The following is a 57,671-nucleotide window of genomic DNA, read 5'->3' as shown; positions in this document are numbered from 1 at the left end:
GCTGTTGTTATTGATCAGAATCATGCGCAGGCCTTCTTGGTCCTCGAAGTGCAGGGCATCGCGGCCAGCATACTTGGTGATGTCGCCATGGTGAACATTCAGCTGCTCAAAGCGTTTTTGCCAGAAGACCAAGCTCTCCAATGAAGGTACGAGCAGTCCGATACGGGTGATCGCATTCGTGCCGCGTACAGTCTTTCCGACCATAGGCATTTCAAAAAACGACAACTCTGTTCCGGCACTGCCAGTCATATCTCCGTAAAACAGGTGATACATCGACGGATCGTCTTGGTTAACGGTCTTTTTCACTCTTCGCAGTCCCAATACGTTTTGATAAAAGTGATTATTCGATGGAGCGTGTTTGGTTAACATAGAGACGTGGTGATGGCCTGGAATGGTGTACATGATAGTCCCTCCTTATTTAACTTGACTAATCAAGTGATGGTGTAAAAAAAAATTACACAGGCGGTAATTCTTTTTTTTGGCTATTTTTATGAACGCGTGTCATGAGGGTGTAAAGCGTTTTTTGTTCTTCTTCGCTGAGTACTTCGTCAAAGAAAGACGATTGAAACGCTAGTTGTTCAGGAAAGGCTTGTTTCAGTACCGCTTCCCCTTTTTCTGTAAGGCTGATCGTTTTTGTTTTCCAATCCTGTTTCCGTGCAATGTAGCCCTCTTTTTCAAGTCGTACGAGCATGCGAGAAATACCACCTTGGGTAACGGTTACCTTCTCGGCTAACTCCGATTGGGTAAGAGGCTGATAAACGCTAATTTGCATCAGGACATCGAATTGAGCGGTTGTTAAATCAAATCTTTTTAGGAAATCATTTGATAGCTGGTTGCTTTGGGTGGTAAACCGCATTAAGCGTAACCAGATCAATGAGCCTATCGTGTTATTACGCATGTTAGTTTGCCTCCCTTCGCTGAGCTTATTATCACTTTACTAATCAATTGATAAAAAAGCAAGCGTTTTTCATCTGGAAGTGATGTGTTGAAATTTTGGTATTTATTTACAGAGAAACTTGTATTTGATGAGCATAATGGCAGGATTGACTATTCTGGTCCCGAAAATTCCAATGGAAGTATAAAACAAGGCATTGCCCAAATGGGGTACCGATTAAAGGCAATGCACACTATTTATGAAATAGGGGATCATTTATGGAGAAAAAATCAGGAATTTACTTCGGGAAGGAAATTGCCTTAAACAACTTAAGAGAAATCCTATTTCACTATCATAATGAAAAAAATGCAGATTATGAGATTATCATTGATTGTAAAGAGTTCGATCCGAGAATCGAATTAGATTCTGAAATAATCGGATCATATGTAAAAAGAGAAGATATGGAAGAATTGAATATGAAATTGCATAGACTACCAGGAAATTTCCGTTGGTGCACATACACGCACTGGCATACCACTACAAAACTCAATGAAGTAAAATATGAAGCGTTTGGAAAGGAAACATTAGAGGGTGAACGGTTGCTAATATTAGAGGATTATACGGGAGAGTTGAATGAGCTCCGATTAAAAATATGCAATCTCCCGCATCATTTACAGTGGGTAACATTGAGGAAAAATAAAGATGGAACATATCCAGATATGCAAGAAAATCTTAGATCATGGTTAAACGAGATAGGACAGCATTAAACTGTTTGAAAGATTGCGCCGCTCCATTTGTCAGGAGCGGCGTTATCTTTATCTACCATTATGAGAGGAGGCTGATATTATTCGTCTATCAGCCTCACGTGTATGATTCGCCCAATTTGCTTACTACTGCTGGTCGTCTACGCTGCCAGGGTCAATTGGGCCAGTTCCGCTTAATGGGTTGGCTACTGTGATCGCATAGTCTTTGTTTTCGAAGGCCAGATAAGCCTCCGCGAACTCAGACAGCCAGATTCCTGTCTTTTTGCCTTCCTGCATATCTGTATGATTGGTGACCAGCATCAAGATTTGTTTTGCCATCTATATTACCTCCTGTACTTTGAGATTTTGGGTACAGGTGCTATTCTATGGTCGAGTTATCGAAAAATAAATTCCGGGGGTGATGAGCTCTTTGGTAAGAACGGTATCCGGCTTCAAAAATGATTATCCGAATGTTGCTTTCCGAATCATAGAAGCAGTGTCCGATGAAATCTTACATGAAATGAAACAAAATAAAAGTAGATATCGGGCTCATCGGAATAAGAGGAGATGCCACGGCAATCGGGACAGGAATGGTGTTTGAGCCGATTTGGGAAGGACTCTCCGCTCTCTGCCAAGAAGAAAGTAACGCCGGAGGAATGCGATAGCTACTGCAAGTCCACATTCGTTGAGTGGTGAGCTCGTCAAGCTCAAAATTGTTGGTGTGAAGCAAGAGCCAATCACATTAGGGTGGGTGAGTTCTGGGGCGAATAAATGCTCGCAGGTGGCAAACATGTTTATTCAGCGGTTTCGGAATCAGTTTCAAATCAGTAATAAATGCAGGAGTGAAATGAAATGGCAAGTGTTAAGGAAAAAATACTAAAAGCAACATTTGATTGTATCGCTGAAAAAGGCAGTGCATCTGTTTCACTTAGAGATATTTCAAATAAGGCCCAAGTGTCATTAAGTCAAATTCATTATTACTTTTCAGGTAAAGAAGGATTGTTGGTAGAAGCTACGACTGAACTTATGAAAGCAGAGATTCATGCTTTACGAAAATACCTCGAAGACATCCGGGATCCCTTAGATCGAATCGAAAAAACAATCGAATATGTATGGGTACGAAATACAAATCAATTCCCGTTATTCAAGGTATATTTTGATTTGCTTTGTTCAGCTATGTGGAATCCAATTTTGGCTGAACAAACCAAACTTTTGCAAGACCAGTTGGTTAATGCGATCCTCGATGAAGAATTGAGCTTAGGAGTCGCTCATCCAACACTTGCAAGATTCATTTTGACGTTTACCGATGGATTTGGATTGCAGTTATTGCAAGGGACTTCGCAAGAAAAGCTGGAAGACACCTTCCTCATGTTCAAAAAGATAGTGAAGCAGTATGTACAAGCGGCAGAAGATGAAAAAGTGTAAAAGCATCGCAAAAAGTCCAAGTTACTTTGGGCTTTTTAATTTGAGCATATTCGTAAAAATAGGGGAGTTGCAAATTATAAAAAGCGTACTATAATAAAATCGTACTGATTCGGACGGACGTCCGAACGAAAATCTCAAATGATCCGGAGGGTTTTATGATGAGATTAAAAGACAAAGTAGCCGTTATTACCGGTGGAGCAAGCGGAATTGGACGTACAACTTGCCTGAAATTTGTAGAAGAAGGGGCAAAGGTTGTTGTAGCGGATTTTAATGAAGAGCTTGGCAATGAAACAGTGGCAATGCTCAAGGAAAAGGGCGGAGAGGCTGTATTCAAAAAAGTAGATGTAAGCGAATTCAAACAAGTGGAAGAGTTAGTGAACTTCACAGTGGAAACGTATGGTCGGATTGATACGATCTTTAACAATGCGGGGATTGTAAAGGCAACTCCTTTACTTGAGCTCGAGCCAGAGATGTATGAAAAAATCGTAAAAGTGAACCAAGACGGCGTATATTACGGCATTTTGGCAGCAGGACGCAAAATGAAAGAGTTGGAAATTCAAGGGACCATTATCAATACATCTTCCATCTTTGGTTTTTTAGCAAATGAACGTACATTCAGCTATAATGCGTCCAAAGCAGCCGTTAAATTAATGACTCAAACTGCTGCTTTGGAGTATGCTCCTTATGGCATCCGTGTAGTTGGCGTCGCGCCTGGAGTAGTGGATACGCCTATTTATACCCCGCTCAAAGAAGCAGGCAAGGCGCACATCATGACTGATAAACAAATGACAAAGCAATTCACAGCGCCAGAAGATATCGCGAACGTAGTGGCATTTTTGGCCTCAGATGAAGCACGCGCGATTAACGGAAGCACCATTTTGGTTGAGGATGGGTATACGTCTTTTAAATAATTCAAGAGCAGTAAACAAAAAAGACGGGAGCAATCCCGTCTTTACTCTTCCGGCGTACGATCCAGGAACAGCCGCGTTACCCGCGTGTAATCCCCTTTTTCCACTTCTTCGTCCGTCGGCTTTTCTTCCAAGGGATCATGACCGTACATGCTTGGCGCTACTGTAGGCTCGTGCTCGGCAGAATCTCGCTTTTTCTCCATGAATCACCACTCCTTTTGCCAGTAGGGTGTGATGGATAGGATGTTCTTATTCTCCGGCTTGTTTATACAAGGAACCCCATCAAACGTTTTACATTGTCCGTGTTTTCCTTGTTCGTCAGCGACTCGAGCAGCGTAAACGCTACATCGAAAGCAGTTGATGGATTGTACGAGGTGATCACATTATTGTCGATCACGATGGATTGATCCGGAATGACATTGGCGCCCATCGCAGCCAGCTGCTTTTGCCTCAATTGGTTGTTCAGGTTGTAGGTCGTTGCATTCCGCCCTTGCAAAATCCCGCTTTTCCCGAGGGGCAGTGCACCGACACAGATGGAGGCGATCACTTTTCCTTGTTTTTCGAATTCACGGATGAAGGCAAGTACGTCTTCGCGATAGGCATCTTCATAAAAGCCCGCATGCTCGAAACCGCCAGGCAATGCCAATGCATCGAAGTCGTTGACATCAGCCTCATCGATGACCATCTCGGGAATCACCGTAAAGTTCCACGTACATTTTAATTCTTTTCGCGTCCCAACGGTCACCAGCTCGGTTGCTCCGTCGCCTTCTTCCTTGTTCCAGCCGATCACGTCCGTAAATACGCTAGCTTCTACTGCCTCAAAGCCATTCGGCAATAACAAACATACTTTTTTCATCAAAAATCAGCTCCTGTTCTCGAATCGTTCTTGCCGTACCGGTACTTACCAAGAATGATATGCTATCATTAGTTATTAGTAAAAATGAAAGTTCTGAAGATGACCTTCAGGATTTCTAATAATAAACAGGACGGCAAGGGGGAGCAGCATGGAGATTCGTCAATTTCAAACCTTTAAGGCAGTCGTCGACTTCAACAGCTTTACGAAGGCTGCACAAGCCCTGCAATATTCACAGGCGACCATTACATCCCATATACAACAGCTGGAAGAAGGAATGGGTGTCCCGTTGTTTGATCGATTGGGAAAGAAAATTCAGTTAACAGCCTATGGTCGTGAGCTGTACACGTATGTAGAGGAATTGCTAGTTTCGTATGCGAAGATCAAGGATATTTCTGCGAATGAACAAACGCTGCATGGTGAGCTGCGTATCGGAGCATCGGAGACGATTACGATCTATCGGCTGGGCGACATTTTGTCCAAGTACAGAACGAGCTACCCGGGCGTGAATATTTCGTTTGTAATGGACGATTGCATTCGCTTGCGGGAAAAGCTGCACGAGGGGCTGCTGGATATCGTGATCACGCTGGAACCGAAGCTCGATGATCCGAATTTGATTGTGGAACAGTTCTCTACGGAACGGCTGGTTTTTATCGGGGGGCGCGATCATTCCTTTGCCAAAATAGAAGATGCTGGCGATGCATGTATGATTTTCAGCGGAGAGCACTGTGCCTTGCGACGGTTTTTTCAGTGCTTTTTGGAAAAAAGGGGAATTCAGCCAAATCATCACCTGGAGTTCTCCAGCATGGAAGCGATTAAACAGAGTGTCGTGAACGGGCTAGGCGTCAGCTTAATGCCGTATATTAGCGTCGAAGCATTGTTGCGTGAGCAAAAAATGAAAATGATAGAGTGCGAGGAAGAGCTCATGTTCTATTCGCAAATTGCCTACCATAAAAACAAGTGGCTCTCACGGGCGCACAAGAAGTTTATTGAGTTCATGCTGGAGAATCGGGAAGTAGAATAGAAAAGCAGCAAGCAACTGACAGTCTGTTTGGGTATTAACCTGAGCAGACTGTTTTATTTTTGGAAAATTCAACAACTTCATTTGACATCCGTTTTTCTTCAATGCTAAGATCGAAGTGAAAGTAAACGAAACAAAATAAGAAACAAAACGAAACAATAATAACTGTGATCGTAAGGAAGTGAAGTAATATGCTGGCAGCCGAACGGCACAGCAAGATCCTCGAACAATTGAAAGCAGAACAAAGCGTGACCGTCAGCCAATTGAGTCTGGCGCTGGATGTGTCTGAAGTGACGATTCGAAAGGATTTGATCAAGCTCGAAAACGATGGACTGCTGACGCGCATTCACGGGGGAGCGACGATTACGAATTTCTTGCCCTTGGAGCGCAGCTTTACAGAAAAGCTGGCAGAACGAAGCGAAGAGAAGCAGGCGATTGCGTACCAGGCACTGTCGCACATACAGCCAGGTGACACCGTCATTCTCGGGGCAGGGACTACGATGATGGAGCTCGCCAAGCTGCTGCGCGGGATGAATGATCTGACGGTCGTGACCAATGCAGTGAACATCGCGATGGAGTTGAACAGTCAAGGTAAGCATCACGTCATCCTGATCGGGGGAGAGATGCGCCACAAATCGTTTGCGCTCGTTGGTTCGGTGGCCGCGGAAAATTTGCGTGGACTTTCTGTCTTCAAATGCTTTATCGGGGCAGATGGCGTGCATCCCGAAAATGGGCTGACGACGCTGAATCTGGCAGAAGCACAAATTAACCAAGTCATGATGGAGCGCGCCAGAAAGGTATACGTGCTGGCTGACCACAGCAAGTTTGGAGAGACGCATTTGGCCAAATTTGCAGGGGTGTCTGATGTGGATCGGATTATTACAGATGCAGCTGCCAAGCATCTTGTCAGTAAGTATGCGGAGCTAGGCATCAACCTGGAGCTGGCGAGCTTGCAGGGCGTGACGAGGTAAGAAGAGAAACGGGGGAATCGTTATGGCGTTGGTATCATCGACACAGATGCTGCGCAAGGCAAGGGAACAAGGCTATTGTGTGGGGGCATTCAACGTACACACGATGGAAATGCTCCAGGCAGTAGTGGAGGCGGCTTGCGAAGCGAACGCACCGCTCATTTTGCAGACGACTGTCGGAACGGTCCGGCATCTCGGACCGGAGTATGTAGCAGCAATCGCCCGGGTAGCCTCTGAAGAGGCCCGGGTGCCGATTGCCCTGCATTTGGATCATTGTCATGAAGAAGAGCTGATCGTGCGCTGTATCGAAGCGGGCTATACATCGGTCATGATCGATGCGTCGATGCATCCTTTTGCGGAAAATGCGGAGATGACGCGGCGTGTAGTGGAGCTGGCAAGGGAGCGCGGTGTCAATGTGGAGGCAGAGCTCGGCAAGGTCGGGGGCGTGGAGGACGATCTCGTCGTCGACGATGCGGATGCTGCGCTTGCTGACCCGGTCGAGTGCGAGAAATTTATCGAGCTGACTGGCGTGGATACGCTGGCTCCGGCCATTGGTACGGCCCACGGGATTTACAAGGGGGAGACACGCATTGATTTTGCTCGCATCGAAGAGATTGCCCGGCGCGTCTCTGTACCGCTCGTGTTGCACGGCGGTTCGGGAATTCCCGAGGAGCAGGTGAAGCGGGCGGTCCAGCTCGGCATGGCAAAAATGAACGTGGCGACAGAGCTGCGTATCGCGTTTTCACAAGCGATCAAGGGTGTATTTGACAACAACCCGCATGAAAACGACCCGCGTACCTATATGAAGCAGGCCAAGCAGGCGGTCAAAGAAGTAGCTCTCGCGAAGATGGAGATGTGCGGTTGTATTGGAAAAGCCAGTGTACGTTAATCAAAAAGGACAGGAAGGGACGATTTTACATGCGTATAAACCTCGATGATGCAAAAGCATTGCGTGAACTGGACACGATTTCTGCACTGCAAGATACGGAAAGCTACGATGAACAGTTTAAAACAGGTCTAAAATTGTCTGATAGTTTAGATGTATCTAATATTTCTGTTAAAATTGAAAATATTGTGGTGCTTGGCACTGGTGGCGGTTCGGCTGCGAGCGTCAATTTGATCAAGTCGTATTTGTTTGACGAGCTGCAAGTGCCGCTTCAGTTAAATCAGGGCTACACCATCCCGGCTTTTGTGGATACCAAGACGCTTGTGATTGTCGTGAGCCACTCCGGCAATACAGAAGAGGTCGTCAGCGGCTACGAAGCAGCCATTGCCAAAGGAGCTCAGATCACCGTCATTACGGCGGGCGGAAAAGTGCTGGAGCTGGCGCGTGAACACAATCATGCGTGCTTGATTGTACCTGGCGGAATGATGCCGCGTATCGTCCTCGGCTACATTTTCCTGCCGATTCTCGCCATCCTGACGAAGCTCGGGCTGATTTCCGACAAGCGTGCAGAGGTCGAGGAGACGATTGCCCTGTTTGAAAAGTGGAAGCACATCTACGGAACGGACTCTCCGACCCAGCAAAACGAAGCAAAACAAATCGCCATCGAGATGGATGGACTGATACCTGTCGTATACGGGACGCTACCGTTTTTCGATGCTCCTGCATGGCGCTGGAAAAACCAGCTGGGCGAAAACAGCAAGCTGATGGCATTCTGGAACGCCATTCCGAGTCTTCACCATGACGAGGCTGTTGGCTGGGATTCGCCGTCTGCGATGCTAAAGGGCGTTCATTTTACGCTCATTCGCGATCAGGAGGACAGCGAGAAGACGACTCAACGTGTAGAGATCAGCGCTGACATTTTGCGTGAGCGCGCTGGCGGGGTAAGGGTGGTTCATTCCCATGGCGTATCCCGGATGGCTCGTTTGTTTTCCATCGTGTACCTGGCTGATTTCGTGTCGTTGTATGCAGCCTTGATTCGCGGCGTCGATCCGACACCTGTAGAAGTAATCAATTTGTTCAAACAAAAAATGGGGCAGCCGCTCGTTACTGTGCAGGTGAGATAGCATGCTCGTAACGGTAACACTGAACGCGGCCATCGATAAGACATATCGCCTCTCTCAGTTTCGTGCTGGGGAGCTGCATCGTACGGGGGATGTACTGAGCTTGCCTGGTGGAAAAGGCATCAACGTGGCGCGTGTAGCCAAAACAATGGGGCAGGACGTAATCGCAAGCGGGTTTGTCGCCGGTCACAACGGGAGGTTTATCGCAGAAGGCTGCGTACGTGAAGGTATTACTTCTTCCTTTATCGAGACGAGAGGAGAGTCTCGACTGTGTCTCACATTTCTCGATGAACAGGAAAAGACGGTGACAGAAGTGCTGGAGCAAGGCCCTGCGCCCAGCGAAGCTGAGGTCAATCGTTTGAAAGAGCGGTTGATAGAGCTGGTAGATCGGGCGCAGTACATGGTTTTTTCCGGGAGCTTGCCGGGTGGAGTCCCAGCCGATACATACGCTGAGCTCATCCGAGGTGTCGCCGATAAGGGAACCAAATGTGTGCTCGATACGAGCGGTCAAGCACTGCTGGAAGGAATAAAGGCAACACCCTATCTCATCAAGCCGAATCGACCGGAAGCAGAAGCCATTCTCGGATATTCACTGGATACCGACGAGGCCCGATGCAGAGCGATCCGCGAACTGCGAGAGCGCGGTGCAAAGCGAGTCCTGCTTTCATTAGGAGAGGAGGGCGCGTGGTTTGGCGAAGGCACTCAGACATGGCGTATTTCGGCGATCTCGTTAGCTGTATCCGAAGTGAAAAATACTGTGGGCTGCGGAGATTCTATGCTGGCGGGTGTTCTTGTCGGGCGGCTGCGAGGCTTGGCTTGGCCTGATGCGGTTCGGCTGGGGATGGCATGCGGCGCCGCGAATACACGGTCGTTTGGAGCGGGCGTGGTCGCGCCCGAGGATGTTCAGAGGATGATGCGTCAACCGATGCATGTGGAGCAGGTTGAATAAAAATATCTGTTCAAAAAGTCGACTTTTCAGCATCGAGAAAGTGGCGAGAACCTGAAAAAGGAGGAGCGGCATGCGCCATGTAATTGGCCTGGATGTAGGCGGTACGACAATGAAAGGGGCGGTCATGGACGAGAAGGGGCGAATTCTCCTCCGGGCTGCCAAGGAGACCAAGGTTCATAACAACCTGCCTATCTTGATCGAGCGAATGGCTGCCTTGATTGGTGAACTGCGGGATCAATCACCCGTTCAAATAGATGCAGTAGGGATCGGATTTCCTGGTCCTTTTGATGCCGAAAATGGGATATCCGTGCACTCGCCCAACTTTCAATTGCACCAGGCAGACTTGCGGACACCACTCGCGAAGCTGGTGGGGCTGCCGCTTTTTTTTGAAAACGATTTACGGACAGCTGCGCTCGGAGAAGCCATATTCGGTGCAGGCCGGGAGGTAAGTCACCTCGTCTTTGTGCCACTTGGTACGGGAGTGGGCGCAGGGATTGTAAACGAAGGAAAGCTTGTCCGCGGCAGTCACGGATTTGCCGGAGAAATCGGTCATGTGCGTTATCCGGGGCTTACGGCTCCATGCAACTGCGGCAAGGTCGGTTGTGTAGAGACCGTCGCCTCTGCCACGGGTATTGCGAGACTGGCCCGTGAACGCTTGGACAAGGAGCTGGATGCCAATCCGAGGCAAGCAAAAGCTTCCTCTCTGTTTATCCTCTGCGATGGACAGATCGACAGGATTACGGCTGAGCAGGTAGCGACGGCAGTCGGCCAAGGGGATACGCTGGCGATCGAGGCATGGAACGAGGCGTGTGAAGTAATCGGCTGGGCCTTATCTGTTTTGGTGAACGTGTGCAACCCGCAGCTCGTGGTGATTGGCGGTGGGGTTTGCCGCGCTGGGGAGCAATTGCTGGCACCTGTACAGACGAGTGTACAACGTTACGCCATGGAAGTGGTTCATCAGCAGACAAAAATTGCGTTGGCGAAGCTCGGTGCGGATGCAGGAATGCTCGGGGCTGGCGCCTTGGCTTTGCAGGCAATGAACAGGGAACATGGAACCGTGAAATTGTAAAAAGAGGAGTGTACATCGATGCATCAACGGTATGACTGGGCGAATCATCAGCTGCTTGAGCGTAATCGCTTGGCGGCGCGGGCTTACTTTTTGTCTTACCCGGAAGAAGCGGGAGCACTGACCTATGAAAGAGGCGCGACACCGTGGTTTCAATTGTTGAATGGGCATTGGCAGTTCGCTTACGCACCATCACCACTTCGCGTACCGGAAAACTTTTTTGCCGCTGATTACGATGCTTCTAGTTGGGCCCGGATTCAGGTACCAGGGCATTGGCAGCTGCAAGGCTACGGCAAACCGCATTACACGGACTTGTACTATCCGTTCCCTGTCGATCCGCCGCATGTTCCGTCTGATAACCCGACAGGCTGCTATTTGCGCGAGTTTACGGTTGCGCCTGCGTGGAAAAATCAGCAGGTAATCCTGCGGTTTGAAGGAGTGGACAGTGCTTTTCATGTGTGGCTGAACGGGAAGGAAGTCGGCTATAGCCAAGGAAGCCGTTTGCCATCCGAGTTTGATGTGACGGAGCTGTTGCAGGAAGGCAGGAATCGTCTGGCTGTTCAAGTGTACCAATGGTCGGACGGTACATACGTAGAGGATCAGGACATGTGGTATTTGAGCGGAATTTTCCGCGATGTGTCCTTGATCGCCAGACCGAAGCTGCATGTGAGAGATCTGGCAGTCGTCACCGATCTGGATGAGGAATACCGCCATGGAGTACTGCGTGTACGTGCCCATATCGAAAACAGCTCTACAGCTGCCTATGACGGGGTGAGCGTGACGGCAAAGCTGCTGGATCAATCCTGCACGCCAATCGCTTCGCTGACTCACACAGGGACAGGCGAGCTGGCAGCCGGACAAGAAACGGTCGTGACCTTGGAGCTTCCCGTGCAGGAGCCGAAAAAATGGTCGGCGGAGGAGCCGAACTTGTATCATCTGTTGCTTACGCTTGAGCAGGAGTCTGGCCAAAAGATAGAAGTCATCCCGATTCGCGTGGGCTTCCGACGTATCGAAGTAAAGGGGAACAACTTTTTCGTAAATGGCGTAGCGATTCGTCTAAACGGCGTCAATCGTCATGATCATCATCCTGATCTCGGGCGTGCTGTTCCGTATGAGACGATGCGCGAAGATGTCCTCATGATGAAGCGTCACAACATCAACGCCGTTCGTACCGCCCATTATCCGAACGATCCGCGCTTTTACGATTTATGCGATCAGTACGGACTGTATGTGATGGATGAAACCGATCTGGAGACGCATGGCTTCCAGTTAACCGGCAATATTAGTCAGCTGAGTGACGATCCAGAGTGGGAGCAGACGTATGTCGAGCGCATGCAGCGCATGGTGGAACGGGACAAAAACCATCCGTCGATCATCATGTGGTCGCTTGGCAACGAATCCGGCTTCGGCTGCAATTTCCGGGCAATGGCCGCTTGGTGCCGACAAGCTGATCCGACCCGTCTGATCCATTATGAGGAGGATCGCGAAGCAGAGGTGTGCGACGTGTTTTCCACCATGTACTCCTCGGTAGAAAAAATGATCCAGCACGGCGAAAATGAACATCTGCAAAAGCCGCATATCATGTGCGAGTATGCTCATGCCATGGGGAATGGACCCGGCGGCTTACGCGACTACGCCAGTGTGTTTGACAAATATCAACGCTTGCAGGGCGGTTTTGTGTGGGAATGGATTGATCACGGCTTGCGTCAATATACGCCGGATGGGCGCGAGTATTATGCCTACGGGGGAGACTTCCAAGACTACCCGACGAATGGCAACTTCGTCATCGACGGCATGATTCGTCCGGATCGCACCCCATCCCCTGGATTACTCGAATACAAAAAAGTGATTGAGCCGATCGTGGTCGAAGCGACTGATCTGGAAAGCGGACTCATAACCATTACGAACCGCTATGATTTCCGAACGCTTGCGCACGTGAGAATGGTCTGGAGTGTGACGGCAGACGGACAAGTGCTGCAGAGTGGAACGCTGTCGCTGCCACATACAGCAGCAGGAAGTCGCACGATTGTTGCTGTTCCGTATTCCTTGCCCGCACAGGTGCAGGAACGAACCGACTACTGGCTTACGGTTTCCTTCGTGCTTGCCCAGGATGAGAGCTGGGTACAGGCTGGACATGAGCTGGCGTGGGCACAATTTGCCTTGCCAGTGACTGCTGCGCAACAGGTATTGATAGCTCCACATCAACCGTTACTAGGTAAAGTGGATGCAACCGAAACGAAAACAGACGTCTCCATTACAGGAGCAGACTTTCAGTTCGTTTTTGACAAAGTGAGCGGCGTACCTACCAGCTGGGTGTTTGCTGGCAAGGAGCTGTTGGTGGCAGGACCTCGCCTCACGTTTTGGCGGGCACCGATTGACAATGACATGTACGTAGTCGAAGAGTGGCGCAAGGTGTATCTGGATCGTTTGCAAAATCGTGTGGAGCAAGTAAGCATCCAGCAGGACCGAGAAGATCGGGTGGTCATTACCTGCGATGTACGGATTGCTCCGCCTGTATACGACTGGGGTTTTGTGTGCCGCTACACGTATACCGTGCTCGGAAATGGCGAAGTGCTGGTAGATGTACAAGGCACACCCAAAGGCACTCCTCCAGCGATGCTGCCGCGTATCGGCTTGAAGCTATTGGTCGCCAAGGATATGGAGAGCGTCTCGTGGTACGGACGCGGTCCGGGAGAAGCGTATATCGACAGTAAGGAAGCCAATCGCATCGGGGTGTATCACGCGAGCGTGGATGAGCTGTACACGCCGTATGTGTTCCCGCAGGAAAATGGCAATCGCACGGACGTCAAATGGATGTCGATCACGGATCAGCGAGGCATCGGACTCTTCGCGATGGGTCAACCGACCTTGGAATTTAGCGCACTTCGCTATGACACGGACGATCTCGAGCAAGCGAAGCACACGACAGATCTCGTAAAAAGAGAGTATGTGACGCTGCATCTGGATTATCGCCAAAACGGGCTGGGTAGCAACAGCTGCGGACCTAAGCAATCGGAGCAGCATGCCTTGCGTCCAGAGGAGTTTTCCTTCCAGATGAGACTCACGCCTTTTTCGAAGGATATGATCTCTCCGGTTCAGTTGTACAAGCGGATATTGTGTGACTAGCAGAGGATTGTTCTCGAAGGCATCGCCGAAACGTTGTACAATTTAATTGAAGATTGAATAGTGCAACTAATCAAAATCGGTGGTGGTTTGTCATATGAAGTCATGGTCGCTCTTTCCGCGCAGAAGCATTCATGCCAAGCTTCTCGCTTTTATGCTGATTGCCGCCATTATCCCGCTGATTACTTTGGGGAGTATGGCGTACTGGAAATCGTCGATGGTCGTTCGCGAGCAATTTAGCACGTCAGGCGAGTATATTGCTACACAGCTGCAAGTCCAGATCGACAACTACCTGAGTCAAATGCGATACATGGCCTATGACATCAATCGATACGTGTCAGACCCGACGTTGGTCGTCATGCGGGAGGAACAGCCGAAGACGTACACTGGCTTCCTGGAACAAAAAAACTTCGAGCGATACCTGGGGGCACACCGCAACCTTGATACAAAGGGCATTTTTATCGTGACGCCCTCCGGTTACTTTTTCGGGGAAAATGTGATCAATGGACAGGATCTGATGCGGGAATGGTGGTGGAAGGGACTGCCTGCCAAGCTGGACGAAGAGCGATGGATCGGTTTTTACACGCCCAGACATTATGTCGGATTTCAGGATGAGGCGGAGCTGCGTAATCAGGAGAAGGTGCTCGGTCTGGTCGTTCCCGTTCTCAGCGGTTATGGCGTGTTGAAGGATAGCCGGATATTGATCGAGATGAAGGCGGGCAAGCTGTTTCAGTTGTTTGAGCAGCTGGAAGAGGACATGAGCGCGTATGTGACCATTACAGCCAAAAATGGCGAGCTGATTTACCGGACGGCGGGTACGTTTGTCCAGCAAGAGAGCGATATCGTCTGGAACAAGCCGTTGGAGTCCAACAACTGGATGATTCAGGTGCGCTTGCCGTACGAGCAAATGAACCGCTCTGCGGAAGTGATTGAATCCTTCTTTATCGCGGCGCTTATACTATCTGCGGTACTGGCACTTCTTCTGGCATATTTATTCTCCAGACGAATTACAGGCAAAATCAAACGACTTCAAGAAACGATGCGGCTGGTCGGAACAGGCGAGCTGCAGACACGAGCAGAGGTAGATACAGAAGACGAGCTGGGGCGGTTAGGGGTGAGCTTCAACCAGATGGTGAGGCGGATTCAGACGCTAATCGCCGAGGTGAGTCGGACCGAGCAGCTGAAAAAGGAAGCAGAGCTGCGAGCTGTTCATTACCAGATCAACCCGCACCTGCTGTTTAATACACTCAACTCCATCCAGTGGAAAGCAAGATTATCTGGCGCCAATGAAATCGGCAATATGCTCTATCATCTCATCAAGGTGCTCGAAGGGAATCTCGACATCACCCAAGAGCTCGTCCCGTTGGAAAAGGAGCTGCAAACCGTCGAGCATTTTCTGCAAATCCAAAAGCTGCGATACGGTCCAGTTTTTCAATTTGATCAGACGGGTGTAGAGGCTTGCCGTCGCTATTTGATCCCGCGAATGACTCTTCAACCGCTTTTGGAAAATATCTTTTTCCACGCATTCGAAGACGGGCACGGAACGATCCGGATCAGTGTCAGTGAAAAAGAAGGGCTTGTGACGCTGCTGTTGCAAGATGACGGCGCAGGAATTGTGCCGGAGCGATTGGCTAAACTTCTCGATCCTGATCTGGAGCGTTCTAGCAAACGAGGACTCGGCGTGTACAACGTCGATCAGAAGTTCAAGCTGCATTTTCGAATGGAAGACGGCATGAAGATTACATCTGTCAGAGGAGAAGGAACCACAATTCAAATCACATGGCCAACAAGGGAGGAATTTCCTGATGAGCATCAAGGTAATGATTGTGGATGACGAAGTGCTGGTGCGAAGAGGACTGAAGGCAATGGTGCCGTGGAGTCGCTACGGGATGGAAGTAGTAGCGGATGCACCGAATGGTCGCAAGGGCTGGGAGACTTTTCTGCAGGTACAGCCTGAGCTGGTGATTACGGACATCGTTATGCCGGAAATGGATGGACTGGAGCTGTGCAGACGGGTGAAGGAGCATGCTCCACAGACAAAGGTGCTTCTGCTCAGCTGTCACCGTGATTTTGCTTTTGCCCAGCAGGGAATTTCACTCGGGGTGTCCGGATATTTGTTGAAGACCGAGTTTCAGGATGAGGAATGGGGTACGTTGTTGGAAAAGCTGCGGACTGAGCTGACTGGCGAGAGAGCACGTCCCGAGAAAGACCGTGAACGGCGTGATGAATGGAAGCGGGAATTCGGTGCCTGGTTAACTGGCTTGAGCTGCGATTTTGAGCAAAGCTTGTCCTCCTTCCTGCAATCACACTGGTCGTGGATGAACGATTCCATGCGTGTATGGCTCTTGGAAGGGATGGGCAGCGGGAACCGGGAGGAGCAGGAGCGTGCCTGGTTAACAAGTGAGCTGGACGGCGAGTGGGAATGGATCGCATGTGGTGATATCCGCTTTTTGTTGACTCCTGCAAGTGCTGGCAGGCAGGTAGAATCATTGCTCGTGGAGTGGAAGCTGGCTGGAAAGGTGACAAGCTGGGAGACAACGAGCCCGTTTTCTGGACGCGAACCGTGGATTCAGGCGGTACGGATGCTCTACCAACGTACGGAGCGGGCGCGCAAATACGGTGTCATTCAAGACCCGTGGCAAGAACCGATCAAGCAGGCTGTTCATTACGCACTCGACCGTCTGGATACGCCTTTGACGGTAAGTGAGGTAGCCTCGCAGGTGGGACTGAGCCGCAGTCATTTTAGCGTGATGTTTAAAAAAGGAGTGGGCGAGAGCTTCGGCGAGTTTCTCGACAAGCGCAGGGTAAAAGTGGCCCGAGCGATGCTCGGTGAAACAGCTCTGTCCATTCAGGAGGTAGCAGAGCGGGTCGGTCTTCCTGACGCGAAATACTTCAGTAAATGGTTCAAAAAATATACAGGGATGACTCCAAGTCACTACCGTTTCAAACAAAAGGAGGAGTCCAGTCGAACAATCGTCCACTCCACCGCACAAACCTGAACGAAGCGAAAAAAAGGAAACAAATTCACACACTATTGCGAACAGTTAGCGGTTTCACCGTTTTTTTTCCTTCATTAAAATAAAGAAAAATGAGGGGTAAATCTAGGGGGGGTCACAGATGAAAAAGGTGGCGTCAAAATGGCTCGCAGCCAGCATGGCACTTCTTCTGGCGGTCGTAGCTGGTTGTTCGCAAACCCAGCAAGCCGGAACATCAGGCAAGTCTAGCAACGCAGGTACGGAAACGCCAGCATCGTCCGATAAAAAGGAAACGGTTACATTACGTTTCGCGACATGGGACACGGACCAAATGCTGAAGATCCAACAAGATATCGCGAAACAATTCGAACAGAAAAATCCGGGTGTGAAGGTACAAGTCGAGGCATATGCAGATGGTTTTGATCAGAAGCTGGTAGCAGCGTTTGGGGCGAAAAACCCACCGGATGTCATGTACATGTGGGATTTCCCAACGTACCATGCTTCCCTCGAACCATTGGATGAGTACGTGAAGAAGGATTTATCAGTCGCAATCGACGACTTTTACCAAGGCCTCTTAAACTATAATCGATTCGACGGAAAATTGTTCGGTCTCCCAGCGGGCTTCTCGACGCGGGTCGTATTCTACAACAAAAAGCTGTTTAACGAGGCAAATGTACCGCTTCCGACAGACGACTGGACGTGGGATGATTTCAAATCAGCAGCCAAACAGCTGACTGTTCGCGAGAAGAAGCAGTACGGCTTCGCTGTTCGTTCTGAGCCGGATACGTATGATCTGCAGCAATTCGTGTGGAGCAACGGCAGCAGCTTCATCAGCCCTGACGGAAAAACAATCGAGGGCTACATGAACAGCAAGGAAACGGCAGAAGCCCTGCAAATCTTCAGTGATTTGACGAAAGACAAGAGCGCTTTGCTCGTCGGTGGCAAAAACCAGCAGAGCGGGAACGACTTGTTCAAAGCAGGCAAGCTCGCCATGTATGACAACGGCGTATGGTCACTAGAGTCGTACAAGAAGTCGAAAGTCGATTTTGGTACAGTCGTAATGCCGCAGTTCCCTGGCAAGCCTGGAAAGGGTGTCATTGCTTCTTCCTCCGTATCGATCGCCAAGGATTCCAAAAACAAGGAACTGGCTTGGGAGTTTTTGAAGTTCTTCGTTTCCAGTGATGCGATCAAGATGCGTACATCTGACTTGCCTGTGCGTATCAGCGTCGTTCAAGAGAAGAAGCTCGATCAGGACCCGCTCTACGCGCCGTTCTACAAGACATTGGAGCAATCGACTGACACGCCGGCATTCCTGTTGAATCCACACTGGAACGAAATCAACCGGAACCTTTCCGCAGCTGTCAATGCGATCATGATGGGACAAAATGCCGAGGAATTACTGAACAAGGCAGTAAAGGACTCCCAGAAGTTCCTACAAAAATAACGGGAAGGGGTCAGGGAATTGAATACAGAGAGTGTTGTGACACATAAACAACCTGCCACGACCGTTCAACCGAAAAAACTCAGGGGAAGGGCGTTTCTTACGCCCTATCTTTTTATCTTGCCTTGGATTCTCGGCTTTCTCGCTTTTACGCTGGGACCGATGTTGTTTTCGCTCGTCATGAGCTTTTTTGATTGGCCTGTCGTTGGTGAGGTTACGTTTGTCGGCTTGGACAACTACGTCAATATGTTTACGGATGATCCTTTGTTCTGGCAATCGCTCTGGATCACGATTAAATTTGCGCTGTTGTTTGTCCCGTTGAATTTGTTCATTGCGTTGTTTTTGGCCATGATGCTGAATCAGAAGATAAAAGGCAGTGGTTTTTTCCGTACGGTGTTTTACTTGCCGAGCGTGATTTCCGGTGTGGCGCTGGCAATGATTTGGGCGTGGGTATACGACGGGGAGTACGGTATTTTCAACTATTTGCTCAGTCTGGTTGGGATTACGGGTCCCGACTGGCTGAATGATACGTCGTGGGCACTCGTTGCCATGGTCATTGCCAGTCTGTGGGGCCAAGGCTCCATGGTATTGATTTTCCTGGCGGGGCTCAAAAGCATCCCGGAGAGCTTGTATGAGGCGGCTTCGATTGATGGGGCAGGGGCGGTACAAAAGTTTTTCCGCATTACACTGCCGATGGTGAGCCCAACGATTTTGTTTAACCTGATTATGACGATCATCAGTGCGTTCCAGCAGCTGAGTCTAGCACTCCTGCTCACAGGAGGCGGACCGTTGCAGTCTACGTATTTCTATGCCATGTACGCGTATGACAACGCCTTCAAATACTTCAAGATGGGGTATGCTTCGGCGAACTCCTGGTTTATGTTTGCGATCATTTTGGTATTGACCTTCCTCGTATTTAAAACGTCCGGCAAATGGGTGTACTACGAGGGCGACAACCGCAGGGGAGGGGAAGAAGCTTGATACGCAAAACGATTGCTTATGCGAGTCTGATCTTTTTCTCTTTCCTGTTTCTCGCACCGTTTTACTGGATGATTTCTACTGCGCTTAAGTCGGACGATGAGATTTTGCAATATCCACCAAAATGGATTCCGGATGTGCTGCATTGGGAGAACTTCGGGAATGCGTGGATGTCTCAGCCGTTTAATCTATATTTGGAAAACTCGTTGACGGTGACGATCCTGACGACGATTGGTCAGTTGATTTCGTCTTCGCTGGTCGCGTACGGCTTTGCCCGGTTTACGTTTAAAGGGAGAGATTTTCTGTTCATGGTCGTTCTGGCCACGATGATGATTCCGTGGGAAGTGACGATGATCCCGCTGTACATGGAGTTCAACTACCTGGGCTGGATCAACACGCTCAAGCCATTGATTGTTCCTTCGTTCTTCGGGTCAGCGTTTTATATTTTCCTCATGCGGCAATTTATTTTGACCATTCCTCGTGAGCTGGATGAAGCGGCGCGTATCGATGGGGCTGGTTCGTTCCAGATTTACGCACGGATTATTATGCCGTTGATGATGCCTGCTCTGATTTTGGTGAGTGTATTCAACATTTTGGGCACATGGAACGACTACTTGGGTCCACTCATTTTCTTGAATGACCAAAGTCAGTACACGCTGACACTGGGACTGGCGCAATTTAAAGGGATGTATGAAGTAGAGGCTACCGGACTGATGGCGGTCACGTTCCTGATCTCGCTTCCGCCGTTACTCCTCTTCTTCCTGGCGCAACGATATATCGTAGACAATTCGGCCGGCGTTGCTATTAAGTAAGAGGCGATCAAGTAAGAGGCGATCAAGTAAGGAGGGAGCCGCAGTGGGGAATCGGGCGAAGTGGGAAGGCTGGGCATGGTCCTTTCATCAATTTGGTGAGCGATTGCTGCGGATGGCGGCAGCGCATCTCATGTGGGTGGTATGTACGCTTGCGGGAGGGATCGTCTTTGGAATCTTCCCGGCGACAGCGGCTTTGCATGACACACTCAGTGGAAAATGGAGTGACCGGGGGCTTCCGTCCGCCTTCTGGCATGCTTTTCGCCACTACTTCTGGAGGAGCCAACGGCTTGGCGCAGGGTTGGTGCTAACGGGGGCAATCCTGTGGGTCGATGTGGTGTTTTTCCTTCGCATGGGCACGCTGTGGGGACTTTCGATCGCGGCCATTTTTGCAGGGATCGGATTCTTGCATGCGGCTACCTCTTGCCACGCTTTTTCCTTGCTGGTTCGGGAGGATGCAGACGTGAAGCAGACGCTCAAGCAATCGTTTTGGCTGGTTGCGGCCTTTCCGTTGCATTCGCTCATAACGATGGGAGGCTTGTTCCTTTTCTTAATCCTTTTGCTGGCGATTCCTGTTATGCCGATCTTGTTGGGAGCGAGTCTGCCTGTCTGGTGGATGAACGCCCGAATGAGTCGTCTGCTGGAAAAGCGCGATCGTAAACGATCGACGAAGCAACCTCGAGGTGAGACATATGCAGTTTGATTTAGGAATCGTTCCTTTTAGCCGATACGGGTCGTATCTTGTACTCTCGCGACTGGGTAACGCCAAGCGAGCAGAAGGACTGTATTTGCGCAATATTCGTGGAGGAGACAATCACGATGGCGCGATTTTTCGAATCGAAATGGTAGCAGATGGCGTGTCCGTGCCTTTTGAGACGGAGGCTACACCTACCTTGCTGCGCCTTTACGGGGATAAAGGCGAAGTGAAGCTGTGCATGGGTGAGCCGCAGCTGGTGCAGGTACGTGGTCAAGGCGTGGGTTTGCGACTAGTGCTGGAATCGACGGCAGCAGACTACGCGATTTCTGCCGGAGCCGGATGCTGGGAAATCAATCACTTCTCCACGGAAATTCGCTTGCGAGTAACTCCGCTTGCTGGAGCGCTGACGGTGAATCCCACGAAGGCCACGCGTGAACAGCAAGTGAGTGTAACCTTTCTTCCCGACGAGGAAACCGATGTGCTGGAAGGTGTACTGGAGGAGTTCCACACAGTTTGGAAGGAACGCAGCTATCCTGCCTTTTCTGATGGATGGGCACAGGTGAAAAAGGAGTATGACGAGTGGCTGGAACGGACACTCTCTGTATCTGAGGAGCATCGCGATGGCTTGATGGAAGCACGAGAACTCGCGGCGTACATCACATGGTCTTGCGTGGTGAGGCCAGAAGGCTATCTGCCGCGCTCCGCGATGTACATGTCCAAAAACTGGATGACGAACATCTGGAGCTGGGATCATTGCTTCAATGCGATGGCACTGACGCGCGAAAATTTGCCGCTGGCGTGGGATCAGCTCATGATCTTTATCGACAGGCAGGATGAGAGCGGGGTCTTCCCTGATTTTATCAATGATCGCTATGCGTTGTGGAACTGCTGCAAGCCTCCGATTCACGGCTGGACGCTGCGCTGGATGCTGGATCGGAACGACGCCATTACGAACGAGATGCTGGAAGAGGTGTACGAGCCGCTTTGTCGCTGGACCGAGTGGTGGTTCCGTTACCGCGATGATGATCAGGACGGGATTCCACAGTACAATCACGGCTATGACTGCGGCTGGGACAACAGCACGATTTTCCTCGATGGGGCGCCGATTGAAAGCCCGGACCTGCCTGCGTATTTGATTTTGCAAATGGATGTGCTCGCGGATTTGGCCAAGAGGCTGGAACGTCCCGAAGAGGCAGCCAGCTGGCAGGAAAAGGCGGAACTGACACTACAACGACTGCTGGAAAAGCACTGGAACGGCGAGAATTTCTACGCGACCCACTCGGGTAGTGATCAGCCTACCCAAGGAGACAGCTTGATTCGCTACATGCCTCTCGTGCTTGGCGAAAAGCTGCCAAAAGACATCAGGGCCAAGCTGATAGCTGACTTGCAGGAGCGGTTTTTGACAGAGAATGGACTGGCTACGGAGAGTCCGACCAGCTCGTTTTACCGTGCCGATGGCTACTGGCTAGGTCCGATCTGGGCACCAGTAACGATGCTGTTGGTCGATGGATTACAGCGTGCAGGCGAAGTCGCGTTTTCTCAGGAGATTGCCAGACGTTTTTGCCGGATGGCAGCACGCAGTGGCATGGCGGAAAACTTCGATGCGCTGACAGGGGATGGACTGAGAGACCGGGCGTTTACATGGACATCCAGCGTGTTTTTGATGCTGGCGCACGAGTATGTATAAGTGGGTGGGCAAGATGTCAGTAGAAAATAAAGTATTCTCCAATATGTGCTAATATATAAATGTTTAGAGGGTAGATTCAATCTGCTCGCTTTTTATGCAGCGAATTGCTTAGCGTACGTTTTCCGCGTTTTGTCGGCGGTACCCCAATATTAAAGAAATTATCTTAGGTAGTCTCAAGAAGGAATACATGAATGATATATGTTGTCAGTCATGGACAAACAGAATTAAAAAGAGAAGGGAGATTACACCATGTCGGATGAGATCACAGTGTACCCCGTCGCCTGGCCACCTGCCCCGATCATGACCGAGCGGCTCGTGCTCCGCCAGTCCGAGGCCCGGGACCGTGCGGCGCTGATCGACCTGTTCGCCTCACCAGAGGTGGGCACCTACGTCGGCGGCTCCCGACCGCGTGACGAGCTCGAGTGCGCGCTGCCCGAGGTGCCCGGGCAGCGCTTCGGCTTCTTCGTGGTCGAGCTCAACGGAACAACGATCGGCATGATCACGCTCGATCGGCGCGACCCGGAGCGTAAGGGTCACATCCGTCCAGAGGGCGGGGAGCCCGGGCTCGGCTACATGTTCCTGCCGCAGGCGTGGGGACGCGGGTACGCCACCGAGGTGGAGCGGTTCGAGGACTACGGCGCCGAACAGTGGCTCGGCGTATGGTACCCGGGCACGCCGGCCGAATGAGCTCATGCCCGACAGCGCGACGGCTCGCCGAGGCCACCGATCGGCCGTCGGCCTCGGCGAGCCGCTTGTGCCAGTGCTTCCCAGCTTCGGTGACAACCGTCCCGACTTCGCTGTCACCGGCCGCGCGCCCGTCAGTATTTGGGGACGATTTTGATAAAAATCAATTAAAAATCCAACTTAAAAATGTAGCCTTATTTATTGACGAATGGGATGCGTTTAAGCGGAGAGTCTTTTGATGATTTCTTTGTGCTTGATTAAACTAACGGGGAACGTTAGTTCAATGAAACAGTGACAGTCTAGGACTTTATTTTCTCGTCCTTGGCTGTCGCTGTTTCGATTTCTAGGGTCAGTCTAAAACTTTATTTTCCGAGTCTAATGCTTTATTTTCTTTGGACACAAGATAGTGACAAGGCTATCTTGCCCGTCTTTTTTATTTGATGTGATCGGGTAAACGAAAGCGCATGAATCTCTCAAAGCAGCCATCTGAGTCAACAGATAGCTGAATTTGTTCTCTCTTATATCGAAAAACAGCGGAGCCAAGTTCACTTTTATATCGATTGCCATCTGGTTTTGATATGGAGATTTTTACGGTTTCATCGTATTGCTTCACATATTCCGTACCGAGCACTTTGGTGGCAAGCTCCTTTAATTTTTGCTTGTAATAAGCTTCATCTTGGGTTTTTATTTTGGCGGCAGGGAAGCGAGGACCGTGATAGAGCAACAACTTGCCTGTTGTAGCATCAAACTGCGTCTCTGCCATCGATTTCCCTTTATCATTGAAGTTTCCCGTTTCATGCAGCACGATTGTCCATACTCCCTGAATAGCTCCGTCAATCGTCATCGGTTGCTTGGAATAGCCTGATAAAAAGCCGAACGAAAACAAGAAAGGCGACCCGCGGGCCGCCTAAAAATCCGTATTGGTCCTACAATACCTTACTGAGAAACGCTTTGGTTCGCTCATGCTGCGGATTGTCAAAAATCTCAGCAGGTGTGCCTTCTTCCACGATATATCGGCCATCCATGAAAATCACGCGATCCGCTACCTCACTTTAAAAAAATTTAAGGTTTACCCCACTTTTTCTTTTAACAGTTTTCCTTATCCTGATTGGGTGACGAGTCAGGGTGGAACCTGCAACGGAAAAAGTGGGTTTTTTTATTGGCAAAGGATTATCGGAGCGTAAAAGTTGTGGGGGAGGTAAGGGAATGAAAAAGCGTTTGTGGATCTGGCTGGGGGTGGGCGTGCTTGTAGCTGGGTTCAGTAGCTATGCGGTTTCTTCGGGCGATAAGAAGAATGGCGTTCCTGTCACGTTATCAACAGTGGTAACGGCGGATTTGGAAAGCACCATTTTGACTTCGGGCATGGTCAAAGTACGAAATGAGCATACCTTGTTCGCCAACCATGCAGGCGATCTGCGGAATTTCTCGATCAAAGAGGGAGACAAAGTGACGAAAGGGCAGGTAATCGGCAATATCGACATGTCGGATGTCAGCAATGAAATCATGGATATCGAGGCGCAAATAACCATTCAGGAAGCGAATATCGCAAGGCTTTCCAAAGGTCTGGAGCCTGAGGAAGTCACGAAAATGCAGGAGCAGCTCGCCCAGAATGAACGCGAGTATCAAACGGCATTGAAGGACTTTCAACGCACGCAATCGCTGTTTACTGCTGGCGTGTCTACCCAACAGGATGTGGAGCAGGCGAAGCAAAAGCTGCAGACCGCAGAATCAAGCGTGAAGGTCGCGAAGCAAGATTTGCTCTTGAAGCAAAAAGGGCCAGACAAGGCTGAGATTCGCTCCTACGAGGCGCAAATTCAAAAGCTGAATTTGGAAAAAGCGAAATTTGAAAAGCAACGTGTGCAAAGCAGCATCGTGTCTCCGATTGACGGGACGGTACTCTCGATGAAGGTGAAAACAGGGAAGTACTTGAGTAAAGGCGAGGAAATTCTCACGGTTGGAGATACCAATGATGTTATGGTCGAAGCAGGAGTCGGCGCATCTGATTTGCGCAAAATCAAAAGCGGACAGGATGCGGTGGTCTCAGGCATTTCCTTAGGCACAGAACAGTTGCAAGGCAAGGTGTCGCGCATATCTCCTATAGCGGTAACCAGTAAAGAGCGGGACGGAGAGAGTATCAGAGTGCCGGTCACTGTCGATTTGAATGAGACGAGGGAGTATTTGAAGCCAGGTTTTCCTGTGGATGTGGACATCGTCCTGCAAAAAGCAGCAAACGCCATGCAAGTCTCCATTGAGGCAGTTATGACGGATCAGGATGGATCTTCCTTTGTCTGGGTTGCGGAAAATGGCAAAGCAAAGAAGAAAAAAGTGACGACTGGAATTGAAAGTGAGTTGTTCATCCAAATTGAAAGTGGATTGGATGGCAGTGAAGAGTTGATAGCGAATCCGCCGGAAACCTTGCAAGAAAATGAAGCGGTCTTCCAAGCATCTCCCGAAGAGGTTACGGAGTAAAGGAGGATACATATGCTGCATATTGAGGAGTTAACCAAACAGTACAAGACGGATGAGCTGGAGTTGTTCGCTTTGCAAAATGTCAATATCCACGTGGCTCAAGGTGAATTCGTGGCGATCGTGGGACCTTCTGGTTCTGGAAAATCGACGTTTATGAACATGCTGGGTTGTCTGGATCGACCAACCTCAGGCTCGTATGTCTTGGATGGAATTGATGTTACGCAGTTGAAGGATAGGAAGCTGGCGCAGGTACGCAATCAAAAAATCGGCTTTGTCTTTCAATCGTTTCATTTGTTGCCACGTGCCACTTCGCTGCGAAATGTAGAGCTGCCGATGATGTATGCGGGCGTCGGCATGACAGAACGCAAAAAAAGAGCGATAGCGGCGTTGCAGCGTGTCGGACTCGGTCAGCGGATGAATCATAAACCGACGCAGTTGTCTGGCGGTCAAAAACAGCGGGTAGCCATTGCCAGAGCGTTGGTCAACCAGCCAGCGATTTTACTTGCTGACGAGCCGACAGGGAATCTGGACAGTCGTTCCAGCCTCGAGATCATGGCGATTTTTCAGGAGCTGCATGCACAAGGGGTAACGATCCTGCTCGTCACGCACGAGGCTGATATCGCCCAGCACGCCGAACGGATCATTACGTTTCGAGATGGTCAGGTCATCCGAGATGAGCGAGTGGAAAAGCGCTTATTTGCTACTCCGTCCGAAGGGGGAAGCGTCACGTGAATTTACTCGAAAGCTTTCGTACTGCTCTGGAAGGAATTGGGACAAATAAGCTTCGGGCTACCTTGACGATGTCTGGCATCATCATCGGAATCATGTCTGTCATTGCCGTGATTACACTCGGAAACGGTAGTCAACAGGCCTATAACGATCAGTTGGAGAAGCTGGGTGCTACGAATTTCAGCGTTTATTATGGCTGGGACCAGGGACAAGGAAGCAAACTTACTGATTTGACAGTGGAGGATGCAGATGCACTTCCCCAACAATCGCCCTATATTGAAGAGGCCGTGCCGTTCGCCTCTTTTTTTGGAACGATTCGTGGCCCGAAAAAGGGGAAGGACGTCAGTATACAAGGAACAAATGAGGACTTGTTAAAGGTTCAACCGAACTTGAAATTAGTTGCAGGCAGATATTTTACTGCGAAGGAGGTAAGAGAGGCGAGGCCCGTTATCGTTTTAACCGAAAAGTTAGCGGCTGGGCTTTTCGGAGGTGAAGACCCGATTGGCAAGCGTTTGACTTACAATGCAGCATCGGCCGTCGTTATTGGCGTGGTAAGGGAAGACAAGCGGATGTTTGACTATCGATCCGAGGGTGCCTATATGCCGATTACCTTTGTGCACAATGTGGTCGGGATGAAGATGGTTCATGAAATAATCGTAAAAGCCAAGTCGAAAGAAACAATGGAAGCAGCCAAGAGGCACACAGAGAAGTACTTAAACCGCAGGCACGATCGCGAAAACTACTACCAAATCGATAATCTCGAAAATGCCTTGGGTGAGATGGATTCCTTTTCTGGTACGCTGACGACGATCTTTAGTGTTGCTGCCGGGATTGCCCTTTTTGTCGGTGGGATTGGTGTCATGAACATCATGCTTGTATCCGTCACGGAGCGGACAAGAGAAATCGGCATTCGCAAAGCATTAGGCGCGCGGTATGGAGATATTATTCTGCAATTTTTGATCGAATCGATGATTGTGTGTCTGATAGGTGGAACGATTGGGGTGCTGCTCGGCATCGGATCTGCCATGTTTGCCTCGCAGTATGTGGATGTACCCACGCTGATCTCGTGGGAAAGTATCGTGATCGCGTTTGGATTCTCTAGTGCCATCGGTATTTTCTTTGGGCTTTACCCGGCTCACAAGGCAGCTAGGCTGAATCCGATTGATGCCCTGCGATATGAGTAGGGAACGAAAAAGAAATGACTAGCAGATGTCGCTGCTAGTCATTTTCTTATTTACTCACGAACGGATTTTAATGCGGTTGACCAGCTGATTACTTGATTTAACATGTCATTTACATGTGGGATGTGCAATTCGGATGGTTTAAACGTGCTGTAATTTTCAAAGTCAGTAAACAAATTGAATGCAGGGTGTGTGCGAACGTCGGCAACCTGCAATTCCCCCAGGATTCCGCGTAAATGCTCGGCTGCACGCGTTCCGCCTGATGAACCATAGCTGACGATACCAGCCGCTTTGTTGTACCATTCCTTACGCGCTAGGTCGAGTGCGTTTTTTAATACCCCTGTGATGCTGTGGTTGTATTCGGCTGTCACGAATACGAATCCATCCAGGCCGGATAGCTTAGCAGCCCATGCGGCTACTTGTTGCTCACCACTCGGATCGCCAAAGAACGGTAAGTGAAAGTCCGCAATATCAACGATTTCGTAATCTGCGTCTCCTCGTTGATCGGCAACTCCTTTGAGCCACGCACCTACTTGGGGACTGACTCGGCCAGGGCGAGAGCTGCCCAGAATAATCCCGATTTTTAAGCTTGAAGTACTCATTGTTCGTTCCTCCTTATGCGGCTTAGTTTAATGGTAGTTGCTTGGATCAAAGATTATGCTCAAAAAAAATGTCGCAACTGTAAAGCGTTATGAGTAATGAACCGAAAGAAAGTTCCAGTAGAACAAATAGCCCGTATACAGGATGGAGAGCACAGCTGCTGCGCCATTTGCTACCCTCCAGCGATCGCGCTCCTTGGCAGTTCCGATTCGCAGAAGCAAATAAGCGGCGACGACCAACGAAACAATTGGCAGGGAAGCGATAAACACCTGGTAGAAGGCCGGGTAACCGTATACCAGTGCCTCATTCGCATAGGTAAATTGAATGATAAAAAATACGCTATGAAGCAGAGCCATAATGGGAACGATCTTCGAAATGACGTACGATTGCTTGCGCCATTTGCGTAGCCCGAAACGAGCGATCCAGACTAGCGAAAGGAGGGTGAACACGATTCCGGGAATCACGTAGAGAGCCATTAAGACAAATGGACCATCGATGAAGGAGGTGCGAGGGAGTGAAAAGTTCATGGGTCCTGTCATATAAAACTTCCCTTGTTCCTCGTGAAAATATAGCTGTTCCTCACCACCGATTTCCTGAAAGAACTGATCGTCTACCTGCACAAACTTTTTCTCGAGGGATTGCTGTCCTTCATTCTGGAACAAGCCAGTCACGGATAACGTGTGTGCGTCCAATGCTTTCACTGTGTAGTTGTAGCTGCTGAGCAGCCGAAGTCCTTTGCCCCAGCCATTCTCAGGCGTCAAGGTAAGCAGATATTGACCTTCCAGCCTCTTCAATTCGTCTAAAGTTCCATCAACAGGAGTTAGGGGCTTGCGGACTTGTTCTGTTAGGAGTTTATCGGCAAACGCGTTTACGACCTTTCCGTGCAGCTCTAGGCCGGCATGCGTCGCGTTCACCGTAAGGAAGATGCCGAGTGATTCTGAGGGAATCAGCACCATCTTCGAGATAAAGCCATCAATTCCACCGTTTGCCCAGAGGGTAGGAATTCCGTTTTTCGTCTCTCCTTTAAAAAAGCCGTAGCCGATTCCATGCATGCGTTTATGGGCCGCGAATTGCTGGGCGTGCATAAGCTCGACAGTTTCTGGTTTGAGCAGAGAGGTGCCTTTATAGCTGCCTTCCGATAGATGGGCGATCATATAGGGAGCGAAGTCGACTGGTGCCATATTGGCGGCGCCGCTACCAGGAAAAATAATCCCGGAATAAGGAATGGTTTGATAGCTGTTTCCGTCGAAATAATAGCTTTTGGCCAGGTTGCTCCTGTCCTGTGGGAGATACAATTCGGCGGTATTCATACCGAGTGGGCGGAAGATGTTTTCCTGCATATAGTCATGCAAAGATTGACCGGAAGCCTGCTCGACTACACTTCCTAACAATCCGGTGCCGGCATTACTATATTGATATTTGCTGCCTGGCGTGAAAATCGTCTCCTGCGACTGTAGCGTCTCATTTACGGTCTCTGTCGAAAATTCCGGTATCACACTCTGGCGGTTGTCTCTTTTGTAAATCTTTTCATCTATGCCGGCTGTATGTGTGAGCAGGTGGTGGGGTGTGATCGGGCCGTAACGATTATTGGATATTTGGTAGTCTTTTAGGACAGTATTGATATCTTCTCGTAAGGAAAGCTTGCCTTTTTCCACTAGCTGCATCGCTGCCGTAGCTGTAAGCGACTTGGTCACGGAACCAATTCGAAATACCGTACGCTCTGGATCAACGGGGATTTGCTGCTCGACATCGGCAAAACCATAGCCTTTGCTAAAAAGGATGCGATCTCCCTGGGTAATCACAATGGCTGCACCTGGGATATGCAAGTTGTTCATTTCACTTTTCATGAGAGGATCAATCACTTGTTCGATGGATGGAGCAGTGAGCGGTGAGCGAGCATTCGCTACAGATGGGGGCTGTATCAGCATGAGGCAGGATACGAGGAGAATGGCAAACCATTTTCGTAGATCAAATAATGTCATGTTCATCACCTTTCGCGTTTCGCGGTTATCGTCAGTTGTTGTAAGACAGCGATCGGGATGAGTATAGGACGATGAGTATCACGGAGAGAAGTAACAGAATGTCATTGTTTATCGTGATAGTAGCTGACTGCTATCTGATAATATAATGGAGGAAAAGTTTGGATGTAGATGAGGTGTGACAATTGCTTGCATTTGTTAAACGATGGTTGTGGGTCGACTGGATGATCTTCACGATCCACTTTATGTGGGGGGTGACGATTTTTCTCGGTCTTGTCCGCAATCAAGATCAATTGCCCTATCCGCTAGTGATTGCCTTGATCGTCACGGTCATGGTGTTTGTCGTCCCCAGTTATTTGCGTCGATACTCTCGCAACCTATATTTGTTCGTTGAGATTGTTTTGAGTGGGAGCTTGTGCATTGCCTTGAACTTCTTTTTTGAAGGAGTGAAGTGGCAGTTTGTCCTTATCGCTTTTCTCATCGGTTATCACAGTGTGGAACGATCCTATCGCTGGACGGGACCATTGACGATACTGGCGATCCCGCTTCTTGTGGGGGTGGCTGCCGGACTGGAAATGGAGCCGATGGTCGTAAGTGATCTTATTGTGTACCATGGAGGAGCTTATGCGCTTGGCTTCGCCTTTCAATTGCTAAGCCGTATGCATAAACAAGGCTTGATTATTCAAGAACAGAACCAGGTACTGGAGCAATACGCATCCCAAGTCGAGAAAATTACACTGCTGGAAGAACGGGACAAAATGTCACGAGAGCTGCATGACACAATCGGGCATACGATGACATCGCTCATTATGGGGATGGAGATGATGCGACCCAAATTACCAGAAGCGGAGATTAGTCGGCTGGATATGCTTCTGCAGATGGCTCGACAAGGGCTGGATGAATCGAGAGGAATTTTCCACAAGTGGGCTAAAAATGGCTATGAATCTGCAACGAGCATGGAGTCCTCGTTTCACGAGTTGATCGGGCAATTCCAGGAGGCTACCGGGGTGACCGTCAAGCTGCAAGTATACGGTGAAGAATATGCATTGAGCCGTTCCTTGAAACTGACGATGTATCGTTGCTTGCAGGAAACGCTAACCAATGCCGTTCGTCATGGAAAAGCTTCGCATATTCAAGTAGGACTTTATTTTGAAGAATCCCAGATCCGTTTGCAGGTCGAAGATAACGGTGGTGGAAACGGGAAGATCGAATTCGGGTTTGGGTTACAATCGATGAAGGAACGGCTCGAAGCGCTTCAGGGGCGGTTATCGATCTATTGTTTGGAAGAAGGCGGTGTGGCGGTCATCTGTAGTTTGCCGTATAAGAAGGCCGTGCCCAGCACCGGTATTCGTGTCCTCATTGTTGACGATCAGCCATTTGTGAGGGAAAGCTTGCAGGTTGTTTTACATAATCAGCAGGATATACAGGTGGTCGGGGTCGCAGAGAATGGCTTGGAGGCACTAGACATCATTCCAAAAGAAAAACCGGACGTCATACTTCTGGATGTTCAAATGCCTGTCATGGACGGGGCGAAGACGTTACAAGCGGTACGTGAGCGATGGCCGGATATGCGCGTCATTATGCTGACCACCTTCGAAGAGACAACCCTTGCGACCGAAACGCTAGGGAGAGGTGCGAATGGATACTTGTTAAAATCAGTTAGTCCGGTCGAACTCGTAGAGGCAATACGAATCGTCCATCAGGGTGAAGCATTGATTAGCCATAAGATTGCTGAGGTCCTTTTCAAAGAAATGCGCTTGCAGCAAGAAGAGTTGAATGGACTTCGCAAAAAGCAAGGACGCCAGTGTCCCTACGGGTTGACGGAGCGGGAGAGGGGCATATTGGCCTCGTTAGTAGAGGGGCTTCGCATGAAAACGATTGCGGAGAAAATATTTCTGTCTGAAGGAACCGTACGTAATTGCACCACATTGATCTATGCAAAATTGGGTGTAAGAAATCGGGAAGAGGCGGTTAAAAAAGCAAGGGAAGAAGGGCTTGTCGGTTAAGTAAGCAAGGTTTTCAGGCTAATATGATAGAATAGACAGTAATGAAATGGAGGTTGTAACAAAAATGAGTCAATTGCCAAATTGCCCAAAATGTCATTCGGAATATACGTACGAAGATGGAAGCTCCTTGGTATGCCCGGAATGCAGCCATGAGTGGACGCTGCAAGCAGATAGTGACAGTGAAGATAACAAGGTGATCAAGGATGCCAATGGAAATGTCCTGAATGATGGTGACACCGTAACGGTAATCAAAGACCTTAAAGTAAAAGGTACTTCATTGGTCGTGAAAATCGGGACAAAAGTAAAAAATATCCGTTTGATTGAGGGAGATCACGATATTGATTGTAAAATCGATGGTTTCGGCGCGATGAAATTAAAATCGGAATTTGTGAAAAAGGTGTAAGTGATAGTACTTAGAAGATTCGGGGTGGACTCAAATGTCATGTTGCAATATGACTGCTGGGTCGGCCCCTTATTTATATAGAAACCAAATTGATAAGGAGGAGGACAGTGAGAGGGTAGGCTTGTCTGGGAACGCGCAAAAAACTCCCATTGTAATGGAAGTGGAATGAACACAAGGGCTATCCAATGTAAGAGAGAGTGAGGTCCGGTGAGAAAATGATGCGAGTTACTAACTAATTTCTGTAATGACAATACGCACATGGTCCACTGATAGTGCATCGCCTGAGAGGTTGACTAGTTCTAGGCACTGTGGAGGGCCTGGTGGAACAACGACAATGCCGTTTCCCGTACCTTGATTCATCCCGATAGTACCCGGCTGTCCGTCTTGATCCAATCCAGTTCCTGGTATCAGGACCCCGTTTAGTCGGAGAGACGCAAAAATAATCAGGTTAGTCAGAGGTTCAGCATTCATGACATAGTTCACCGAGTAGGAATGTCCGCCGGCTAAAAATATGCAGGATTCTCCAGCAGTATGAGCGATGTCTGTTCCATCTATTACAAATGTATGGAGCAAAGGAATGCCGTCTCCGGGTAGGACTATGATGGGGGTATCTAGTTCGAGTGATCCAAGTTCAACATTAGTAAAACCTGGTGTAGATGAGGTAGGGCCAGTAGGACCTGTAACGTATGTAGTACCAGAAACGCCCATCGTCCCAGTATCCCCCGTTATGTCACTAGAACTTGTGGTCGGAATCGTTAGGATACACGCAAGTTTATTTTGTAAGAGCATATCCTTCTTTATAATAGCTTGCAGTGTGTCGCGCACACTGGAATTAACTGCAAGAAGGTCGCTCAGAGATGCAGTAGCGGTCAACCCTGGTATTGTACCGACGGCATACTGTATTTTTTCTGCTTCAGCATGAATGATATTTCCAAGACCAAGTCCTTCCATGGCAATGGAAGCGAGAATCAGATTGATGGAATCTTCTCTGGTCAGAGTAATGCTTGGTGTTATATTTGGAATGTTCGCTTGCGACACGATATTCATCCTCCCACATTGTGCTTGAAAACACATACTATCTTATTTTCAGATTGGCCGATAGGTGAGAGAAAAATTTTTGACAGGGAGCTCCATGAGTGACCCTCATATGTAGTCTTCATTCGATCAGGTGATAGTTGATTTATGGAAAACAAGTATACCGTTGTCCACTTTCGCGACAATTTTTTTCTCATGATGTAACTCTTTTAAATAGGAGCGGATAATCGAAGTGGTCAAACCGTAGCGGTGCAGGTCGTCTTCAAATTCAAACCTTTTCATTACTTTTTGCACCAATTGTTCAAGAGTGCTTGGCTGTTCATGAATCAATGCTTCAAGGAAATCAGAAGTGTCTCTCATGATGGTGAGATGTTTGTTGATTAAACCTGTTACTGTCTTATACGGTCCACCATGGTAAAGAACATAAGCGTTCAATTTCATCATCGATAATTTCTTAAAGCTTCTTCTGGCTGCCTTCAGATCGTTAAAAAAAAGTAAATCCTGCTTGTTCAAGGTTTTGGGACCAAACAATGCATCTCCGCAGTAAAGAACATGATCGGGGGTAATGATGCCGACCATTCCCGGCGAATGTCCAGGTAAAGAAACGATTTTGAATGGGATAGTATGGATGTGAAATATACCATCAGTGGATGGGAGATAATCTGTTACGTGTGCACGTACACTCTCCTTGTTTTGATCAAGCTTCTCATTAGTTGCTGCTCCTACATCGAAAACAAAAGGTTCGAGAAGCGGATTATCAATAATATAGGAAGCTAAATGCGTTGCATAGATGTGAAGATTGGGGAACCTCTTTTTCAAATATGGATTCCCACCATGATTAACAGCGTGACCATGTGTATGAACAACGGCAAGAACGTGATACCCTTTTTCGCTGATTCTTGCACAAACTTTCTCAATGACAGAGGCATTGGGTCCACTGTCGATGCATACAGCAGTCTTGCTCGACTTGTCAAAATATACACCAATCGCATATTTACCGGAGACGACATAGCTGTTGCCTACCACCTCGAGCAATTCCAAACGATCCATCGTACCTTACTCCTTCACTAGATTCAGAATTAAATGTTGATAATCTTGGTGACATTCCCGATACGTACCTTCACGGAATTCGATAAATAGGGAGGGCGTGGGCGTGCAGTAACTCGCTTAGCCTGCATTTTTTTCTTGGTGCGCACCTTTACTACTTTTGCTACAGGTTTTGGTCGTACGGATTTTCGTTTTTTGTGTGTGCGAATTTTTGCAGCGCTTGCCAGTAATGGAGGGGGTAGGGGTGCTGATACGGGTTGTAGCTTGCTTACTGCTTCGTGCGTCAGCTTCTTCTGATTGGAGCGATCTTCTACCAAGTAAAAAGCTTGTAGCTGGCTAAGATGGTCTTCAATTAAAGTGGCGAGATGTTGGTGAGGAAACGCCCACTTCTTTACCAGCTCCGATAACGGGGCAATCGAAGCGAGGACATGTGCATACGTTTCGCTTGTGATATCGAGTGGAATTCGCCGTCGTTCAGAAATAAAACTGTGAGCAATCTGCTTATTATGTATTTGTGTATGCAGTCTGACTAGCAGACTGATCATCGTCGATATTTGGTAGCCAAATAAAAAAAGTTCGCATTCTTTGGCTTCAGTAAGTCGGGATTCCAACCCTTTGACCAACCGGGCGATGGAATAGGTCAGCTTTAGGACTGCTTGGTCATAGCTACCGTTACCTCTGTTCTCCATGGCAAATGACCTCGAATTCCTGGAATGAATAACGCTTAATAATCGATGGTGGTGTCATCATCCACTAAATCGGAATCATCCATCTCAAGGTTTGATTTTAACGGCCCGGGATACATGTGAATGGCTGCATCCAACTTTTTTAACAAAAGCCATTCCGCCATCAGCATAGAATCCAGAATCGAAATGACAGACCGATTAAATGTGATGATTTCATCATTTGAGGGATTGTTGGGGAAGTCCAAATTTTTCCCAACAAAAGCAAGTGCTTTATCAGCTTCAGCATTTAGCAATCTAGACAGTGCCTCTTCCTTCAGAGAAATCGATTGCAATAAATGACTCAAGGCTTCTTCGCGCGTAGGCACATCATTTGATTGAATGTTATCCTGTAAGGTCATCATCATCCCTCTTCAATAGTCAAGTTACTGATGATCATGCATATGCTCCAATTTGATGATGTCTTCCAGCTTAAACTGCAGCAGCATCTCTGTATGAATGACATTGCGTAACATTCGTTCTACGCTATTACTCAAGACAAGTGCATCGGAGAGCGAGAGGCACTGCTCCTTCACGAGTTTTTGGATTTTTTCCCCCTCTGCATTAATAATGTGAGAAAGACCGATTTCCTCGAGCGCAATCGAGGTTAGAAGCAGATTTAATACTTCGTTGCGCTTCAAGATGATTTCAGGTGTTATATTGGGGACCGTGGGTATTGACATAGGTATCTACATCCTTTGCTTTATTATTTTGTAGGAATAATAAAGACTTGCCGAAAAAGAAGGGAATCTACTTACCAACTATTATATAAACTGGAAACGTCTTCGCAGTACATGTTATGTAGCCGCGATTTTAATATGACAACTTATTCAAAGCAATCGATAATGGAGCATTTCTTTTTTGATGACATCTTGCATCGTTCGGCGAACACTGTTGTTCATGGTAAGAATGTTGGTAAGTGTCCCTACTGGCAACATGAAAAAGCCCGGGTGTACGACCCGGACCATGCACAAGGAAATGTTCCCCCGTGGAATGAGAGAGTTAGCTTCGAGGGATTTGAGGAAGAAGATCATTAACAATATTTTCTAGTCTGTATTGCAAGAGCATTTCTTTTTTGATGGCATCCTGCATAGTTTGGCGTACGCTGTTACTGACGAGGAGAAGGTCTGAGAGTGATGGAGCTGGTGATAGCGCTATTCCGCCTCCAAGTGTGCCTAGTGAGAATTGGAGTTTTTCAGCCTCGGCGAACAGAATGTGGGACAGTGAAAGTTCTTCTAAAGCGATTGATGCGAGCAATAGAGCAACGGTTTGTTCGAGAGTAATGGATATATCAGGGGTAATATTTGGAATGGATGCTTGAGACATAATAATCACCTCATGGTTTAATTGATAAGCCATTTTTGTGAAAGTGATAAATAATCAACAGTTGCGTTTATCCGAAGGGATACGGTAAGAACCCACCCTTTGCTACTTTCTCGAAATCAAGGTATGCACATCAACCTATAGCGGTGTTTGTTTAAATGGCGCATCCGGCTCGAGTCTTTCAGCTAGTAGTGGATAGACAAGTGAACGGCCGTTGCCATGAGGACCGTCCACAATCATGACATCTACCGAATGGACAGGTAAGGGAACTCGCTGATCGAAAGCGGGATCTGTACAATGCTGAGGGGGTTCCCTCCATAGATTCAAAACCCCTTTTTTTTCAAGGTATTGCATGGGATCAAAAATATGCTCCAGGACATGTCAAAAAACGATGGCATCAAAAGTGTCAACATTACGTTCCCGCGTATTGATCTCTAGGTTCGAAAACCAAGAAGACTGCGGCCGTTCTTAAAGCCACAGCTCATTCATATAGTAAAGGGGGACGTAATACGATCTGATCTCATGGAGTTGTGTTAAAGGAGATGAACAGCGTGTCCGGATCACCCCAAATTTCCCTCTGCATGATAGTAAAAAACGAGGCAGAGTGCATTCACAAGTGCTTGGAAAGCGTGAAGGATCTTGTGGATGAGATGATTATCGTAGACACAGGGAGTACCGACAAAACGGTGGAGATATGTGAGTCATTCGGGGCCGTTGTGCATTCGTTTGAGTGGCAGGATAACTTCGCAGAAGCGCGTAACTATGGGATAGAAAAAGCGACGGGCGACTGGATCTTGTGGATGGATGCCGATGAGGAATTGGATAAGGAAGACGGTAAGAAATTGAAAGAGCTGATTCGCGATAAAGAAGATTCGCTTTTTTATATTCATCTAATAAACTACATTGGAGATGAAATAAATGAAGACGATGCTTTTCATATCGCTCACTCACGTTTATTTCGCAATGGCATCGGTTTTCGCTTCCATTTTCCCATTCATGAAACGCTCAACGTAGAAGAGATTCTTCGCGATCTGACCGAGGACAACCAAATTCAAATATTGCCGGTAAGAATCTACCATTACGGATACATGAATGAATGTACCGGCAGAAAGAACAAATTCGAGCGTAATATTCAGCTGTTAATGAAGGAATGGGATAAAGAGGATCACTCGCCTTGGATCGAGTATCATCTTGCCAGTGAATTCTCACGTATCCAGGAGCATGAGAAAACGTTCAAGTTCGTGAATCTGTCTATTATCGGTTTTATCGAAAACCATATGATACCCCCTTCGCTTCTTTATAAGCTGAAATATTCTACGCTGATCTCGATGGGCAGTGCAGAGGGAGCGTGGCCAGGGATTGAGAAGGCTATCGAGCTATATCCCGATTACGTCGATTTGCATCTGTACAAAGGGATTATTCTGTATTTGAAAAAGGAATACAACCGAGCATTGAAGACATTCGATTACTGCTTGGAGCTGGGCGACAGCAACATTCGTCATCTGACCTTGAAGGGATCGGGAAGTTTTCACCCCTGGTATTACAAAGGTCTTTGCTATGAAGGCTTGGGCCAAGCGGAAGAGGCGAAGACAGCCTATCAGACATCGCTAGCGCTGGCGGGGAGCTATGTACCTGCCAAGGAGGCATTGGAGAAGCTGGGTCGGTCATCCGAAGAAAGTTATACGTAAAGCAGCATACAGTATCGAGGCGAAAAGCCGTTTACGTCGATTGCTCAGGCGTAACGGCTTTTTTCGTTATGACGACTGCATGAACAAAATGACGTTAATCAACTTTATTGAGGTAAAAGGTTTTAATAAGCACAATGTTTCCTTTGCGGCAGCGGGTTGTTACAATAAAAAACGCATTTAATCGGTAATAATAATCATTATCATTCACATCAAGTGAGGGACAAAAGATGAAGCGAACAAACAGAATGAAACATCTCGGCTATATGCTATGGACGCTTGCACTGGCAGGTACGGTGTTACTGACCGGTTGCGGCAGTGCAGAGCAACAACCTCCAGCAGCTGGACAAGATAGCGCGCAAACTGCACAAAAACGCATCGTGAAGCATGAGCTGGGCGAATCGGAAATTACCGGAGACCCGAAAAGAGTCGTCGCGTTGGAGTACTCCTTTGTAGACGGGCTATGGGAGCTGGGCGTGACGCCAGTAGGGATTGCTCAAGAGAAGGATAAGGACGTAGAAGGATTGCTAGGTCAAAAAATCGAGTATACCTCTGTCGGAACGCGCCAGCAGCCGAGTCTGGAAGTCATCAGCTCGTTGCAGCCGGATTTGATTATCGGTGATTTGAACCGCCACAAGGACATTTACAAGGATTTGCAAAAAATCGCTCCGACGATCATTTTGAAAAGCCGCAACTCGACTTACCAAGAAAACTTGAGCTCGTTTACCACGATTGGGGAAGCGCTGAACAAGCAAAAGGAAGCAGAACAACGCTTGATCAAGCATAAGGAAATCATCGAAGAGTTTAAGAAGAAGGTGCCAGCTGGGGATTCCCGCAATGTGATGCTGGGTGTATTCCGCGCAGATTCGTTGTCTGCACATGGTGCGAAATCGTTTGATGGCGAATTACTCGAAATGATTGGAATCAAAAATGCGATTCAAGATGCACCAGAACCAACGGTAAAAATCAGTCTGGAGCAAATGGTGCAGTGGGACCCGGATGTTATTTTCTTGGCAGAAGCAGACGATGCTCTGTTGAACGAATGGAAGCAGAATGAGCTCTGGAACAATATCACCGCCGTCAAAAACAAGGAAGTATACAAAGTGAATCGTGACCTCTGGACCCGCTATCGCGGACTGAAATCCGCGGAACGTATTGTCGAAGAGGCAGTGAAACTTTTGTACAGTAAGGATAAATAAGAACACATGCGATGCAAATGCTGGAAAGACCGATCACCTGATCTGGTCTTTTCGGTGTTCATGCACGTAGTAGTTGATCGAGGTGGCTTGTATTGCAGAAAACAACGACACGACAACCGAAAGTTACCTTTGCACTCATTGCAATCAGCTTGGCGATCCTCTTGTTCATTGGTTTGTTGCTGAGCTTGTTTACCGGAGTAGCGTCGCTTCAGATCCGATCGCTATTGACGCATTGGCTATCGGGTGAGTACTCCAAGGAGCTGCTGATTTTCCAAACCATCCGCGTTCCGAGAGCAGTATTGGGAGCCATCATCGGAGCGAATTTGGCTGTGGCGGGGGCCGTGATGCAAGCCGTTACCCGCAATCCGCTCGCATCTCCGCAAGTATTTGGTGTGAACGCAGGTGCTTGTCTGGTGGTCGTACTCGCGATTGTGTTTTTACCGGATATCGGGAAGGCCAATCTGATCTATTTTGCGTTTGCCGGAGCGATTCTTGGCGGACTCACTGTTTTTGGATTCGCAGCTTCCCGTGGTATGACTAATCTCAAGATCGCTTTGGTAGGGATGGCGATCCACCTGCTGCTCACCTCCATTACGAAGGGGATTATCATCTTTAACGAACAGATTTCCAATGTATTGTACTGGCTGTCCGGCTCCATTAGTGGTGCGGCATGGACGGATGTGCAGTTGATTTTGCCGTGGTCGATTGCGGGACTCTTGTTGGCGATTTGGCTGTCCGGCTCGTTGTCCGTATTTCGACTAGGTGAGGAAGTCGCGATGGGGCTGGGACAAAAGATCGCTCGCGTCCGACTGCTGTCTTATGTCGTGATCGTGATGTTGGCAGGCGCATCTGTAGCTGTCGCCGGAGCTGTCGGGTTCGTCGGATTGATGATTCCGCATATCGCCAGAAAGCTCGTCGGTACCGACTATCGGGTAGTCATCCCTGTGTCTGCACTTGGTGGTGCTGTTTTGGTCACAATGTCCGATGTGCTGGCTCGCTTGATTTCCTATCCGTTTGAGTCTCCAGTAGGGATTGTAACGGCGCTCCTGGGAACCCCGTTCTTCCTTTATCTGGCGAGAAAAAAGGGGAGGGAAATGGTATGACACATAGGAAAAACACCCTGCTCCTGATTGGCCTCGGTGCCTTGGTTCTATTGGCCGCACTGCTTAGCATGGGGATCGGGGCAATCTATATCAACCCTGATCAAATCATCCAGGTGCTGATGGGCGAACAGTCGTCGCTCACGTTTATGATTGAAAACTATCGACTGCCAAGGGCATTGCTTGCGATTCTTGCAGGAGCTGGCTTCGCGATCTCAGGTGTTATTTTGCAGGGAATGATCCGCAATCCACTGGCTTCGCCGGACGTCGTTGGTGTAACCAAAGGTGCGGGCTTGTTTGCGGTCATCGTCATCATTCTGTTTCCAACCGCATCACCGCTGCTTCTTCCGATTGTTGCGTTTTTGGGCGCACTTGCAGTAGCAATTGCCCTCATCTATTTCGCTCGAAAAAGCGGAGCATCACCTACCACATTTGCCTTGGTTGGTATGGGGGTAGGGGCGATCTGTCAAGCGTTGACGGAATTCATCATGGTGAAGTATCCACTGCAAGCGAATGATTCTCTTGTCTGGCTGGCAGGGAGCTTGTGGGGGAAAGGCTGGGATGAGATTTACGCTTTGCTGCCGTGGCTGCTCGTATTCATTCCCATTAGCCTGGCCCTGCATCGAAAGCTGGACATTATCAGTCTGGATGAAGGGAGTTCTACGGGGCTAGGGCTGAATGTCGAGCGGACACGCTATGTGCTATTGCTGCTCGCGGTAGCGTTGGCAGGCGCATGTGTAGCAGCGATTGGCTCGATTGGCTTTGTTGGTTTGATTGCGCCACATATGGCGAGAAAGCTGTTCGGCCATCAGCATCGTTATCTGATGCCGGGTGCAGCTGTTCTGGGTGCGTTGATTCTCGTGATTGCAGATGCATTGGGGAGAGGACTGAATCCTCCGGTAGAGATTCCCGCGGGTATCGTGACGGCGGTCATCGGTGTTCCCTACTTCTTGTATTTGGTGCGTCAAGAGAAGAAAAAGTAAATGGATGAGATAAGGCCATCTGCTCCTCTTAGGCGAGGAGGGACAGATGGCTTTTTTCTATTCGGGTTCTTCTTCGAAAAAATCGCCCTGTTCCAAGGCATACACAAAGTTTTGCAGCCATTCGTAGTACTTTTTCGCATGTCTGAGCTTGTGCAAATCTTGGAGAGCGAGCTTTCGTTCCTCATCGGAGGTACTTTCCTGAAGGATGAGCTCGGTTAAATCAGGTAGTGCTTGCTCGATGGCCTCGGTCATCACATCGACTTCACGCTGTAGCTTATGAGAGAAGAAGTTTTGGAACGCTGTGAAAAAATTAGTCTCCGCTGCATACAGCTCTTTTCGCTCCTGCTTTTCCTCCAGTTTTTTGACCATCCGGGACTCTACTAATGATCGAACGGCATAGCTCATGTTGCTTTTGCTCATATTCATCTGTGTTTTCATCTCGTCGAGCGTCATCGGACGGTTCTCGAAAAACATGACACCGTACAGCTGACCCGAAGAATGGGTAGCGCCATACAAGTCCATCGTTTCTGCTATGGCTTCGATCATTTGCTTACGGATGTGCAGCCGTTTTTCGTCTTGTACATTTTCCGCGTTCAAAGACATGCGATTATTCACTTCCCCCTAGTGCAACAGTCAGATCGGTTCGTTCAACGGTTTTTGTATGATACTTCCATTATAGCAAAAAAATCTGATCTGCTAGGCAATAAAGCAAAAGCTAAGGGGTATTTACGCAATCTTAATGCTCAATTAACAGACGATCCATGGGCAAAAAACAATGCGAGTGTACAATAATTTTTGAACACATATTGGTTTTTATCCGATATTTTCTTTCAGAAAAGGAGAATCAACGTGAAAATCAAGTGGAATGTGATGGCAGCAACGTTGGTCATGACGAGTCTGTTGACAGGCTGCGGAGTACCGAAGACAGAGGGGACTGCAACAAACAGCGGTCAGGCTGGTTCTGAGGCTACGTTGTCTAAAGCTACTGGAGAAATCAATGTGTACACGGCAATTGAAGATGAACAGATCAAGACGTATCTGACTTCTTTCAAAGAGCAATACCCGGATATCAAAGTAAACATCGTCCGTGACTCTACAGGCATCATGACAGCCAAGCTGATTGCCGAGAAGGATAATCCGCAAGCGGACGTGATCTGGGGTCTGGCTGCAACTAGTCTCTTGGTGATGGACGATATGCAAATGCTTGAGCCCTATGCTCCCAAAGGCGTAGATCGTGTTCTGCCTGAATTCAAAGACAAAGCTAACCCGCCGAAATGGGTAGGTATGGATATTTGGGAGACAGCCATTATTGTCAACAAAGCAGAAATGGAAAAGCGCAATCTGGCAATCCCACAGTCGTATGAAGATTTAGTCAAGCCAGAATACAAAGGCCTGATTGCGATGCCTCACCCTGCATCTTCTGGAACGGGCTACTTGACCGTCAATGCGCTGCATCAGCTGTACGGCAAGGACAAGGCGTGGGCATACATGGACAAGCTGCACGAAAACATGATGGTCTACACGCACTCTGGCTCCAAGCCAGCGAAGATGGCTTCCTCAGGTGAAGCGCCAATCGGTATCTCTTATGGATATAGCGGTATTCAGGAACAGAAAAAAGGCGCACCAGTCGAGGTTGTGTTCCCGAAAGAAGGATCGGGCTGGGATATGGAAGCGAGTGCTCTTGTGAAGAAGAAGGACATCAAGCCGGAAGCAAAATTGTTCCTGGACTGGGCAATCAGCGATGAGCCAATGAAGGAATACAACAAAAACTATGCGATTTTAAGTATCAAACAAGAAGGCAGTCAAATTCCGGAAGGCTACAAACAAGATCCGGTATCGCAGCTGACCAAGCTGGACTTGTATCAAGCAGCAAGAGACCGCGAAGGCATTCTGGCAGAGTGGGAGCAGAAGTACGGCTCCAAGGCTGAACCGAAAAAGTAAAGAATAAAGGAGCATTTGTGATGGAGCAAGGCTATTTATCATTACGTAATCTCGCCAAGCGATTCGGGAAGCACACAGCGCTTCAGGACATTCAACTGGACATTGCCAAGAATGAATTCATCTGTCTGCTCGGACCGAGCGGCTGCGGCAAAACAACGTTGCTGCGCATTCTCGCAGGACTGGAAAAAGCGGATCAAGGGAGCGTCACCATTGCCGGGAAAGACATTACCTCGTTGCCAGCAGGGAAACGGAATTTCGGCATGATGTTTCAATCGTATGCATTGTTTCCGAATTTGACGGTCAGTGAAAACATTGCTTACGGATTGCGTAATCGCTTCTCCAAGGCACAAATTGCTGATCGGGTAGAGGAAATGCTTCATCTGGTTGAGCTGGGAGAACACCGCAACAAAGTCCCGGCACAATTATCAGGAGGGCAGCAGCAGCGTGTCGCTCTGGCGAGGGCATTGGCGTTTTCACCGGACTGCTTGCTCTTGGACGAGCCATTATCTGCACTGGACGCCAAGGTTCGTGCCAAACTTAGGAACGAAATTCGTCGGCTCCATCATCAATTCGGGATGACGACGATTATGGTAACGCACGATCAGGAGGAAGCGTTGACGATGGCGGATCGCATCGTGGTTATGAACCAGTCGCACATCATTCAGGTTGGTACGCCAAAAGAAGTGTACGAGCGTCCCAAAACGCCATTTGTCGCTGATTTTATCGGAGCCATCAGCTTTATCCAGTCGGATAAGCACTCGGAACAGGCTATGCTCGCCATCCGTCCGGAGCATGTTCAGCTGCTACGTGACGGTCATGAAAAAGGCAGACAAGGAATCGTGCGCGAGCTGGAATATCGCGGGACGCATTATCGGATTGTGGCAGAGTTAATCGGTCCACAAGGTACTTTGCTGCAACAGTTTGTGACGATTGATGTCCCGGCACATGCTATGGTGTCTCATCATGTTTGGCCTGATCAAAAAATTGCCTTCACCCTGCCACCAGAGCACGTCATCCGTTTTGATGATACGGCAGACCTCGCTGTTGGATAAGGAGCGTACACGATATGGACACCTGGTTAAAACGAATGCGCCCAGATGCCAACGGATGGAGCCAAAACACGATTATCGTCTGCATGACCATCGTGCTGTTGTTCGCCATCCTGCTGCCGCTTGGTGAGTTGGTGATCAAAGCGGTCACCGATCAGGATGGGAGCTTCATCGGGCTCCAGAATTTCACGCATTACTTCTCAACACCGGCACTCGTTACGTCGCTGTGGAATTCCATCAAGGTATCGACAGTCACGACGATCATTGCCGTGATACTAGGCTTTGGGTTTGCTTATGCGCTGGAGAGAAGCGCGATCCGTGGCAAATGGTTTTATCGGTCTGTTGCGCTCTTGCCGCTTTTCGCGCCCTCAATGCTGCACGGCCTGGCACTGATCTACTTGTTCGGCAATCAAGGGCTGATTTCCACCGGGTTTTTCGGGCTGGTGCCTGAATTCCGCATCGAGCTATACGGGCCAATCGGGATCGTGATGGCGGAAGTACTCTATACGTTTCCGCAGGCGTTTCTGATGCTGTCGGTAGCACTCGCAAGCGCTGATTACCGGATGTATGAAGCAGCAGAGACGCTTGGGGCTTCCAAGTGGCGCATATTTTGGACGGTCACGGTACCAGGTACGAGATTTGCGCTCATCAGTGCCATTTTTGTCTGCTTCGTGTTGACCTTTACCGACTTCGGGGCTCCCAAAGTGGTCGGCGGGCAGTACAACGTGCTGGCGACAGATTTGTACAAACAGGTTATCGGACAACAAAACATGCAAATGGGTGCGGCCGTTGGGGTGCTGCTGCTGATACCAGCTGTCATTTCTTTTGTGATCGACCGCATCTCCCAGCGCAAACAGAGCGGTTGGTTGAGCGCGAAGTCTACCCCTTACCGAATTGAGCGCAACAAACTGCGGGATGGTTTGTTCTACGGGCTATGCTCCGCCGTTTCCGCTGTGATCATCGGAATCATCCTGGTTGCCATCTACGGCTCCCTCGTAAAAGTGTGGCCGTACAATCTGTCCATTTCCTTTGCGCACTACGAAGGCTTTTTGGATGGCGAAGGACCGTTTGTGACAAGCTTGCTTATCGCGTTTGCCACGGCATTGATTGGCACAGTCGCTACATTTTTGTTCGCGTATCTCATCGAGAAGTCACGTGGACATCGTCTGCTGCGTCAATCAGCGTATTTTCTGTCCATGCTGCCGCTTGCATTGCCAGGACTCGTGCTCGGTTTGATTTACGTGTTCTTTTTCAACAATCCGAATCAACCATTGCACGGCATTTACGGCACGATTTGGATCGTCATTTTGTGTAACATCGTTCACTTCTACTCGGTTTCTTTCCTGACGATGACGTCCGGTCTGAAGAAGCTGGATAGCGAGTTCGAGGCTGCATCAGAATCGATGAATGTGCCTTGGTATCGGACGTTGTTTAGGGTTACGGTTCCGCTGTCACTGCCGACGATTTTAGAGGTGTTCCTCTACTATTTCATCAACAGCATGGTGACCGTGTCGGCGATTATTTTCTTGTATGCACCAGACCTGAAGCCAGCTGCGGTTGCGATTGTGAATAAGGAGGACTCCGGTGATATCGCGCAAGCTGCTGCGATGTCTACGTTAATCATCGTGGCGAATTTGTTGGTTCGTACCGGGGTCATGTGGATCTCAGGCAAGATTCAGAAAAGAACGGATGCGCTGCTCGTCAGAACAAAAGAATAATCATCAATCCGAATCCAATTGAAATACAGGTGGGAGAAAGATGCCGGATTTAATTGTGAACAACAAGAGATATACGGTCAAAGCGATTTTGTTTGATAAGGATGGTACTTTGCTGGAGTTTGTTCGGCTCTGGGGGTACTGGAGCGAATCCGTCCATCGACACTTTGCCAGCCAGCTTCCTCATCCATCTGAGATCGCTCCTCTCGCAGAGCTGTGGGGGACTGTTCACGACGAAGAAGGGCACGTATGCGACTACAGCATCAATGGTCCGTTAGCGATGGGATCGACTGGTGATTTACTTGCGATCCTGGCATGGCAGGGATATCGCCAGGGACTATCGTGGGGCGAATCCATTCGACTCGCCCGAGAGAGCAAGGAACAAGCTTATCAGGATATGGATCAGGCTCGTCCTGCCTATCCCATTCCGGGGCTGATCCCGTTTCTCGAACAATGTCGCGACCACGGAATGTTTATGGGGATTGTAACCGCAGATGAAACAGAGGAAGCGATCAAGCATATGGAATGGATGGGCATTCGCTCTTATTTTCCAGTCATTATCGGGAATGATCAGGTAGAGCGTGGCAAGCCTTATCCGGACATGGTGGTAAAAGCTTGTACCCAATTGGGCTTGAAGCCTAGAGAAGTCGCTGTCATCGGCGATACGAGCGGCGACATACGCATGGGGAAAAGTGCAGGAGTCACCGTGACCATTGGCATTGTGAGCAAGGAAGACTCATCTGACCGGTTACCCATACTGGAGGAAGCAGAGGCGGTGATTTCCTCCTACGCGCAGCTGAAGGTGGAGGCATCGCGACATGAATGAGGGGATCGGGTGGGGATGGATTTTCCTCACATTCGCCATTCTGTTGGAGCTAGCAGGTACGACTTCGATGAAACTATCTGCGGGCTTTACCAAGCTGTGGCCATCCATTCTGATGTTTCTGTTGTACGGTGCCAGCTTTACTCTGCTTAATTTCGCACTCAGCTATATACAGGTCGGTGTCGCTTATGCGATCTGGTCTGGTGTCGGGATTGTTTTAATTACATTCGTCGGTATTTTCTTATTCAAAGAAATGATCAATCTTCAGCAAATGCTCTGGATGTCACTCATTGTGATTGGTGTCATTGGTCTGAAAGTCAGCAGCAAGGTCGTGTAAGAAATCATCAGTCGGACTCTATCAATCTGATCGAAATGAGGTGCGCGTTTATTATGAAAGTGATAAACAAAACGATGTCAGTGGTACTGGGTGTTACGGTTGCCTTCATGGGAATGACTCAACCTTTTATGATCCAAGGCGTTCAGGCAGCAGGAGCGCAAACCGTCACGATGGATAAGCAAACCTATTTACATGGTCAACCGATTACCTTGTCTTATACGGGAGCTTCCCTGAAGGATTGGATCGGACTGTATAAAGCAGATGCTATTCCACAGGGCAGCAATCCTTCGCTCACTTGGAAATACACGAGTGAAGCCGGTCAGCCAGACGGTGAGATGAGCTTTACGAAAACATTGCCAGCTGGTGAGTACGAGGCGCTGTACATGCAAAATGACGGCTACAATATTTTTCAGCGGGCTCCTTTTTCGATTATTACCTTGAATCCTCCTGCGGGCATTACTTTTGTCGATACGGATGAGGATGCCGACCAGATCGCAGGCGATGTAAAAATCAAAATCCCTGCTGATCCTGCGAATGTGACTCATTACAATCTGTACTGGGGAAATGACGTTGGAAAGCTTGCAGGAGAGCCGATCTTAGCAAAAGTTGAGCCGCCAACTGCGCCTGGTGAGTATGCGATCTATACAATCCCAGCTGATACGGTCATTCCGAAGGGCACGACGAAGCTCCTCGCCTACTCTGATTCAACTGCGGGTGAAACGACTGCGAGCGCAGAGTTTACGATCCCGGGGATGGTGAAAGAGAAGCCGTTGGTCAGCTTCGAAGTCATCACTGACATGCATGTGCAAAGCAGCAAGGATCACGTTCATAACAAAAACTTCGATGATGCATTGAAAGATATGATTGCTTTGAATCCGGACAGCGACGGTCTCATGACAGTCGGCGATAATACCGAGAACGGAACCGAAGCGCAATATATGGAGCTTGCCCGAATTTTTAATCTGTACAAGGACCAGCTCCCGGAAACGTATTTTGTCCAAGGAAACCACGATGTTCGCTGGGGTGACTGGACCCAGTTTTCGGAGTTGTTCCACAAGTACACCAACATGAAGTCCAACTACTACAATGTTTGGATTAAAGGCTACCAGTTCATTTTCCTCGGGACGGAAAAAGGGTTGAAGGATTACTCCTACTTGTCAGAAGAACAGCTGAAATGGCTGGACGAGAAGCTGGCTGAGTCTGGGGGCAAGCCGACGTTCATTTTCCATCACCAGCCGCTGAAGAATACGGTAGCCGGTGCCAATGATGGCCATCTGAAAAGCAATTACTGGTATGGTGTCAGACAGGATAAGGAATTGAAAACGATCCTGTCCAAGCATCCAGGGGCCTTCCTGTTCAGCGGACATACGCACTGGGAGCTGGGTGCGAAGGATACGATGTACAACGCCAAATACGCCACGATGTTTAACGCGGGCGCTACCTCCTATTTGTGGACAGATGCCAATACTGGAAAAGAAGGAAGCCAAGGCTTTTTCGTGGAAGTTTACGAAGATAAAGTGCTGGTAAAAGGCAGAGATTTTAAAAACGACACTTGGATCGCCAATGCGCAATTCGAAATCGATCTTTCCGAGAAAATACCAGTGGTAGACCCGGCTACCGATCCGGACTTGACCATCAGCAATCCTACCGTTCATATGGTCAAAGAAAAATATTTGCCAGCAGAATCCGTTGAGGTTGCGTATACCAGCTCTGTACTGGAAGACTGGATCGGAATTTTTCCTGTAGGAACGAAGCTTGGAAAAGATGTAAAACCAATCGCGATGCAAAAAACGAAAAGCGTCAAGCAGGCCGATGGAACGATGACGTTCAAGGGTTTGAATTTGGCTCCTGGCAAGTACGATGCCGTTTATGTCGGGGAAGCCGAGTATCGCACAAATAACGACAATCTGGAGCTTGGTCGCGTGACCTTTACGATTATCGATGAGACGCAGGCACAAGCACCACAGGCGGTATCCTTTACTGATACGGACACGAACAAGGGTGTAATTGGCGGGGATGTTACAATCACTCCTGCGGCAAATGAAACGAATATTGATGAGTATGTACTGTACTGGGGGAACGACGAAGGTAAGCTGTCCGAGCAGGATGCCATTGCTACTGTAGCCAAGACAGGCGATAAGGTCGTCTACACGATCCCGAATGGTACTGCGATTCCGAATGGTGCGACGAAGCTTCTCGCGTTCTCCAAGCAAAAGGACACAGAGTCAGAGGACTTTGCACAAGCGGCTCTGAAGGATTCGTTTACTGATGTACCGCCAGTCACACCACCGGTAGATCCGCCAGTACTCACACCAGATGAGGAGCTGCGCCAAGCCAATCGCGCTGCGGCTGAGATCATGAAGAACGCGACGGATGAAGATGTGGTAGAGAAGCAGGCGGAGCAAGCGATCAAACAATTGGCCAAGCTGATCAAGGACGACAAGCTCACCGACTCCACTCATCTCGCCCTGATTACAGATGCGACTGATACGGTATTAGCGACGATGGTTTCCAAATGGAAAGAGGATGTCGTTGATGAGGATCAAGTGTTAGAACAGACCTATTCCTTGTTGAAGGACGCCTTCCTGCCAGTTGTTGAAGAGATCGAGAAAAACGATCAGGAACAATGGGAGCAAGCAGTAAAAGTCACGGCTCATGTAGCAGAGACAACGATTGCCCAGCTGGATAAAGACGACCTCTCCGACAAATGGGTGAAAAAGCTGAAAGAACCGATCTCTGAGTTGTTGACCAGCGTCAGCACAATCGAAGCAGGGGATAGCGAGAATACAGAGAAGGTAGTCGCTCAGATCGAACGCTTTGCCCAAGCAGTAGAGGTTATCGAAACAGCGTTGGACAAGCAAGCATCACTGTTTGACTTGGAGAAAACTATCGAGATTCGCATGGATCGCATCGAAAATAAGGTGAGAGCAGCGAAAAAATCGAAGGAAGAAGAAAAATCCTCGATGACGTTGAACAGTGATATCGTACAAGCATTGGCACAAAAGCAAATCAATGTAGCCCTGTTGAACAAAGAAGACGCAGGTGTGCAGCTGTCCAGCGAGCTTCTCGAAGAGCATGACGGTGCGGATATCAACGTCGAGATCTCGAAGCCGGACGACATCAAAAAGCCTTCGAAGGCGGGCAATGCCAGCGATATGTACGAAGTTCGCCTGGAAGCAGACACCAAGGAATTGAAGCGCTTTGACACCGGGAATGTCCGCATGATTCTGCCGTACGAGAAAAAGGATAAATATTTGACGGCTCATCAATATGATGGAGCAGAGAAAGAATGGAACGTCCTCAAGACCTCCAAAGGAAAAACAGTAGATGTCATCAAAATGGATGACCGCGCAAGCTTCGAAATCGAAAAGCCGGGCATCTACATGGTAGCAAGTGCAGGTCTGCAAAGCGTGAAAGTTACGCCAAGCAAAGCAACATTGTTGCCAGGAGAGAGTCTCCAGCTTCAAGTAACAGGATCGTTCTCGAACCGCACCAAGCAGGATCTGACCGATGCAGAGAGTGGAACGGTCTATGAATCCGACAACGATAGCGTCACTGTTGATGAAAACGGCTTGATTGAGGTTTCCGGGGATGCGCGACCTGGCAAGAAATTTACAGTCAAGGTGACAAACGGAGAAGAATCGACCAAAGTGACCTTCTCGATTGCGGAAATCAAAAGTATTAATCTATCCACAAAAAAGAGTTCAGTAAAGCCTGGTGATACTGTTCAAATGGTGGTATGGGCTAACATGACAGACCGCAGTGGACGAGATATGACCAAGGAAAGCACAGGAACAACTTACCGTGTAGTGGAGGAGGAATATGCGGTGGTTAGCGAGGATGGTCTGGTAACTGTCCATGAGGATGCACCAGAAAAAACCACGCTGACGATTGTTGCCGAGAACGATGGTCATACGAGCGAGTACAAGTTAAAAGTGCGAAAATAGAGCGACTCATTTATGGAGGAAGAGCCTAACCAGCTGATGGTTGGGCTTTTTTCCTATCCAAAAATATTTTTATACCCTGTAAGAAAAAGACCGTTCATTTCATAGTAAAGGTAGAATGATTGCTGGACAGTAGAAGTGAACGTGAAGTCTGGTCATAGAGAAAGAAGGGAGCGACAGTTCATGGAGGAGGATCAAGAGTGGGTGAAGCAAGTCTTGGGAGGCGACCCGCATGCATATGCCCACCTTGTGAACAAGTACAAAAACAGGGTGTGCTCGTTACTCGTGCGGATGGGCAATTCCCCAGAGGATGCAGAAGACTTCGCCCAAGCGGCTTTCGTCAACGCGTATAAAAGCTTGCGGCAATACGATGCGAGCCGTCCATTTTCAGCTTGGTTAAACAAAATCGCGATCAATTGTTGTCTGCAAGTATGGCGGACGGCCCAGAAGCATCCGAGCGTCCCTTTCCAGGAGTCCAATACGGTCCATACCTGTGAAGAAGACCCGGAATCGTTTTACTTGGCGCGTGAAAAGCACAATGAACTAGTCACTGTCATGGGAGAGCTCGCTTCCCATTATCGGATCGTGCTTACCCTGCGTTATTTTGAAGAACTGAGCTATCAGGAGATTGCGGAGACGATGCAGATTCCGGTGACGACCGTGCAGGTTCACTTGTATCGTGCGAAAAAAAAGCTGCGTGAACTCATGGGGAAAAGGAGGGAGCTTCATGAAATGTGCTGATTGTGTCAGGCTGATCAATCAGGTCGACCAAGAGCTTTCACACGAAGAAGGAAAGCAGCTTCAGGACCATATCGCTGGATGTGAGCATTGTCAGGCCATGCTGCTTCAGGAAGTAGACGAAGTGGATGCCGACTTGCGTAAACCTTGGCCGATCGTGTCTGCCTCTGATCCTTTCACCCAAAAAGTCATGGCGGAAATTTTACAGGTAGAAGAGCAGCAACAAGGACCAATACGCCGAAAAATATGGCCAGGTAGTCGTCTGTGGCAAAGGGCAGGTATTACTACAGCCACTCTGCTGCTTGCCCTGACAGTGGGTGTCGTCTCCTCTCCTACGTTTGCGCACTATGTCACATCGATTTTTTCCGAGTCGTTTATTGCTGAAATGCAGCGCGGAGGCGAGCTGGGCTTTTCTCAAAAAGTGAATCAAAAGGTATCCGATCAAGGCATTACGATGCTGGTAGATGAGATTTTGGTCGATCCCTTAAAAATGTACGTGTCGATTCGGTTTTTCACAGAACAAAATCAAGAGCTGGAAGCTTCAATTGAGTTTGAAAACAAGGACAACCGGATTTTTCTGTCAGATCAAAACGGGAAATATATTGGAACCCAGGTGCAGCATTCATACGGATTCGAGACGCTGTATCTCCCAGAGAATATCCCGAACGATTTCATTCTCAACCTGAAAGTAAACAGAGTGGACTTGCACGATGAAGCGAATCCCACTTATGGAAGCTGGAATTTGAAGATCCCTGTCTCTTTGGATAAAAGCAAATCAGCAACGCAAACGATTCCGATACAGAAAACATACACCTCACCGCAAGGATTTATCTTGGAAGCTGACCGACTGGTGCTGACGCCGATCGAATCAAAGCTGATCCTCTCCTCCAAAATGAATGAGCAACAGCGTGCCCGTATGGAATCGAGAGTGCAAGCAGGAGTGAAGGTCTACAATTCGCTTTACCCGGACAAGATCACTGCCCAAGAGCTGTGGGATTTCTTCGGAACGAATGCGACAGTTATGTGGGAAATCGTCGATGAGACAGGCAAGGTAGTGATGGATACGAATGGGGCAGACGGAGAGTTTTACGGACCGATTGAACCGAACAAAAAGCTGACGTATCGTACCGTTTACATCGAGAAAGCAGAACCGTCCGATTTGCTCCTGACATTTACGCCTGCGGAGCTCAACAAACAGCCGCTACTCTTCACCAATGAGGGGAATACGTTTGTCTTGAAGTCGTTTCGCATCGCGCCCGATCCTGATCCAGCTCCCGGCACATCCGGGTACATCGGTATCATTGAGGCAGAGGTCACCTACCATGAAGACACCTACGAATACCGTGGAATCGATGCAATCGGATTGGGCGTCGTGAAAATGAAAAAAGAGGATCGCTCCAAGGACAGTAAGAGTCCCCATATTAGAACGATCACCATCCATGATTTCCCGAAAGGAAGGGAGAATCAACCGGTAACGATCACGGCCAGTCAGCTCGTAAAAAGGTATGAAAATGTGGATTGGAGCTTTGACATGGTGAGTCCAGCGCGCTAACGATTGTCCATCATAATTTAGCGTGCAGCAGATCATGCTACTACTGACAGGCTCATTCCCGATTATTTCCTTCCATGGTAAACTGTCATGTGAGTGTAAAGCTTCATCCATTCTTTCCTACCAGGTGGTACATACATGCGGTCTATATGGAAGATTTACAAAACGGACTGGATTAACATTTTCAAGGTTCCGACGGGGATTTTTCTGATCATCGCGATCATTCTTCTCCCTTGTTTATACGACTGGATCAACATCAAATCGGTCTGGGACCCTTACGCAAATACGCAAGGTGTCAAGGTGGCCGTGACGAGCGAGGATCAGGGAGCCACGGTTGGCGATCAAAAGGTCAACATCGGAGACGAGCTCATAAAAAGCTTGCAGAACAACCAGAAGCTCGGGTGGACCTTCGTGGACAAAGAAGAGGCCAGACGGGGCGTGGAGCGGGGCGATTATTATGCCAGCATCCTGATCCCGGCTGACTTTTCCACAAAAATCACTGGCATTGTCCATGGCAATCTGACTAAGCCCGAAGTGATCTATACGGTCAATGAAAAAGTGAATGCCGTCGCTCCGAAAATCACCTCGTCAGGCGTTTCTGCGATTGCCAAGCAGATCAACGAGAGCTTTACGGAAAGCGTCAGTGAAGCCTTACTGACAAAGCTTACAGAGATCGGCATGAAAATCGAAGAGCAATTGCCGACAATCCGCAAAATCGAGAGTGGCGTATTCCAACTGGAAAAAAGCCTGCCCGAAATTCGTGCGGCAGGGGAAAAAGTATTGGAGATTGAGCAGAAGCTTCCTGAGATTCACGACAAAGCACAGATCATTCTGGAAGTGGAGAAAAGAATCCCCGAGATCAATCAAGCTGGGCAGGCAGTGCTCAAAATCCAGCAAAATTGGCCGAAAATCAATGAGGCAGCGTCTGTCATTATCGCCATGGAAGACAAGCTGCCGGTAATTGAGCAAGCCGTCGGACGAGTTACCGAGCTGGATCAAAATTTTGATAAAGTCGCAAACGCAGTGACTACGGCCACAGAGAAAGCGAGTCAGGCTATTGAGATCGTTTCGGCTGCTCAACAAGCGTTACCGCGTATCGCTGATCTGACTGATAAGGGCGCGGCTGTTGCCGATCAACTACATGACTTTTTTACGAAGCATGATGGTGCCTTTGAAACGATTGCACCACTGATCAAGCAAAATCTTATGTTAGCCCAGCAAGCCACGGATGCGCTCACACAGCTCACAGACAGACTGTTGCAAATCAATCCGGATCGCTTGCCTACTGCGAGTGAAGTAAATGCCGTGAAAGACAGGTTATCCAGAGCCGCGAATGTTGTGGGGCATACCGCATCGCTTGTAGAGAAGGTAAACAGCTATATTCCCGGACAGCCATTGAGTCATTTCGCAGAGAGGCTGCGGACGATTGAACGAAGTATGAACCGACAAATCGAGATTCTCGGCATGATTGCAAGCGCGCTTGATAAAGGAAAGCAGCCTGCGAAAGACTTGGTCGAGAGTCTGAATCAACTCTCAAAAAACACCAGTGCGGAGTTGGGAGACATCCTGTCCCGTTACGATAGCGAAATCGTTCCGAAAATATCCGCGGGCATTGAAAGATTGAAGGCGATCGTAGGAGAATCCGCCGATCTACTGCATAAGGCCCAAGAAAAACTACCGGATATTGAAGCGATCCTTCAAGAGACAAAGACGGGCCTGGAGCTGGGTTTGGCAGAATTGAAGCGAATCGGGCAGGAGATGCCGCAAATACGAGCGCAAGTCCACGAGCTCGCGCAAACGCTGAAGAGCAAGTCGGATGCTTTTGCCAATGCGATTCGCATAGCAGCTCCTTTCCTGAAGAGTAATCTTCCTGCCATCGGGCAAAAGCTCGACGAGGCAGCGGCATTCATCCAGAACGATCTGCCCAAAGCAGAGGCGGATTTGACCAAGCTGGCTGATTTTGTGCGCTACAAGCTCCCGGAGGTGGAGGAGGGTGTCCACAGAGTTGCCGCATTGGTTCGCGACGATTTGCCCAAGCTGGAAAGCGTCATTGGACAGGCTGCCGACAAGCTGAGAGAGGTCGAGGCGAACAACAATTTCGCTGAGCTTGCCAAGCTATTGCGCGGGGACATTAAAAAAGAGAGCGAATTCCTCGCAAGTCCCGTGCAGGTCAAGGAAAACCGCTTATACCCGATTCCGAATTATGGTTCGGCTATGTCACCGTTTTACGGTGTGCTGTCTCTCTGGGTAGGCGCGACCTTGTTGATTTCCCTGCTGAAACCGAATGCGGATAATCCGGACGGAGTGTACAAGCCGTATCAGCTGTACCTGGGGCGCTTGGGGACGTTTGTGACAATCGGGCTGCTTCAGGCGTTGTTCGTCACCCTCGGCGATATTTACATCCTCGGGGCCTATGTAGCGGATAAAGCGCCGTTTGTGTTATTCGGTATGCTGGTTAGCCTTGTATTTGTCACGATTACGTACACACTGGTGTCCGTTTTCGGCAACGTGGGCAAAGGCATCGCGATCATCTTCATGGTGTTCCAATTTTCCAGCTCAGGCGGTACGTTCCCGATCAGCATGACCTCGCCCTTTTTCCAAGCGCTGAACCCATATATGCCCTTCACGTATGCGATCAGCCTGCTGCGTGAAGGGGTGGGCGGCATCCTCTGGGAAACGGCGATTCGGGATATTCTCGTATTATCCGGCTTTATCGGCATCAGCCTGTTTGTGGCGCTCGCGCTGAAGCGTCCGTTGAGCGGACTCATTGAGAAGTCGATGGAGAATGCGAAGAAGACCAAGATCATTGGGTAAAGGTTACATGATGGAATAGAGCAGGGTGTTCCCACGTAGGTATCACTACGCGAGGGGCACCCTTTTTTCAAGGACAAGTGATTATATGATTTGGTAAAATATAGGTGGTTTGTGAATCGTAAAGGGGAGTGAACCATGGGGAGATGGTTTGGATAGATTCTACTGACGGTTTTGATAGGCGGTGTGTGCTTTTTTATCATTACGCCAGAAATCACCTTGATATTGAGTATGTTCGTCATTATCGGAACCCTGTTTTATATTGTACACATTTTGAAAAATGAATTGCCCAGATTAGTCCAGGATCGGCTGGAAAGACGTTTCCGCAAGACAGACAAAAGCCTCGAAGAATTACAAAACCTGTACAAGCAGGAGACTGAATAGGGATGTTTGGGAAGAGGGACTTACTGCTGGTGTCCTCTCTACATGAGTAAAGGATGCCTTCTTTCATGGTGGCATTACCTTACGAAACGGAAAAAAACGCATGTTAAGAATTGATAGAACAACCTCGTATGAACATATTCATACCTTGATTTCACTAGCTTTCGTGTACTAGGAATGAACAAGTCTTGATGGACAATATCTGTTTTGTAAAATATTTACATCTGTTTGTGTCTTCTGTAAAATATAGGAAGTTTAGTGTTTCCTGTGTTAAGGAGGAGTAGATGTAATATGGGGGAAGGTAATACAGTTCAACGATCATTACGATCAGAGATTGAACATCATCTGAAAGAACGTGGTTACACACTGACTAGACTTAGCGAGATAACAGGTATTAATCAGGGAGTATTGAGTGACCTCTTAAATCGAATTCCACCACGGGCAATGACGATTGGTCACTTGGATGCATTCGCTCATGCGTTTGAGCAATCTCAAGGCTGGCTGTACGAATTGTACGAGGCAGAGTGTTTTGTGGAAGGAAGAGTGTCGCGATCCAGGGTTGTCCCATTCCTGATTCGATGCGCGGAAATTGGTCGGCGGGATTGTATTGATTCGATTGTCTCCAAGCTGCTGGACAGCCTGAACAGGGAAGGACCGAACATCTAGGAAGAACGAGAAGCTAGGCGTTCATTCTTGCTAATGAGGCAGACAATC

53 protein-coding genes and 1 pseudogene (1 of these 54 running past the window's edge) are annotated in these 57,671 nt (G+C 48.7%); 37 read left to right on the top strand and 17 right to left on the bottom strand.

Annotation, left to right across the window (positions count from 1 at the left end; genetic code table 11):
• Nucleotides 1-402: the 5' portion of a ring-cleaving dioxygenase gene (locus tag AB1L17_RS18205; protein ID WP_412846366.1), read on the bottom strand. The gene continues 540 nt to the left of window position 1, outside the view; 402 of the gene's 942 nt are visible here — the first part of the coding sequence; it begins with the start codon at nt 400-402; the stop codon falls past the left edge of the window.
• Nucleotides 403-454: 52 nt separating this feature from the next.
• A complete protein-coding gene (locus AB1L17_RS18200; RefSeq protein ID WP_412846365.1) occupies nt 455-898 on the bottom strand; it encodes a MarR family winged helix-turn-helix transcriptional regulator in 444 nt (147 codons plus the stop codon).
• A 254-nt stretch (nt 899-1,152) separates the two neighbouring features.
• On the opposite strand from AB1L17_RS18200, the gene AB1L17_RS18195 reads away from it, so the two are divergent.
• Nucleotides 1,153-1,641, top strand: a complete 489-nt coding sequence (locus AB1L17_RS18195; RefSeq protein WP_412846364.1) for a hypothetical protein — start codon at nt 1,153-1,155, stop codon at nt 1,639-1,641.
• 123 nt (nt 1,642-1,764) lie between these two features.
• Here the strand turns inward: AB1L17_RS18195 and AB1L17_RS18190 are convergent, their stop codons facing one another.
• The gene (locus AB1L17_RS18190) at nt 1,765-1,956 is read right to left on the bottom strand and encodes a type 1 glutamine amidotransferase family protein (RefSeq protein WP_412846363.1); all 192 of its coding nucleotides are present in this window, start codon (nt 1,954-1,956) and stop codon (nt 1,765-1,767) included.
• Nucleotides 1,957-2,469: 513 nt separating this feature from the next.
• Here AB1L17_RS18190 and AB1L17_RS18185 point away from each other — a divergent pair.
• Entirely contained in the window at nt 2,470-3,042 is a 573-nt protein-coding gene (locus tag AB1L17_RS18185; RefSeq protein ID WP_412846362.1) for a TetR/AcrR family transcriptional regulator, read from the top strand.
• A 158-nt stretch (nt 3,043-3,200) separates the two neighbouring features.
• Nucleotides 3,201-3,953, top strand: coding sequence for an SDR family NAD(P)-dependent oxidoreductase (locus tag AB1L17_RS18180; protein ID WP_412846443.1), 753 nt, complete (start codon nt 3,201-3,203; stop codon nt 3,951-3,953).
• A 41-nt stretch (nt 3,954-3,994) separates the two neighbouring features.
• Here AB1L17_RS18180 and AB1L17_RS18175 read toward each other — a convergent pair whose 3' ends face one another.
• A complete protein-coding gene (locus AB1L17_RS18175; protein WP_412846360.1) occupies nt 3,995-4,153 on the bottom strand; it encodes a hypothetical protein in 159 nt (52 codons plus the stop codon).
• A gap of 62 nt (nt 4,154-4,215) precedes the next feature.
• Nucleotides 4,216-4,806: a DJ-1/PfpI family protein gene (locus tag AB1L17_RS18170; protein WP_412846359.1), complete on the bottom strand. Its 591-nt coding sequence runs from the start codon at nt 4,804-4,806 to the stop codon at nt 4,216-4,218.
• Nucleotides 4,807-4,954: 148 nt separating this feature from the next.
• Between AB1L17_RS18170 and AB1L17_RS18165 the strand changes: the two genes are divergently transcribed.
• From AB1L17_RS18165 to AB1L17_RS18095, 15 genes are all read left to right on the top strand, one after another.
• The gene (locus AB1L17_RS18165; RefSeq protein WP_412846358.1) at nt 4,955-5,827 is read left to right on the top strand and encodes a LysR family transcriptional regulator; all 873 of its coding nucleotides are present in this window, start codon (nt 4,955-4,957) and stop codon (nt 5,825-5,827) included.
• A 188-nt stretch (nt 5,828-6,015) separates the two neighbouring features.
• Nucleotides 6,016-6,795, top strand: a complete 780-nt coding sequence (locus AB1L17_RS18160) for a DeoR/GlpR family DNA-binding transcription regulator (protein WP_412846357.1) — start codon at nt 6,016-6,018, stop codon at nt 6,793-6,795.
• Nucleotides 6,796-6,817: 22 nt separating this feature from the next.
• Complete coding sequence (locus AB1L17_RS18155; protein ID WP_412846356.1) at nt 6,818-7,681, top strand: class II fructose-bisphosphate aldolase; 864 nt, start codon at nt 6,818-6,820, stop codon at nt 7,679-7,681.
• 29 nt (nt 7,682-7,710) lie between these two features.
• Nucleotides 7,711-8,802, top strand: a complete 1,092-nt coding sequence (locus AB1L17_RS18150; protein ID WP_412846355.1) for a bifunctional phosphoglucose/phosphomannose isomerase — start codon at nt 7,711-7,713, stop codon at nt 8,800-8,802.
• 1 nt (nt 8,803) lies between these two features.
• On the top strand, nt 8,804-9,748 hold the full coding sequence (locus AB1L17_RS18145; protein WP_412846354.1) for a 1-phosphofructokinase family hexose kinase: 945 nt from the start codon (nt 8,804-8,806) through the stop codon (nt 9,746-9,748).
• 70 nt (nt 9,749-9,818) lie between these two features.
• Nucleotides 9,819-10,817, top strand: coding sequence for an ROK family protein (locus tag AB1L17_RS18140; RefSeq protein ID WP_412846353.1), 999 nt, complete (start codon nt 9,819-9,821; stop codon nt 10,815-10,817).
• Nucleotides 10,818-10,835: 18 nt separating this feature from the next.
• On the top strand, nt 10,836-13,940 hold the full coding sequence (gene ebgA / locus AB1L17_RS18135; RefSeq protein WP_412846352.1) for a beta-galactosidase subunit alpha: 3,105 nt from the start codon (nt 10,836-10,838) through the stop codon (nt 13,938-13,940).
• Between the two features lie 94 nt (nt 13,941-14,034).
• Nucleotides 14,035-15,771, top strand: a complete 1,737-nt coding sequence (locus AB1L17_RS18130) for a cache domain-containing sensor histidine kinase (RefSeq protein WP_412846351.1) — start codon at nt 14,035-14,037, stop codon at nt 15,769-15,771.
• Nucleotides 15,743-16,936, top strand: coding sequence for a response regulator transcription factor (locus tag AB1L17_RS18125; protein WP_412846350.1), 1,194 nt, complete (start codon nt 15,743-15,745; stop codon nt 16,934-16,936). The genes AB1L17_RS18130 and AB1L17_RS18125 overlap by 29 nt, the downstream gene beginning before the upstream one ends.
• Before the next feature lie 118 nt (nt 16,937-17,054).
• A complete protein-coding gene (locus tag AB1L17_RS18120; RefSeq protein WP_412846349.1) occupies nt 17,055-18,356 on the top strand; it encodes an ABC transporter substrate-binding protein in 1,302 nt (433 codons plus the stop codon).
• Nucleotides 18,357-18,374: 18 nt separating this feature from the next.
• A complete protein-coding gene (locus tag AB1L17_RS18115) occupies nt 18,375-19,334 on the top strand; it encodes a carbohydrate ABC transporter permease (protein WP_412846348.1) in 960 nt (319 codons plus the stop codon).
• Nucleotides 19,331-20,143 carry a carbohydrate ABC transporter permease gene (locus tag AB1L17_RS18110; RefSeq protein ID WP_007720306.1) on the top strand — a complete coding sequence of 271 codons (813 nt, stop codon included), beginning with the start codon at nt 19,331-19,333 and terminating at the stop codon, nt 20,141-20,143. Before AB1L17_RS18115 ends, AB1L17_RS18110 begins: the two co-directional genes overlap by 4 nt.
• 43 nt (nt 20,144-20,186) lie before the next feature.
• Nucleotides 20,187-20,843, top strand: a complete 657-nt coding sequence (locus tag AB1L17_RS18105) for a YesL family protein (RefSeq protein WP_412846347.1) — start codon at nt 20,187-20,189, stop codon at nt 20,841-20,843.
• Nucleotides 20,833-22,524 (top strand): amylo-alpha-1,6-glucosidase, encoded by a 1,692-nt coding sequence (locus AB1L17_RS18100; RefSeq protein ID WP_412846346.1) that lies wholly within the window; start codon nt 20,833-20,835, stop codon nt 22,522-22,524. The genes AB1L17_RS18105 and AB1L17_RS18100 overlap by 11 nt, the downstream gene beginning before the upstream one ends.
• A 249-nt stretch (nt 22,525-22,773) precedes the next feature.
• Nucleotides 22,774-23,211, top strand: a complete 438-nt coding sequence (locus AB1L17_RS18095; RefSeq protein ID WP_412846345.1) for a GNAT family N-acetyltransferase — start codon at nt 22,774-22,776, stop codon at nt 23,209-23,211.
• Nucleotides 23,212-23,641: 430 nt separating this feature from the next.
• Here the strand turns inward: AB1L17_RS18095 and AB1L17_RS18090 are convergent, their stop codons facing one another.
• Together AB1L17_RS18090 and AB1L17_RS18085 are read right to left on the bottom strand one after the other, a co-directional pair.
• On the bottom strand, nt 23,642-24,094 hold the full coding sequence (locus AB1L17_RS18090) for a hypothetical protein (protein WP_412846344.1): 453 nt from the start codon (nt 24,092-24,094) through the stop codon (nt 23,642-23,644).
• Nucleotides 24,095-24,134: 40 nt separating this feature from the next.
• Nucleotides 24,135-24,257, bottom strand: a pseudogene (locus tag AB1L17_RS18085) (peptide ABC transporter ATP-binding protein); the annotation flags it as partial.
• Nucleotides 24,258-24,414: 157 nt separating this feature from the next.
• Between AB1L17_RS18085 and AB1L17_RS18080 the strand changes: the two are divergent.
• Genes AB1L17_RS18080 through AB1L17_RS18070 form a run of 3 tightly spaced genes read left to right on the top strand, consistent with a single transcriptional unit; the run spans nt 24,415 to nt 27,590 of the window.
• Nucleotides 24,415-25,677 (top strand): efflux RND transporter periplasmic adaptor subunit, encoded by a 1,263-nt coding sequence (locus tag AB1L17_RS18080; protein WP_412846343.1) that lies wholly within the window; start codon nt 24,415-24,417, stop codon nt 25,675-25,677.
• A 12-nt stretch (nt 25,678-25,689) separates the two neighbouring features.
• Nucleotides 25,690-26,409 (top strand): ABC transporter ATP-binding protein, encoded by a 720-nt coding sequence (locus AB1L17_RS18075; RefSeq protein ID WP_412846342.1) that lies wholly within the window; start codon nt 25,690-25,692, stop codon nt 26,407-26,409.
• Entirely contained in the window at nt 26,406-27,590 is a 1,185-nt protein-coding gene (locus AB1L17_RS18070; protein ID WP_412846341.1) for an ABC transporter permease, read from the top strand. Before AB1L17_RS18075 ends, AB1L17_RS18070 begins: the two co-directional genes overlap by 4 nt.
• 50 nt (nt 27,591-27,640) lie before the next feature.
• Here the strand turns inward: AB1L17_RS18070 and AB1L17_RS18065 are convergent, their stop codons facing one another.
• Together AB1L17_RS18065 and AB1L17_RS18060 are read right to left on the bottom strand one after the other, a co-directional pair.
• Complete coding sequence (locus AB1L17_RS18065) at nt 27,641-28,189, bottom strand: NADPH-dependent FMN reductase (protein WP_412846340.1); 549 nt, start codon at nt 28,187-28,189, stop codon at nt 27,641-27,643.
• Between the two features lie 87 nt (nt 28,190-28,276).
• Nucleotides 28,277-30,169: a serine hydrolase domain-containing protein gene (locus tag AB1L17_RS18060; RefSeq protein WP_412846339.1), complete on the bottom strand. Its 1,893-nt coding sequence runs from the start codon at nt 30,167-30,169 to the stop codon at nt 28,277-28,279.
• A gap of 182 nt (nt 30,170-30,351) precedes the next feature.
• Here AB1L17_RS18060 and AB1L17_RS18055 point away from each other — a divergent pair, with 182 nt between their 5' ends.
• Both AB1L17_RS18055 and AB1L17_RS18050 read left to right on the top strand, forming a co-directional pair.
• Nucleotides 30,352-32,172, top strand: a complete 1,821-nt coding sequence (locus AB1L17_RS18055) for a hybrid sensor histidine kinase/response regulator transcription factor (RefSeq protein ID WP_412846337.1) — start codon at nt 30,352-30,354, stop codon at nt 32,170-32,172.
• 64 nt (nt 32,173-32,236) lie between these two features.
• Complete coding sequence (locus tag AB1L17_RS18050; protein ID WP_412846336.1) at nt 32,237-32,575, top strand: zinc ribbon domain-containing protein YjdM; 339 nt, start codon at nt 32,237-32,239, stop codon at nt 32,573-32,575.
• A 228-nt stretch (nt 32,576-32,803) separates the two neighbouring features.
• Here AB1L17_RS18050 and AB1L17_RS18045 read toward each other — a convergent pair whose 3' ends face one another.
• The 7 genes from AB1L17_RS18045 to AB1L17_RS18015 all read right to left on the bottom strand — a co-directional run bounded on the left by AB1L17_RS18045 (nt 32,804) and on the right by AB1L17_RS18015 (nt 36,705).
• A complete protein-coding gene (locus tag AB1L17_RS18045) occupies nt 32,804-33,613 on the bottom strand; it encodes an alpha-helical endospore appendage domain-containing protein (RefSeq protein ID WP_412846335.1) in 810 nt (269 codons plus the stop codon).
• A gap of 126 nt (nt 33,614-33,739) precedes the next feature.
• Nucleotides 33,740-34,660 carry an MBL fold metallo-hydrolase gene (locus AB1L17_RS18040; protein ID WP_412846334.1) on the bottom strand — a complete coding sequence of 307 codons (921 nt, stop codon included), beginning with the start codon at nt 34,658-34,660 and terminating at the stop codon, nt 33,740-33,742.
• Nucleotides 34,661-34,689: 29 nt separating this feature from the next.
• On the bottom strand, nt 34,690-35,346 hold the full coding sequence (locus AB1L17_RS18035) for a hypothetical protein (protein ID WP_412846333.1): 657 nt from the start codon (nt 35,344-35,346) through the stop codon (nt 34,690-34,692).
• Between the two features lie 35 nt (nt 35,347-35,381).
• The gene (locus AB1L17_RS18030) at nt 35,382-35,741 is read right to left on the bottom strand and encodes an alpha-helical endospore appendage domain-containing protein (protein ID WP_412846332.1); all 360 of its coding nucleotides are present in this window, start codon (nt 35,739-35,741) and stop codon (nt 35,382-35,384) included.
• Nucleotides 35,742-35,765: 24 nt separating this feature from the next.
• The gene (locus AB1L17_RS18025) at nt 35,766-36,062 is read right to left on the bottom strand and encodes an alpha-helical endospore appendage domain-containing protein (protein ID WP_412846331.1); all 297 of its coding nucleotides are present in this window, start codon (nt 36,060-36,062) and stop codon (nt 35,766-35,768) included.
• A gap of 147 nt (nt 36,063-36,209) precedes the next feature.
• On the bottom strand, nt 36,210-36,353 hold the full coding sequence (locus AB1L17_RS18020; protein WP_412846330.1) for a hypothetical protein: 144 nt from the start codon (nt 36,351-36,353) through the stop codon (nt 36,210-36,212).
• Between the two features lie 28 nt (nt 36,354-36,381).
• Entirely contained in the window at nt 36,382-36,705 is a 324-nt protein-coding gene (locus tag AB1L17_RS18015) for an alpha-helical endospore appendage domain-containing protein (RefSeq protein WP_412846329.1), read from the bottom strand.
• 548 nt (nt 36,706-37,253) lie between these two features.
• Between AB1L17_RS18015 and AB1L17_RS18010 the strand changes: the two genes are divergently transcribed.
• From AB1L17_RS18010 to AB1L17_RS17995, 4 genes are all read left to right on the top strand, one after another.
• Nucleotides 37,254-38,390 carry a glycosyltransferase gene (locus tag AB1L17_RS18010; RefSeq protein ID WP_412846328.1) on the top strand — a complete coding sequence of 379 codons (1,137 nt, stop codon included), beginning with the start codon at nt 37,254-37,256 and terminating at the stop codon, nt 38,388-38,390.
• 227 nt (nt 38,391-38,617) lie between these two features.
• The gene (locus AB1L17_RS18005) at nt 38,618-39,586 is read left to right on the top strand and encodes an ABC transporter substrate-binding protein (RefSeq protein WP_412846327.1); all 969 of its coding nucleotides are present in this window, start codon (nt 38,618-38,620) and stop codon (nt 39,584-39,586) included.
• A gap of 92 nt (nt 39,587-39,678) precedes the next feature.
• A complete protein-coding gene (locus AB1L17_RS18000) occupies nt 39,679-40,689 on the top strand; it encodes a FecCD family ABC transporter permease (RefSeq protein WP_412846326.1) in 1,011 nt (336 codons plus the stop codon).
• On the top strand, nt 40,686-41,669 hold the full coding sequence (locus AB1L17_RS17995) for a FecCD family ABC transporter permease (protein ID WP_412846325.1): 984 nt from the start codon (nt 40,686-40,688) through the stop codon (nt 41,667-41,669). The genes AB1L17_RS18000 and AB1L17_RS17995 overlap by 4 nt, the downstream gene beginning before the upstream one ends.
• 57 nt (nt 41,670-41,726) lie before the next feature.
• Here AB1L17_RS17995 and AB1L17_RS17990 read toward each other — a convergent pair whose 3' ends face one another.
• The gene (locus AB1L17_RS17990) at nt 41,727-42,272 is read right to left on the bottom strand and encodes a GbsR/MarR family transcriptional regulator (protein WP_412846324.1); all 546 of its coding nucleotides are present in this window, start codon (nt 42,270-42,272) and stop codon (nt 41,727-41,729) included.
• A gap of 267 nt (nt 42,273-42,539) precedes the next feature.
• Here AB1L17_RS17990 and AB1L17_RS17985 point away from each other — a divergent pair, with 267 nt between their 5' ends.
• The 10 genes from AB1L17_RS17985 to AB1L17_RS17940 all read left to right on the top strand — a co-directional run bounded on the left by AB1L17_RS17985 (nt 42,540) and on the right by AB1L17_RS17940 (nt 57,623).
• The gene (locus tag AB1L17_RS17985) at nt 42,540-43,610 is read left to right on the top strand and encodes a putative 2-aminoethylphosphonate ABC transporter substrate-binding protein (protein WP_486599048.1); all 1,071 of its coding nucleotides are present in this window, start codon (nt 42,540-42,542) and stop codon (nt 43,608-43,610) included.
• Nucleotides 43,611-43,630: 20 nt separating this feature from the next.
• Nucleotides 43,631-44,662, top strand: a complete 1,032-nt coding sequence (locus tag AB1L17_RS17980; protein WP_412846322.1) for an ABC transporter ATP-binding protein — start codon at nt 43,631-43,633, stop codon at nt 44,660-44,662.
• Between the two features lie 14 nt (nt 44,663-44,676).
• Nucleotides 44,677-46,377, top strand: coding sequence for a putative 2-aminoethylphosphonate ABC transporter permease subunit (locus AB1L17_RS17975; RefSeq protein WP_412846321.1), 1,701 nt, complete (start codon nt 44,677-44,679; stop codon nt 46,375-46,377).
• A gap of 40 nt (nt 46,378-46,417) precedes the next feature.
• Nucleotides 46,418-47,200, top strand: coding sequence for an HAD family hydrolase (locus AB1L17_RS17970; protein ID WP_412846320.1), 783 nt, complete (start codon nt 46,418-46,420; stop codon nt 47,198-47,200).
• Nucleotides 47,193-47,534: a DMT family transporter gene (locus AB1L17_RS17965; protein WP_412846319.1), complete on the top strand. Its 342-nt coding sequence runs from the start codon at nt 47,193-47,195 to the stop codon at nt 47,532-47,534. The genes AB1L17_RS17970 and AB1L17_RS17965 overlap by 8 nt, the downstream gene beginning before the upstream one ends.
• Before the next feature lie 53 nt (nt 47,535-47,587).
• Nucleotides 47,588-51,481: a metallophosphoesterase family protein gene (locus AB1L17_RS17960; protein WP_412846318.1), complete on the top strand. Its 3,894-nt coding sequence runs from the start codon at nt 47,588-47,590 to the stop codon at nt 51,479-51,481.
• Nucleotides 51,482-51,661: 180 nt separating this feature from the next.
• Nucleotides 51,662-52,219, top strand: coding sequence for an RNA polymerase sigma factor (locus tag AB1L17_RS17955; RefSeq protein WP_412846317.1), 558 nt, complete (start codon nt 51,662-51,664; stop codon nt 52,217-52,219).
• Nucleotides 52,206-53,768: a DUF4179 domain-containing protein gene (locus AB1L17_RS17950; protein WP_412846316.1), complete on the top strand. Its 1,563-nt coding sequence runs from the start codon at nt 52,206-52,208 to the stop codon at nt 53,766-53,768. Before AB1L17_RS17955 ends, AB1L17_RS17950 begins: the two co-directional genes overlap by 14 nt.
• A gap of 135 nt (nt 53,769-53,903) precedes the next feature.
• Nucleotides 53,904-56,579 carry a YhgE/Pip family protein gene (locus AB1L17_RS17945; protein ID WP_412846315.1) on the top strand — a complete coding sequence of 892 codons (2,676 nt, stop codon included), beginning with the start codon at nt 53,904-53,906 and terminating at the stop codon, nt 56,577-56,579.
• Nucleotides 56,580-57,248: 669 nt separating this feature from the next.
• A complete protein-coding gene (locus AB1L17_RS17940; RefSeq protein ID WP_412846314.1) occupies nt 57,249-57,623 on the top strand; it encodes a helix-turn-helix domain-containing protein in 375 nt (124 codons plus the stop codon).
• Nucleotides 57,624-57,671 lie beyond the last annotated feature (48 nt).

It is taken from the genome of Brevibacillus jepli, assembly GCF_047229145.1.
Classification (GTDB): domain Bacteria; phylum Bacillota; class Bacilli; order Brevibacillales; family Brevibacillaceae; genus Brevibacillus.
Note: the sequence above shows the minus strand (reverse complement) of the source record. Positions and strands in the feature narration are given on the sequence as shown.

Coding starts and splice junctions, on each gene's coding strand:
- AB1L17_RS17945 (WP_412846315.1), top strand. CDS start 53,904: ATGCGGTCTATATGGAAGATTTACAAAACGGACTGGATTAACATTTTC.
- AB1L17_RS18040 (WP_412846334.1), bottom strand. CDS start 34,660: ATGGATCGTTTGGAATTGCTCGAGGTGGTAGGCAACAGCTATGTCGTC.
- AB1L17_RS18145 (WP_412846354.1), top strand. CDS start 8,804: ATGCTCGTAACGGTAACACTGAACGCGGCCATCGATAAGACATATCGC.
- AB1L17_RS18120 (WP_412846349.1), top strand. CDS start 17,055: ATGAAAAAGGTGGCGTCAAAATGGCTCGCAGCCAGCATGGCACTTCTT.
- AB1L17_RS18160 (WP_412846357.1), top strand. CDS start 6,016: ATGCTGGCAGCCGAACGGCACAGCAAGATCCTCGAACAATTGAAAGCA.
- AB1L17_RS17975 (WP_412846321.1), top strand. CDS start 44,677: ATGGACACCTGGTTAAAACGAATGCGCCCAGATGCCAACGGATGGAGC.
- AB1L17_RS17985 (WP_486599048.1), top strand. CDS start 42,540: ATGGCAGCAACGTTGGTCATGACGAGTCTGTTGACAGGCTGCGGAGTA.
- AB1L17_RS18150 (WP_412846355.1), top strand. CDS start 7,711: ATGCGTATAAACCTCGATGATGCAAAAGCATTGCGTGAACTGGACACG.
- AB1L17_RS18080 (WP_412846343.1), top strand. CDS start 24,415: ATGAAAAAGCGTTTGTGGATCTGGCTGGGGGTGGGCGTGCTTGTAGCT.
- AB1L17_RS18170 (WP_412846359.1), bottom strand. CDS start 4,806: ATGAAAAAAGTATGTTTGTTATTGCCGAATGGCTTTGAGGCAGTAGAA.
- AB1L17_RS17995 (WP_412846325.1), top strand. CDS start 40,686: ATGACACATAGGAAAAACACCCTGCTCCTGATTGGCCTCGGTGCCTTG.
- AB1L17_RS17950 (WP_412846316.1), top strand. CDS start 52,206: ATGAAATGTGCTGATTGTGTCAGGCTGATCAATCAGGTCGACCAAGAG.
- AB1L17_RS18185 (WP_412846362.1), top strand. CDS start 2,470: ATGGCAAGTGTTAAGGAAAAAATACTAAAAGCAACATTTGATTGTATC.
- AB1L17_RS17980 (WP_412846322.1), top strand. CDS start 43,631: ATGGAGCAAGGCTATTTATCATTACGTAATCTCGCCAAGCGATTCGGG.
- AB1L17_RS18155 (WP_412846356.1), top strand. CDS start 6,818: ATGGCGTTGGTATCATCGACACAGATGCTGCGCAAGGCAAGGGAACAA.
- AB1L17_RS18130 (WP_412846351.1), top strand. CDS start 14,035: ATGAAGTCATGGTCGCTCTTTCCGCGCAGAAGCATTCATGCCAAGCTT.
- AB1L17_RS18030 (WP_412846332.1), bottom strand. CDS start 35,741: ATGACCTTACAGGATAACATTCAATCAAATGATGTGCCTACGCGCGAA.
- AB1L17_RS18065 (WP_412846340.1), bottom strand. CDS start 28,189: ATGAGTACTTCAAGCTTAAAAATCGGGATTATTCTGGGCAGCTCTCGC.
- AB1L17_RS18190 (WP_412846363.1), bottom strand. CDS start 1,956: ATGGCAAAACAAATCTTGATGCTGGTCACCAATCATACAGATATGCAG.
- AB1L17_RS18200 (WP_412846365.1), bottom strand. CDS start 898: ATGCGTAATAACACGATAGGCTCATTGATCTGGTTACGCTTAATGCGG.
- AB1L17_RS18195 (WP_412846364.1), top strand. CDS start 1,153: ATGGAGAAAAAATCAGGAATTTACTTCGGGAAGGAAATTGCCTTAAAC.
- AB1L17_RS17955 (WP_412846317.1), top strand. CDS start 51,662: ATGGAGGAGGATCAAGAGTGGGTGAAGCAAGTCTTGGGAGGCGACCCG.
- AB1L17_RS18125 (WP_412846350.1), top strand. CDS start 15,743: ATGAGCATCAAGGTAATGATTGTGGATGACGAAGTGCTGGTGCGAAGA.
- AB1L17_RS18035 (WP_412846333.1), bottom strand. CDS start 35,346: ATGGAGAACAGAGGTAACGGTAGCTATGACCAAGCAGTCCTAAAGCTG.
- AB1L17_RS18180 (WP_412846443.1), top strand. CDS start 3,201: ATGAGATTAAAAGACAAAGTAGCCGTTATTACCGGTGGAGCAAGCGGA.
- AB1L17_RS17970 (WP_412846320.1), top strand. CDS start 46,418: ATGCCGGATTTAATTGTGAACAACAAGAGATATACGGTCAAAGCGATT.
- AB1L17_RS18060 (WP_412846339.1), bottom strand. CDS start 30,169: ATGACATTATTTGATCTACGAAAATGGTTTGCCATTCTCCTCGTATCC.
- AB1L17_RS18165 (WP_412846358.1), top strand. CDS start 4,955: ATGGAGATTCGTCAATTTCAAACCTTTAAGGCAGTCGTCGACTTCAAC.
- AB1L17_RS18005 (WP_412846327.1), top strand. CDS start 38,618: ATGAAGCGAACAAACAGAATGAAACATCTCGGCTATATGCTATGGACG.
- ebgA (WP_412846352.1), top strand. CDS start 10,836: ATGCATCAACGGTATGACTGGGCGAATCATCAGCTGCTTGAGCGTAAT.
- AB1L17_RS17965 (WP_412846319.1), top strand. CDS start 47,193: ATGAATGAGGGGATCGGGTGGGGATGGATTTTCCTCACATTCGCCATT.
- AB1L17_RS18075 (WP_412846342.1), top strand. CDS start 25,690: ATGCTGCATATTGAGGAGTTAACCAAACAGTACAAGACGGATGAGCTG.
- AB1L17_RS18015 (WP_412846329.1), bottom strand. CDS start 36,705: ATGTCTCAAGCATCCATTCCAAATATTACCCCTGATATATCCATTACT.
- AB1L17_RS18050 (WP_412846336.1), top strand. CDS start 32,237: ATGAGTCAATTGCCAAATTGCCCAAAATGTCATTCGGAATATACGTAC.
- AB1L17_RS17940 (WP_412846314.1), top strand. CDS start 57,249: ATGGGGGAAGGTAATACAGTTCAACGATCATTACGATCAGAGATTGAA.
- AB1L17_RS17990 (WP_412846324.1), bottom strand. CDS start 42,272: ATGTCTTTGAACGCGGAAAATGTACAAGACGAAAAACGGCTGCACATC.
- AB1L17_RS18100 (WP_412846346.1), top strand. CDS start 20,833: ATGCAGTTTGATTTAGGAATCGTTCCTTTTAGCCGATACGGGTCGTAT.
- AB1L17_RS18140 (WP_412846353.1), top strand. CDS start 9,819: ATGCGCCATGTAATTGGCCTGGATGTAGGCGGTACGACAATGAAAGGG.
- AB1L17_RS18095 (WP_412846345.1), top strand. CDS start 22,774: ATGTCGGATGAGATCACAGTGTACCCCGTCGCCTGGCCACCTGCCCCG.
- AB1L17_RS17960 (WP_412846318.1), top strand. CDS start 47,588: ATGAAAGTGATAAACAAAACGATGTCAGTGGTACTGGGTGTTACGGTT.
- AB1L17_RS18175 (WP_412846360.1), bottom strand. CDS start 4,153: ATGGAGAAAAAGCGAGATTCTGCCGAGCACGAGCCTACAGTAGCGCCA.
- AB1L17_RS18025 (WP_412846331.1), bottom strand. CDS start 36,062: ATGTCAATACCCACGGTCCCCAATATAACACCTGAAATCATCTTGAAG.